The 53,107-nt window shown below is 61.5% G+C and carries 42 protein-coding genes and 1 tRNA gene; 23 read left to right on the top strand and 20 right to left on the bottom strand.

Features of this window, described 5'->3' with window-relative positions; translation table 11 throughout:
• The first annotated feature begins 268 nt into the window (after positions 1–268).
• Entirely contained in the window at positions 269–823 is a 555-nt protein-coding gene (locus VKT51_05180; GenBank protein HLJ83546.1) for a hypothetical protein, read from the top strand.
• A gap of 93 nt (positions 824–916) precedes the next feature.
• Here the strand turns inward: VKT51_05180 and VKT51_05175 are convergent, their stop codons facing one another.
• The 4 genes from VKT51_05175 to VKT51_05160 all read right to left on the bottom strand — a co-directional run bounded on the left by VKT51_05175 (position 917) and on the right by VKT51_05160 (position 3,579).
• Positions 917–1,669, bottom strand: a complete 753-nt coding sequence (locus VKT51_05175; GenBank protein ID HLJ83545.1) for a hypothetical protein — start codon at positions 1,667–1,669, stop codon at positions 917–919.
• A gap of 205 nt (positions 1,670–1,874) precedes the next feature.
• Complete coding sequence (locus VKT51_05170; protein HLJ83544.1) at positions 1,875–2,267, bottom strand: hypothetical protein; 393 nt, start codon at positions 2,265–2,267, stop codon at positions 1,875–1,877.
• Positions 2,268–2,296: 29 nt separating this feature from the next.
• Positions 2,297–3,232, bottom strand: coding sequence for a DUF5996 family protein (locus VKT51_05165; protein ID HLJ83543.1), 936 nt, complete (start codon positions 3,230–3,232; stop codon positions 2,297–2,299).
• A gap of 80 nt (positions 3,233–3,312) precedes the next feature.
• Positions 3,313–3,579: a GlsB/YeaQ/YmgE family stress response membrane protein gene (locus VKT51_05160; GenBank protein ID HLJ83542.1), complete on the bottom strand. Its 267-nt coding sequence runs from the start codon at positions 3,577–3,579 to the stop codon at positions 3,313–3,315.
• 195 nt (positions 3,580–3,774) lie between these two features.
• Between VKT51_05160 and VKT51_05155 the strand changes: the two genes are divergently transcribed.
• The 5 genes from VKT51_05155 to VKT51_05135 all read left to right on the top strand — a co-directional run bounded on the left by VKT51_05155 (position 3,775) and on the right by VKT51_05135 (position 9,173).
• Positions 3,775–4,179, top strand: a complete 405-nt coding sequence (locus VKT51_05155; GenBank protein ID HLJ83541.1) for a hypothetical protein — start codon at positions 3,775–3,777, stop codon at positions 4,177–4,179.
• 113 nt (positions 4,180–4,292) lie between these two features.
• Positions 4,293–5,066, top strand: coding sequence for a VOC family protein (locus VKT51_05150; GenBank protein HLJ83540.1), 774 nt, complete (start codon positions 4,293–4,295; stop codon positions 5,064–5,066).
• Between the two features lie 42 nt (positions 5,067–5,108).
• Positions 5,109–6,149: a histidine kinase gene (locus VKT51_05145; GenBank protein HLJ83539.1), complete on the top strand. Its 1,041-nt coding sequence runs from the start codon at positions 5,109–5,111 to the stop codon at positions 6,147–6,149.
• The gene (locus VKT51_05140; protein HLJ83538.1) at positions 6,146–6,850 is read left to right on the top strand and encodes a LytTR family DNA-binding domain-containing protein; all 705 of its coding nucleotides are present in this window, start codon (positions 6,146–6,148) and stop codon (positions 6,848–6,850) included. Before VKT51_05145 ends, VKT51_05140 begins: the two co-directional genes overlap by 4 nt.
• Positions 6,851–6,932: 82 nt before the next feature.
• On the top strand, positions 6,933–9,173 hold the full coding sequence (locus VKT51_05135; protein ID HLJ83537.1) for a hypothetical protein: 2,241 nt from the start codon (positions 6,933–6,935) through the stop codon (positions 9,171–9,173).
• Positions 9,174–9,231: 58 nt separating this feature from the next.
• Here the strand turns inward: VKT51_05135 and VKT51_05130 are convergent, their stop codons facing one another.
• Together VKT51_05130 and VKT51_05125 are read right to left on the bottom strand one after the other, a co-directional pair.
• A complete protein-coding gene (locus VKT51_05130; protein ID HLJ83536.1) occupies positions 9,232–10,590 on the bottom strand; it encodes a hypothetical protein in 1,359 nt (452 codons plus the stop codon).
• Between the two features lie 137 nt (positions 10,591–10,727).
• A complete protein-coding gene (locus tag VKT51_05125) occupies positions 10,728–11,318 on the bottom strand; it encodes a hypothetical protein (GenBank protein HLJ83535.1) in 591 nt (196 codons plus the stop codon).
• A gap of 331 nt (positions 11,319–11,649) precedes the next feature.
• On the opposite strand from VKT51_05125, the gene VKT51_05120 reads away from it, so the two are divergent.
• Positions 11,650–12,699: a hypothetical protein gene (locus VKT51_05120; GenBank protein HLJ83534.1), complete on the top strand. Its 1,050-nt coding sequence runs from the start codon at positions 11,650–11,652 to the stop codon at positions 12,697–12,699.
• A gap of 72 nt (positions 12,700–12,771) precedes the next feature.
• Here the strand turns inward: VKT51_05120 and VKT51_05115 are convergent, their stop codons facing one another.
• Positions 12,772–13,389: a YdeI/OmpD-associated family protein gene (locus VKT51_05115; protein ID HLJ83533.1), complete on the bottom strand. Its 618-nt coding sequence runs from the start codon at positions 13,387–13,389 to the stop codon at positions 12,772–12,774.
• 166 nt (positions 13,390–13,555) lie between these two features.
• On the opposite strand from VKT51_05115, the gene mgtA reads away from it, so the two are divergent.
• Together mgtA and VKT51_05105 are read left to right on the top strand one after the other, a co-directional pair.
• On the top strand, positions 13,556–16,180 hold the full coding sequence (gene mgtA / locus VKT51_05110; protein ID HLJ83532.1) for a magnesium-translocating P-type ATPase: 2,625 nt from the start codon (positions 13,556–13,558) through the stop codon (positions 16,178–16,180).
• Positions 16,177–18,873 carry a GNAT family N-acetyltransferase gene (locus VKT51_05105; protein HLJ83531.1) on the top strand — a complete coding sequence of 899 codons (2,697 nt, stop codon included), beginning with the start codon at positions 16,177–16,179 and terminating at the stop codon, positions 18,871–18,873. The genes mgtA and VKT51_05105 overlap by 4 nt, the downstream gene beginning before the upstream one ends.
• Here VKT51_05105 and VKT51_05100 read toward each other — a convergent pair.
• The gene (locus tag VKT51_05100) at positions 18,865–19,578 is read right to left on the bottom strand and encodes a hypothetical protein (GenBank protein HLJ83530.1); all 714 of its coding nucleotides are present in this window, start codon (positions 19,576–19,578) and stop codon (positions 18,865–18,867) included. The two genes, VKT51_05105 and VKT51_05100, sit on opposite strands and share 9 nt — an antisense overlap.
• 410 nt (positions 19,579–19,988) lie before the next feature.
• Here VKT51_05100 and VKT51_05095 point away from each other — a divergent pair, with 410 nt between their 5' ends.
• The 4 genes from VKT51_05095 to VKT51_05080 all read left to right on the top strand — a co-directional run bounded on the left by VKT51_05095 (position 19,989) and on the right by VKT51_05080 (position 23,403).
• A complete protein-coding gene (locus VKT51_05095) occupies positions 19,989–20,501 on the top strand; it encodes a hypothetical protein (protein HLJ83529.1) in 513 nt (170 codons plus the stop codon).
• 131 nt (positions 20,502–20,632) lie between these two features.
• Positions 20,633–20,707 (top strand) — tRNA-Pro (locus VKT51_05090).
• A gap of 1,221 nt (positions 20,708–21,928) precedes the next feature.
• Positions 21,929–22,603, top strand: a complete 675-nt coding sequence (locus tag VKT51_05085; GenBank protein HLJ83528.1) for a hypothetical protein — start codon at positions 21,929–21,931, stop codon at positions 22,601–22,603.
• A gap of 287 nt (positions 22,604–22,890) precedes the next feature.
• A complete protein-coding gene (locus VKT51_05080) occupies positions 22,891–23,403 on the top strand; it encodes a DNA-3-methyladenine glycosylase I (protein HLJ83527.1) in 513 nt (170 codons plus the stop codon).
• Positions 23,404–23,511: 108 nt separating this feature from the next.
• Here VKT51_05080 and pgm read toward each other — a convergent pair whose 3' ends face one another.
• Entirely contained in the window at positions 23,512–25,152 is a 1,641-nt protein-coding gene (gene pgm / locus VKT51_05075; protein ID HLJ83526.1) for a phosphoglucomutase (alpha-D-glucose-1,6-bisphosphate-dependent), read from the bottom strand.
• Between the two features lie 11 nt (positions 25,153–25,163).
• The gene (locus VKT51_05070) at positions 25,164–33,833 is read right to left on the bottom strand and encodes a glucoamylase family protein (protein HLJ83525.1); all 8,670 of its coding nucleotides are present in this window, start codon (positions 33,831–33,833) and stop codon (positions 25,164–25,166) included.
• Positions 33,834–34,353: 520 nt separating this feature from the next.
• Between VKT51_05070 and VKT51_05065 the strand changes: the two genes are divergently transcribed.
• The 4 genes from VKT51_05065 to VKT51_05050 are packed head-to-tail and all read left to right on the top strand — an operon-like array spanning position 34,354 to position 38,768.
• Positions 34,354–35,754: an efflux RND transporter periplasmic adaptor subunit gene (locus tag VKT51_05065; GenBank protein ID HLJ83524.1), complete on the top strand. Its 1,401-nt coding sequence runs from the start codon at positions 34,354–34,356 to the stop codon at positions 35,752–35,754.
• A gap of 25 nt (positions 35,755–35,779) precedes the next feature.
• Positions 35,780–36,706, top strand: coding sequence for an ABC transporter ATP-binding protein (locus tag VKT51_05060; GenBank protein ID HLJ83523.1), 927 nt, complete (start codon positions 35,780–35,782; stop codon positions 36,704–36,706).
• Positions 36,703–37,644 (top strand): ABC transporter ATP-binding protein, encoded by a 942-nt coding sequence (locus VKT51_05055; GenBank protein ID HLJ83522.1) that lies wholly within the window; start codon positions 36,703–36,705, stop codon positions 37,642–37,644. The genes VKT51_05060 and VKT51_05055 overlap by 4 nt, the downstream gene beginning before the upstream one ends.
• Positions 37,641–38,768 carry an ABC transporter permease gene (locus tag VKT51_05050; GenBank protein HLJ83521.1) on the top strand — a complete coding sequence of 376 codons (1,128 nt, stop codon included), beginning with the start codon at positions 37,641–37,643 and terminating at the stop codon, positions 38,766–38,768. Before VKT51_05055 ends, VKT51_05050 begins: the two co-directional genes overlap by 4 nt.
• Here VKT51_05050 and VKT51_05045 read toward each other — a convergent pair.
• A complete protein-coding gene (locus tag VKT51_05045) occupies positions 38,765–39,007 on the bottom strand; it encodes a hypothetical protein (GenBank protein HLJ83520.1) in 243 nt (80 codons plus the stop codon). The two genes, VKT51_05050 and VKT51_05045, sit on opposite strands and share 4 nt — an antisense overlap.
• 45 nt (positions 39,008–39,052) lie before the next feature.
• Between VKT51_05045 and VKT51_05040 the strand changes: the two genes are divergently transcribed.
• The 3 genes from VKT51_05040 (at position 39,053) to VKT51_05030 (ending at position 41,203) form a co-directional block, all read left to right on the top strand.
• Positions 39,053–39,766: a phosphoribosyltransferase gene (locus VKT51_05040; protein HLJ83519.1), complete on the top strand. Its 714-nt coding sequence runs from the start codon at positions 39,053–39,055 to the stop codon at positions 39,764–39,766.
• A gap of 278 nt (positions 39,767–40,044) precedes the next feature.
• Positions 40,045–40,701: a BON domain-containing protein gene (locus VKT51_05035; GenBank protein HLJ83518.1), complete on the top strand. Its 657-nt coding sequence runs from the start codon at positions 40,045–40,047 to the stop codon at positions 40,699–40,701.
• Between the two features lie 37 nt (positions 40,702–40,738).
• Positions 40,739–41,203 (top strand): Hsp20/alpha crystallin family protein, encoded by a 465-nt coding sequence (locus tag VKT51_05030; GenBank protein ID HLJ83517.1) that lies wholly within the window; start codon positions 40,739–40,741, stop codon positions 41,201–41,203.
• Between the two features lie 93 nt (positions 41,204–41,296).
• Here the strand turns inward: VKT51_05030 and VKT51_05025 are convergent, their stop codons facing one another.
• Positions 41,297–41,773 carry a hypothetical protein gene (locus tag VKT51_05025; protein ID HLJ83516.1) on the bottom strand — a complete coding sequence of 159 codons (477 nt, stop codon included), beginning with the start codon at positions 41,771–41,773 and terminating at the stop codon, positions 41,297–41,299.
• A 100-nt stretch (positions 41,774–41,873) separates the two neighbouring features.
• On the opposite strand from VKT51_05025, the gene VKT51_05020 reads away from it, so the two are divergent.
• Positions 41,874–42,776, top strand: a complete 903-nt coding sequence (locus VKT51_05020) for a pirin family protein (protein HLJ83515.1) — start codon at positions 41,874–41,876, stop codon at positions 42,774–42,776.
• A gap of 13 nt (positions 42,777–42,789) precedes the next feature.
• On the top strand, positions 42,790–43,377 hold the full coding sequence (locus tag VKT51_05015) for an alpha-ketoglutarate-dependent dioxygenase AlkB (protein ID HLJ83514.1): 588 nt from the start codon (positions 42,790–42,792) through the stop codon (positions 43,375–43,377).
• Here VKT51_05015 and VKT51_05010 read toward each other — a convergent pair.
• The 5 genes from VKT51_05010 to aroQ form a co-directional block, all read right to left on the bottom strand.
• Positions 43,374–43,991 carry a hypothetical protein gene (locus VKT51_05010; GenBank protein HLJ83513.1) on the bottom strand — a complete coding sequence of 206 codons (618 nt, stop codon included), beginning with the start codon at positions 43,989–43,991 and terminating at the stop codon, positions 43,374–43,376. The two genes, VKT51_05015 and VKT51_05010, sit on opposite strands and share 4 nt — an antisense overlap.
• A gap of 95 nt (positions 43,992–44,086) precedes the next feature.
• Positions 44,087–45,400, bottom strand: a complete 1,314-nt coding sequence (locus VKT51_05005; GenBank protein ID HLJ83512.1) for an alkaline phosphatase family protein — start codon at positions 45,398–45,400, stop codon at positions 44,087–44,089.
• 114 nt (positions 45,401–45,514) lie between these two features.
• On the bottom strand, positions 45,515–46,204 hold the full coding sequence (locus tag VKT51_05000) for a GNAT family N-acetyltransferase (protein ID HLJ83511.1): 690 nt from the start codon (positions 46,202–46,204) through the stop codon (positions 45,515–45,517).
• Positions 46,205–46,217: 13 nt separating this feature from the next.
• Positions 46,218–46,505: an HU family DNA-binding protein gene (locus VKT51_04995; GenBank protein HLJ83510.1), complete on the bottom strand. Its 288-nt coding sequence runs from the start codon at positions 46,503–46,505 to the stop codon at positions 46,218–46,220.
• 134 nt (positions 46,506–46,639) lie between these two features.
• Entirely contained in the window at positions 46,640–47,095 is a 456-nt protein-coding gene (aroQ, locus tag VKT51_04990; GenBank protein HLJ83509.1) for a type II 3-dehydroquinate dehydratase, read from the bottom strand.
• Positions 47,096–47,148: 53 nt separating this feature from the next.
• Between aroQ and hslO the strand changes: the two genes are divergently transcribed.
• On the top strand, positions 47,149–48,033 hold the full coding sequence (gene hslO, locus VKT51_04985) for an Hsp33 family molecular chaperone HslO (GenBank protein ID HLJ83508.1): 885 nt from the start codon (positions 47,149–47,151) through the stop codon (positions 48,031–48,033).
• A 9-nt stretch (positions 48,034–48,042) separates the two neighbouring features.
• Here the strand turns inward: hslO and tyrS are convergent, their stop codons facing one another.
• The 3 genes from tyrS to gatB form a co-directional block, all read right to left on the bottom strand.
• On the bottom strand, positions 48,043–49,239 hold the full coding sequence (gene tyrS / locus VKT51_04980; protein ID HLJ83507.1) for a tyrosine--tRNA ligase: 1,197 nt from the start codon (positions 49,237–49,239) through the stop codon (positions 48,043–48,045).
• Between the two features lie 16 nt (positions 49,240–49,255).
• Positions 49,256–51,775: a Smr/MutS family protein gene (locus VKT51_04975; protein ID HLJ83506.1), complete on the bottom strand. Its 2,520-nt coding sequence runs from the start codon at positions 51,773–51,775 to the stop codon at positions 49,256–49,258.
• On the bottom strand, positions 51,772–53,107 hold a 1,336-nt coding region (gatB, locus tag VKT51_04970), incomplete at its 5' end, for an Asp-tRNA(Asn)/Glu-tRNA(Gln) amidotransferase subunit GatB (protein ID HLJ83505.1). The genes VKT51_04975 and gatB, both read right to left, overlap by 4 nt.

Here is a 53,107-nt window from a genome sequence, read left to right as displayed (position 1 = left end):
GAGACCGGGCGGCGGCGCATCGGGCGCGAGCGTCGGCCCCGACGTCGGCACGGAACTATCCGCGCGAGCGATCGACGATGTGCCGGCAAGCGATGCGGCGACGATGAGGGTGAGTAGAGATAGCAAGAATGGCGCCGGCTTCATAGTGAGCCTCTCGCGTAGACTACCGACCTCAATTGCCGGGACGCTGGAACGGCAAGGTCGGTGCCATGCGTTCATCTAAACGAGCGCATACCGCACTCCATCAACCTACAGGAGCACGTCTGGCATGACTTCACTTTGGCGCGTCGCCGCGGTCGCCCTCTGCTTTGCGGTCGCGAGCGTCATCACGTCGGTCGGCGGGCACGGTGCCCTTTCCGACATGGCGTTAGCGCGTCCGCATCGGAGTCCGCAGCCGAGCCCCAGCCCAAGTCCGAGTCCCACAGCGCCGCCCACCCCATCCTTCGCACTCGATCAGATTCCCACCGGCACGTGGTTGATGATCTTGCAGCCTGCGGGTTATCCGATCTATTCCAATATGACGCTCAAGGACGACGGCACGACCGTGACCGGCACGTGGGCGTACGATCCGAAAACGACGTACGCACTGAGCGGCACGCGAGACGGATCGCACATCAAACTCGCGTTGAGACTGCCCACGCGGTCCGCCACGGATCAGGTCGGCACGATGGACATAACGATCGATACGTACGCCGACATGTTCGGCTCGGTCAGCATCGGACCGATCACCGACATGCCTTTCACGGCCGCGCAGCATTCGCGCGTGCCGCCGCCTGTCGACAGCACCCCGGCGCCCGACGACTCTCCCTACCCGCCGCAATAGCGACTCACCGCACCGATAAAACAGAGTGCGGACCTTTACGGGTCCGCCCTCTCATGTGGGGCGGACCTTTATGGTCCGCCTATTCACCCTGGTCTAGTGGAGCGGCGCCAACATGACGGATTTCGCGCCGAGTGCTTGCGCAACATCGAAGAACGCCTGGTTGCTGACCGTGTGATAGTCGAGGTCAGCTTTCTTTCCAAGACCGGGCGCCTTGTCGATGTCATTCATCACTTGAACGTGGATCTTGTGGCTCACGGCCTTATCCAGCAGCAGTTCGATCTGGAACGTGCCGTCTTTCGCGGTGCCGGCCGTCACGAGCGTCGTCGCGAGCAGCTTGCCGGTCATCTTCGGATCTGCCGCCGGAAGTTTGATGCCCGCCGCCGTCGCGATCTTCAACGAATCGTTGACGGCGAAGTCAAACGTCTTCAGCCACGAATTCACTTCGCTCGCGCCATACTGCTTCGTGAGTTTCGCCACTTCCGCTTTCACTGTCGGCGCGCCGACCATCGCAGTCAACGCCGTCGCGGTCGAGTATTTCGCTGGCCCGCCGCCCGCCATGACGAGTGCGGCCGTGACATTGAGCGCCGGCGCTCCGTTGTAGACCGGTCCGCCGAAACGGCCGTGCATCTCGCCGCCCACCCTGGTGTCTTTACCCATGTCGCCCGGCGCCATTGCCGATCCCGACATCGCGCCGCCTCCGGCCATCGCGCCGGTGGCCGCGGGCGCTACTGTCGCTGCAGACTGACTGTTATCCGAGCTAGAGCTCCCCGAAGAGCCGCAAGCCGCCATGCTCGTCATGAGGGCCGCCGCCAGCCCGAGGCCGGCCATTCCGCGAACGAGGTTCATTGAAACGTATCTCCTTCTGCAAAAACGTATTCAGATGTCTGGCAAGCAAGCGCATGCCGATTCCGTCAAGACGCTATCATAGCCATACCCACTGGATGCGAACTCGTACGTCCTCCAGCGTTGTATGGCAGGGCCACGCCGTCTCTCTCGTTGCGGTCTGGCGCGTTCTAATCCTGTTTCGTCCCGCCGAGCGGGTTATCTCGTTTTAGTAATCCGGGCACGGCGATGTGCCCTTCCAATCCGAACAGAGCCTCGTCACAATCGAAGTTGGCACACCGCTCTTCATAAGAGTGCTCTTCGCTCCGTTGCCCTTCACGCCGAGAGCACCTTCGCTACCCCCATGTGCGATTTGCTTCCACGATTCGCCAGAAACGCGCTTGAATGCTAAGTAACCGTGGCCTTCAGGATTCCAGTGCCATTGCAGCAACGCGTAGTCACCGACGACGTGCGTCTCATCTACTAGCATGCTTGCGTCGCGTTGGTGAACCGCTTTCGTCACAGCCGCGATGTCCGCCGTTGACCCGGCGTCTGCAGCCGCGTTCAACCCGGCGCCGATCACGGAACCCAGCGTGATAAGTAGGACGAATATCGACTTCATTGATGCTCCTTGAGATAAAGAAACTTGCACTAGGATTGGTGCAGCTTCGGCAGGTCGTACGTCAAAGCTGCGCGGTCCCAACCTGCGACCTTGAAGCATTGAAGATAGATCGAATCGAGAAACGTTGTCAACGCGGCGGCCGGGTCTTTCGACCGGCGCACCTCGTCGTAGGCAAGCACCCACTCGTGAAGCTGGCCGGACCAAGCTGATCCCTTCGGCTCGAGAGTGGTCGCTTCCGCACCTTTCGGCTCCGGATAGATGTAGCCATAAAAGAGCGGGCCGTTCTGTTCATCCCCAAGATAGAGGCCGACATTCATCAACTCTGCATCGAGATCGTACTTCATGATATAGCCGCGATCGGTAGGCGCCGCGACGCGTTTTCCGTTGAATAGGATCAGCGCGAGATCGAACGCTCCCCACCACAACTGAACGCCGGAGCGGCCGAAGAAGCGGCTCCGCCAGCGATCGAAAATGCCCGCAATGGCCGTGCAAGTCTGGAACCAACGCTGCACCGCTGCCGGATCGTAATCGCGCGACCGTCGATCCGTGTGAAGCGGCGTCGTGTCCGGAATTTCTTGTGGAACGGGCGAGATAGAACAGGGTATGTCGAGCTTGTCGAGCGCGCCGGAGAGATCCGCGTAGACTTCGGCGACCGTGCGAACGGGCAGAAACGGGATTTTTTGAGAACGGCCGTCGCTCTTGAAAATCGAGATGCTCGAGTCAAAGACGTCCAGCAGGCCTTCGATGGAGGCATCTCGGCAAGGGACGGAGCCCGTCGTCAGCCCGCGTGGAGTGAGATAGAGCGGAGTGAACATCCAGTTCGGTTGGGGTGGTGAGAGCGCGAGACGTATTTTACCCAGCATTTGCGAGTAGAGATGCAAGGATTGCTTCGTCGCCGACCATCGCGACACGTCAAGGGCGTGCCACGGACCAGCAGCGTTATTTTTTTCGTCATCGACAGTCATAGAGCGAGCAAACCCTCTTCAACGAAAAGGCCCATGGATGATCGTCCATGGGCCCACGGATTATTACGACAAAGCTGCTTCTACACCGGCCGCTTCGACGGGCCGGATACTGCGCGCACGATCAGCAAGAGGATGACGCTGCCGATAAATGCGACGATGATGCTCCCGAGGTTGAAGCCCGTGACACCGGCGTGCCCGAAAAACCCGAATACCCATCCGCCGATGATCGCGCCGATGATGCCGATGATCAGATCGCCGATCAGCCCTCCGGGGCCTTCGCCCTTGACGACCATCCGCCCGAGCCACCCGCCGATTATACCGACGATGATCCAGGATAACCAACTCATACGTTCTCTCCTCACAATCTCAGTAGCGCGCGGCACTTCGATTGGCGCCGCGAAAGTGAGAACGTTCTTGGGGCGCACTACGGGTCCTATGCCGGCCCAAGGGCTACAGGACAGCTTTCGGACCGGGTTTAAGGCCGAGAGGCCCCTGACAACGGCGAACATACGATTGCCCTGAGCACGAATTGGAGGTTATCTATGTTGAGGTTTCTTGCTGTCGCGATATATGCCGGCATTCTTTCAATTCCCTTAGCCGCGGCCGCTGCGGATTTTTCCGGAACGTGGTCGGTTGCCGGCACGCTTTCGACGCCGAGCGGTTCTATGAACATCTCGCCCGTCTGCAAGCTCAAGCAAGATTCCGAGAACAGGATCAGCGGCTCGTGCACGGGTCCCAGCTACCTTGGATCGGCGGACGGCGCAGTCGACGGCAACACCATCGTGTGGCACTGGGATGGCGTCGCAAAACACGACGGCGCGGTTCCCAATGTAAAGGCGACGTTCAAAGGAACGCTCGGATCGGATGGGATCATACGAGGGACGTGGACGGACACGCTGGTTCCGGAAGGTGCGTCAGGCATTTTTACTGCACTGAAAACAAAATAGCAACGCCGGACGGCGATCCCGTAGAGCACACGCGCAGACGCTCGCTCTGAAAAGAGTTGAGCGTTTTTCTTTGAATCCGTCTTCGTCTCTGGAAGCTCAAGGAGATTTTTCGCGTGAAGATCATCAGGAAATACAGGCCGGGTGAAATGTGCTGGACCGACCTTGGAACGCCGGACTTCGCGGGTGCCAAGAAGTTCTATCGGGCCATCTTCGGCTGGACGGCGAAGGATCTTCCAATGGGACCCGGCTTCGACTATGCAATGATGCGCGTTAAAGGCAAGAAGGTGTGCGTGCTCTACGGGATGCCCGAAGATCAGCGCGCGGCCAAGGTCACCCCTTTGTGGCTTCCATACGTTTCGGTCGCGAACGTCGCCGCAACCGTGAAAAAGGCGCGCGCCGCCGGCGGCAAGATCATCGTGCAACCGAGAGACGTCAAAGAAGGCAGCATGGCGGTCATCAAAGATCCGGCGGGTGCCGCGATCGGGCTGTGGCAAGCCGGATCGCACGCAGGCGCGACGATAAGCAAAACCCCCGGTGCCGTCTGTTGGCATGACTTGAATACGCCGAAAGCCGGCATCGCTGCCAAGTTCTATGCAAAGGTCTTTGGCTGGAAATGGTCAGCCAAAGACGTCAGCGGAAAGAAGTACACGACGTTTCAGCTCGGCAAGCAGTCCGCATGCGGCATGTGGCCGATCCCGATGAAGGGTCTGCCGCCGAGCTGGGTCACGCATTGGCAGGTGACCGATTGCGCGAAACTCGTCACAAAGGTCAAGCGGCTCGGCGGGCGCGTCGTGATGGGCGCGACTGCGGTGCCGGGCGTCTGCCGCTTCGCTATCCTGAAAGACCCAAAGGGCGCGGTGTTTGGAATCTTAGAACCCGTACCGTAGGCGGTTACACGACACATGACCGGAGCGAGTTCGAACCGGACGTTGCTGAGATGGCTTCTCGTCTGCGCTGCTGCGTGGACGGCGTTTCCGATCTTGATCTCGATTTACGTCTATATGGAAGCTCTGTACGACGGGCGCCACCCTGCGTTCTTACCGGAGTTTGTGGGATCGCTCGGTCAGATGTACACGCTCGGAGTATTTTCGCCGATTCTCATCTACGTGGCGCACGCGTTTCCGCCGACGCGGCGTCCGTTGATTCTCACGCTTGCCGTATATCTAGCCTCGCTCATCGGCGTGTGGGCCTTAGGTCTGCCGGCGTTCGCCCTCGTGAGCAACTACTTTCTCAACAGGCCCTTCACCATTTCATCGACGCTGCAAGAAGGCTTTTTCGTCTTTCTCCTCTACGCGGTCGTGCTGACGATCCTCCTCGCGATAACACAGGTACAGGTCGTCAACGAACGCATCGAGCGCGCGTTGCGTCTCGAAGCCGATCTCTCTCGCCTACGCGTCGAGGCGCTCCAACGCCAGCTCCATCCGCACTTCATCTTCAACACCCTGAACGCCGTCAGCGCCGTCATGCACACCGACGTCAACGTCGCGGAAGAGATGATCGCCGCGCTGGCCGATCTACTGCGCACGGCGATGGGCAAATCGAATAGTCCCACGGTTCCGCTCCGCGAGGAGCTGAATCTGCTCGACCGCTACGCGCTTATCATGAAGCTTCGCTACGGCGAGCGCCTCGTCGTGCACATTTCGGCCGAACCGCGTGCCCTCGAGATTCCCTTCCCCACGTTCACGCTGCAACCGCTGGTCGAAAACGCGATCGTGCACGGCTTGGAGAAGACGAACGGCGGAATCACGGTTGAGGTAGCGTGCCGGCTCGACGCAGCGATGCTTGAGATAGAGATCAGCGACGATGGCACGACGACCGATCCGGTCGCGCTGCCGGAGGGCGTCGGAATCGGAAACACGCGCGCGCGGCTCGCTGAGCTCTACGGGCAGCGCGCAAGCCTTTCGATTGCCCCGCGTCACGCGTGTGGCATGCGCCTCACGTTAGCGATACCGGTCGCGCCGGCGATATGACGCGGGTGCTCATCGTCGACGACGAGCAAAGCGCGCGACTGCGATTGCGGCAGCTCGTCGCGCGCTACGAAGACCTGACGATCGTCGGAGAATGCGATACCGCGCAATCCGCGCGCGTGGAGATCGTGCGCCTCGCGCCCGACATCGTCTTCTTGGATATTCAGATGCCGGGCGGATCGCCCATCGAAATGCTTCGAGCGCAGACCTCGCAGCGAGGTAAGCCGGCGGTCATCTTCGTCACGGCACACAGCACGTTTGGCGTCGACGCTTTCGATGTCGGTGCAGCGGACTATTTGCTCAAACCGTTCACGGCGTCGCGATTTGCCAAGGCCCTGAGTCGCGCGCGCGAACGGCTCGCGAGCGGATCCGCCGAGCGGCTCGCGGTGCGTCAGACGGATGGGCGGACCGTCTCGCTTGTGCCGTCGGAGATCTTGTGGATCGAGGCGCAAGGCAACAATCTAACGCTGCACTTGCGCACGACGACTATGAAGCTGCGCTCGACGATGGCGAGTTTTTGCGAGCGGGTGCGCGACCGCGGATTCACGCGCATTCATCGCTCTTACGCGGTGAACGATTCACTCGTGCGGGAGTTGGAACCATGGTCTCACGGCGAATACGTGGTGATCATGGAAGACGGAACGCGGCTCAACTCGAGCCGCACGTTTCGGGAAAACGTGAACACACTGCTCGAACCTGAATAGCGCAGCGTTTTATCCCGCAATGCGTCCCTGTCGTCACGGGGACCGTTGCGGCGCACGCTGAGCCTACCGTAAGATACAGGCGATGAAGAGCGCGCTTCTCACCGTCTTGACCGTCCTTATCATATGCTCGGGTACCAGTATCACGAAAGCGGCAGCACCGTCAAAAACGTATCTCGCTGTGATGACGGATCACGCGCTCGGCTCGGACACCTCGCTCTCCGACTCGGATTGGACCCGCGGAATCATCACGGACGGAACGCGTCCATTCGAAGACATCACGACGCGAATGGCCGCTCCGCTGGGCACGGCGGCGTACTTGCTCCACGATGAGCGGAATCTCTACGTTGCGTTCAAGGTGCAGCAGCCTGACGTCCCGATCGTCGCGAACCAGACGACCAATAACGTCGGGTTCGGGCTCGATGATTTCGTCGGCATCGGCATCGACACGAGCGGCAACGCATCGACGGTCTACTATTTCGAAACGACGCCCCGCGGAACGCGCTACCAGCAAGCCAGCGAAAGCACGCGGTACTCGCCCGTGTGGCGCGCGGCTGCGCGGGTCGAAAAAGGTGCGTGGATCGCCGTGATGACGATCCCGCTCGACGCGCTTCATCGCGGAGCGGGATCGACGCAGACGTGGCGTTTCAACTTCGTGCGCGGTGTTGCGGCGAGCGGCGAGCACTACACCTGGGCCTTCGATGGGACTATGCAAGATGCGGCGATTCCTCAGTGGCCGCAATTCAGCGACGCGCAATTCTGGCCGCGCATTTCGGGCATCGCGGGAAACGGATATTCGGGGCGAAGTCTTCGCGAGCGCGCGCGTGCGGACGTCTATGCGCTCGCGAGCGCGGGCGGCGATCGAAGTCTCTTCGCGCAGGCGAACGGCACGTTTGCATCGGAACAGGTCCGATCGCTTGGAGCTGATCTTAGCTACGCATTGACCGACACGATTCATTTCGTCGCGACCGCCGATCCGGATTTCTCAAACGTTGAAGTCGATCAGCAGACGATCGCGCCCCAGGAATTCAAACGGCCGCTTGTGGAGTACCGTCCGTTTTTCGCGCAGGGCGCGACGTTTCTCACTCCGGTCTCGCCTTCGGCGGGCGTGGCGCAGCCCAACAATGAGATCTTCTATTCGCCGTCGATCGGACCGTTCGACCGCGGGATGAAGCTCGAGGGGTCGTTCGGCGATCAATCGTTCGGTGTTCTCTCGTTTCGGGGGTACGACCAGACGTCCGTCAACGAGTTCGACGATATCGCATACGGCTACACTCATGCGTTGCCCGACCAAACCTTCTCCTATTGGAGCGACGGCGTCGTCGCCCACCATAGCGTGGCCGGCGGCGATGCGACGGCCGAGGTGGGCACGCAATTCCACAATCTGCGCAGCGGGTGGAACGGCGGTATCGACGAGGGGTTCGAAAGCGGGTCGTGGGTGCCCGATCCCGGCTCGGCGCGGGCCCTCAGCTTTTGGCAAGACATATTGAAACCCAATCACAACTTCTTCATGGACTACATAGACGTGACGCCGAACTACGATCCGATCGATGGCTTCACGTCTATTTCGGATACGAGGGGCTTCGCGTTTAATCCGAATTTCAGCGGCAGTACGCCGGGGTTGAAGAGCTATCAACTGTCTTTGGCATGGGATCGCTTCTTCGATGAGTCCGGTGCGGTGCATCAAGAGGACGCGGTCGCGACTTTCAAGGCTTCGTTGAAGGACCAGCTTAGCATTTCGATTGGGCCGCACGACGGCGACCTGCGCGATTATTCGACGCAAGCGCCCGGACCGCTCGGCTGCGGGGATGCATCGCTTGTTCGCACGACCTACTCCGGATTTCCGAACTACTATTGCGGTCGCACGGATCGATTCAACCAGTTTGCCGCGAGTCTGGGCTACCGCGACCGAACGCAGTCGCCGGTCGATTTCAACTATTCGGAAGGACCATTCGGCGGAACGTTTCTTCAGCAGTATTCGCTCTCGGCGTCGCGGCCGCTCGGCTCGCGATTCTCGATCGCGACGCAGTTTGCGGGTACCTATGGACGAACGATATCCGACGGTACGTTGAACTCGCAATGGCTTCGCCTGATCTCCCTCGGCGACAATCTTGGGCCGGAGTCAAATGTCGCGCTGGAGCTGCGATCGATCACCGGCGGCGTCAACGGATTGACGACCGTTCCCGGCGTCAACCTCGCCGTGAGCTATCACGACAAGTTCGTCAACGGCGACGAGCTTTACGTCGCGTACGGCACGCCCGCCGCGACGCAGACGCTGAGCCGCTTCATCTTCAAGTATATTCTTCACGCGGGTATTCAAAACTAAACTGCAAAGTCTCGCATCGGTGCGGCGACGACGTCAGGGCAGCCTGCGCCGGCGTGTGTTACGTTTGCGGCGCTCGCCGCGGCGAACGCGCCGGAAAACGGATCGCGGGCGGCGGAACTTTGTGATCGAAGCCGTACGGCAGAGCTGACGGCGCCAGACGAGGCGAATCGTTGCCCAGCGGCTTTGCAACGATTCGGTAGGTGAATGCAATCGACGATCGGCCGCCCTGCAGCTCGCGCACGATGAAACCGGACGCGTCGCGTCGCGCCACGTACAGACCGCGGCAATCGCCTTCCGGGGTCAGCGTGACGAAATATCTCGTCGTGGTATCCATCGCTGCCGCAAATCGCGGATCGAGAGGGATGTCTGCGACGCCTCCGTCGAGTTGCGCCTCACCGAAATCCTCTAGACTCGGCTGTGCGGCTTGCGGCGCGTAGGTATCGACGCGCGTGCCGGCCGATGTCTGCTGCGCGACTTTCGAGGCGCCCGTCGTGATGAATATTCTCGCGTATATCGATCCGCTGTCGCCCATTTGGATCGTGTACTTTCCGGCTGTCGTGCTGTAACCTTGATACAGCCAGACCACGCCCGAAGCATCGGACGCCAAAATATTCGGCCCCGAGAACGTGCCGTCTTGCGTCGAACTCACGCCATTATTGGTTGCATCCAGGCCGTATGATTGGAGACCATCGTTGAACGTGGTTGCCGACGTAAACGTAACCGGACTTGAGCCGTAGCTCCCGATAGAGTTCACGAATATGGAACCGGGGACTTCTACCGCGCCGCCTGAGAGGACCTGGAAGATCGTGCCGTTTCCAGTTTTCGCTGCGAACATCGGCGTATTGTTCCCTGCGTACGCCGTGACGGTTACACTTCCGGTCGCGTATCCAGGCCTCGTGTCGCCGAACTGGGCTCCGCCGTTCGTATCCACCGAAAAAACAGGACTGGTATAGTCGAGCCCCTCGAAGAGGATTGCCCCCGTATTGTTGTTATCGAGGGTCTTTGCCAAAAAGCCGATGCCGCCGGTGGCATTGGGCGTAGAACCCATCACGCCGATCGCGCCTGATCCCATCACGCCGGTGCCGTTGGTCGACGTGCCGCTGACGCCGAAGTTGAACAATCCGGCTCCGCTCGCGGTTTGGAGATCCTCTCCGAGCAGCGCGCTGCGCCCGTTCAAAGAAGTAGACCCGGTGGCTTTGGTCGTGGCGATCAACCCATTTCCTCTGCTGCTCGAGCTCTTCACTCCCGGACCCGACGAGGTGTTGTTTTCGCCGAGGCACGGATTCGTCGAGATGCAAGAGGCGTCGGCGCTCGCACCCCCGTCGGCGCGTGCGGCTTGAGTCTTGGCATACAATCCGACACTGACAAGCAGCCCAAACGCCATCAAGATCGCGGCGATACCGGTCTTCTTGCTCATGACCATCTCCCCAATGTCCAACGATGCCGTGCTCCGAACAAGTACGTCTTTGATGTATTATACTTGGCGCGCCCCGTGCGCCGTCAATCCGTCCGTTCGTCCTAAGCGGTGCTCGCAAGCACGCGCGACCACTGGACCTACCCCTGAAGTTCCCGGACGCGAGCCCGCCACTTGATCAGACCGTCGTGGCCGCCTCGATCGGTGAACCACTTCACCGCAAGTGTGTTCAAATATTCGAAGTTCTCCCACATCCGCGGATTCATGCCGACGCGCTGCATCTCGATGACCTCGCGCAGGTGCTCCCATGACGCGATCACGGTCGGCGCGATCGCGTCGAGAATCGCGTCGGCGTCGAGCAATCCGTGGCGCACGGTCGAACCGATCGTTTCGAACGTGCGCAAGACGAACAGCTCTTCGTGGATCTCGTCCGCGTTCTTCGTCCAGATCATGCCCAGCGCGACTTCTTCGCGGAAGCTCGGGTCAGCTAACTTCTTATAGAGTTCCGTCGCGACGAATTGCCTGGCTCGCAAGTACGTCGGATTGTGGAGATCGTCGAAGACCTTCATGAGGCCTTCGAGCTGTGTCGCTCGACGCAAGTTGTCGAGCTGCACGCCCGTCAGACGCACTTGGCGCACGCCGACGAGTACGGTCACGGCGATAACCACGGCGCTCGCCGCCGTTGATAACGCAGTAACGGCGCCCCAATCAAACGCGACAGTTACCGGCATGAGATTCGCGTTCTTCAGCAGCTCGCCGGGCCCTGCGGGTAAAAACGAAGGCTCGCGCGACTATGTGAATGATACTCGCGGTGCGATGTGGTACGACTCGGAGTATCGCCGACGAAGCCTTGGTTTCGTTGTGGGCGATTCTTACATTTGGCGAGGAGGTGCCATGATGAACCCTCAGCGGCGCTTCGCGATCATCGCGTCGGCCACAGCGCTTACCCTTGTCCTGATTTCGGCGCAGAGCTCTACTGCATCACACATTAGTTCGCCGGACCTTACTTGCTCAAGCAGCGCAGCTTGCCTGTTGTGGGAGAACACTTCAAGCGGTCCCGGGTTGAAAGGTCAGAGCGATGAGGGAACCGGCATCCTCGGCGTTACCCATGCGGGTCAAAAGACCGCGAACAAGGCGGGGGTTTCCGGAACCGACACCTCTGGCAGTTTCAACAACTCCGGTGTCATCGGGACTTCGGCCGCGGGCAACGGAGTCTACGGGTCAACAACGCACGCGACGATCGAGGGCGCGGGCGTCTTTGGTCACTCTGACATATTCGGCGTCCGCGGCAGTACGCTCGGCACGAGCGGCATCCTCGGAGCCGGAGTACTCGGTGAAGACGTCGGCGCTTTCACGACGACCTCCGGTGTGCGAGGCTTGTCGCAAGACGGGTATGGCGTGTCCGGACATTCCTCAAGCGGTGACGGCGTTTACGGCATCACGGACGGTGCCAGCAGCATCGGCGTCTTTGGCGAAAACAACGCCAGCTCCATCGGCGGAATCGGCGTCATGGGCTCTTCCGACTTCGACGGCATCGGCGTGTACGCGTCCAACGCAGGATCTACGGAGCCGGCGCTGCGCATCCATCTCGGCAGCGTCTCGTGCCCATCGACATGCAATCCCGAGATCATCGCGGACAGCCCGGTGGGGGACGTCATGTCCTTGGATTCGAAAGGCGACATGATCTTAAAAGGATCGCTGACACAAAACGGAACGCCGCTTATCGTCGGCCGAACGAGCCGCGGGCAGGACGCCACAACCTTCGTCGACCGCACGGCCGCTCCAACACTTGAGGACTTCGGCGAAGCACAATTGGTGAACGGCGCAGCTCAGGTACGGCTCGATCCGAGCTTTGCTGCAGCCATTGACGGTCGCGCTTCGTATCTCGTATTCCTCACGCCCGAAGGCATGGTGCGCGGTACATTGTGCGTCGTTTCGCGCGCAGCCGATCACTTCGTCGTCCAAGAAAGTGGTGACAACGGTCGGTCCTCCGTGGCATTCGCCTATCGGATAGTAGCGCGACCATTCGGTGCGACCGCCGCGCGGATGTCGCTCTACCGCGCCCCCATATATCGAATAGGCCGGGCACTGCCGCCAGTCCGGCCGCTGTAGTAGAATGCTCGACGATCGAGATTGCAACGGAGGCGAGCCACGTGCTCGCCTCTGCTCGATTCGGATCGGGGTTCAGGCTTTCGGTTGGGCGCCATCCTTTTCAAATGGCACCGGAAGCCACGTATCGCCCGACGCCCGATAGTCTTTCGTCAACCAGCCCAAACCGCCAAAACAACAAACGCGCCGCTTGCCTGACGCCAACATATCGCAGGCCTTTGCTATGCGGCCTGCGCGGGTCTCGGCGTATTTGGTCGAACCGAGCCAGAGGATCCAGTTCTGGCGAGCCATCGGGGTTATCGCTTCCCACATTGCGCGCGCCTTCGGATTGGCCGCAAGTGCTTTGCTCAGATCCGAGGGAATTCTCGTCTCCCGCTCGTCGCCGGCGCGGGTGATTTCCACCGCCACGACATCTCCGGGTTCCGCTTTCGCTACTTTGCACACGGCCTTGCTGAGTCTCAAGCTGACACGTCCGCCGCGGGTTGGTGCGAGCGACCCTCGAAAAGGTAAGCCGTCGAGCATGCCTTCCACGATCGAGCGCGACGGAAGCTTACCGCTCGCGTTTTTCGGCAAGAGCAAGGACGTCCGTGATCCGGCCTTTGAGGTCGGCTTCAGCGCGCCCAGTGCGGTACTGAACCGAACCGTCGATTTCGCCCCCGGCGATTTTCTTTGCAACGCTGTGGCAAGCTTCACTGATATAAGATGCTCCGATATTTCGTATTCTTTCGACTAACCGCTATGGATTTCCGCAGCGTGCTGACCTTATCCTCAGGCGATAAAGCCCCTAGGCACCGCGTGCGACCGCCGCGAAGACGGCTGCGATGTGCAAGAGTTCATGGGAGCTACGCGGGCTGCCCGTGTGACGGCATCGTCGGGTGTGGACAGCTGGAGTCGAGTCGATCTTGCCGAGGTCGCACACCTCCCCGTCCACAGTGTGCTGCAGCAGCTTGCGACGGCCGACAGCGGCTTGAGCACACCTGAGGCGCAGCGGCGATCGCTCATAAGCGGCCCCAACGCCCTTTACGGTCGCGGTGTCCGGCCCATCGCGACGCTCTTGCGGCAATTCAAAAACCCGCTGCTAGTCCTGCTTGGGGCCACTGCCGTGGTGTCGATCGCGGTCGGCGAGCGTACCGACTCGGGCATCATTTTGGCGATCGTCGGCTTGAGTGTCGTGCTCGGGTTCATCAACGAGTATCGGTCCGAGCGAGCGATCGAAGATCTTCACTCGCGCGTTCGCCACACGGTCACGGCGTTGCGCGACGGCAACGCCAAGCGCGTCGACGTCGCCGCACTGGTACCTGGCGACGTCGTACGACTCCAAATCGGCGACGTCGTGCCGGCAGACGTCAGGATCATTGAGAGCAACGGTCTGGAGTGCGACGAGTCCGTACTCACGGGCGAATCGCTGCCCAGCGAAAAATCGTCTGACCCCGACAGCGATTCGGCGACGGAGCTGCGGTCGTGCGCCTTCATGGGGACGGTGGTGCGGAACGGATCGACGACGGCTATCGTCGTTGCGACGGGCGGGCGGACGTCCCTGGGTGCGATCGCGCATCGCCTTGACGTCGAGCCGCCCGTCACGGCGTTCCAGCGTGGGCTTAAGGATTTTTCGACCCTGCTCATCCGTATCACGGCGATACTGACGATCTCCATATTTGCACTCAACGCGCTCTTCCGGCACGCTTGGATCGAGTCGCTCTTGTTTTCCCTCGCGGTTGCCGTTGGGCTGACGCCGCAGCTCTTGCCCGCTATCGTCACCGTTTGCTTGTCGACGGGCGCCAGACGAATGGCGCAGCGTTCCGTTATAGTCAAGCGGCTCGTCGCTATCGAGGACTTCGGCAACGTCGAGGTGCTCTTCACCGACAAGACCGGAACGCTGACTTTGGGTCAACTCGATTTTGCGGCGGCCGTCGATTGCGACGGCGCGCCGTCCGACAAAGTCTTTGTTCTCGGGCTGTCGTGCAGCACGGTGACAGATCAAGGCGATCCGGCGGCGGCGGGAAACCCGCTCGATGCTGCGCTGGCGACCGCCGCGAAGCGTATCTCGACATCCGTAAGGGAACGCCTCGCCGTCCTGCCGTTCGACTACGTGCGCCGACGGATGTCTGCGCTGCTTCGCGACGGGTCTCAAGGACGGACGTTCGTGGTCAAGGGGGCGCCCGAATCCGTACTTGAGTGCTGCACCGACGTACCGCCCGCGTTCCAGCAGACGCTCGAAGCGCAGTTTGCGGCTGGAAAGCGCGTCGTCGCGGTTGCTGCTCGACCCTGGACCGGCGAGAACACGATCCGGCCGTCGGACGAAACCGGTTTACAAATGGCCGGGCTGCTCATATTCTCCGATCCGCCAAAACCCGATGCTGCCGCCTCGCTACGGTTGCTCCACTCGCTGGGCGTCGAAGTCAAAATCGCAACTGGTGACAACGAACGCGTGGCGCAGACGGTATGCACGCAGCTCGGGGTGCCATTTGCCGGAACGATCACGGGCGCCGAGATCGAGAAAATGGACGATCACGAACTTCGCGATGCGATCGGCCGCACGACGATTTTTGCGAGGGTGAATCCCGAACAGAAATCGCGCTTGATCAAGGCGGCGCGTGCCGGCGGGACCGAAGTCGGTTTTCTCGGGGACGGCGTCAACGATGCCGTCGCACTGCACGACGCCGACGTCGGTATCTCCGTCGAATCGGCGAGTGATGTCGCCAAAGACGCTGCCGACATCGTGCTCGTCAACAAGGAACTGCGGATTCTCGCCGACGGCATTATCGAAGGGCGGCGAGTTTTCGCGAATACGATCAAATACGTATTGATGGGCACGTCGTCGAATTTCGGCAACATGTTCAGCGCAGCCGGAGCGTCCCTGTTCCTTCCGTTCTTGCCGATGCTTCCGTCGCAAATCCTCCTCAACAATCTCCTATACGACGCAGGTGAAATGACGATCCCGACCGATAACGTCGACCTGCAGCTCCTGCGCCGCCCCGCGCATTGGGATATGCGATTCATCAATCGCTTCATGCTCTTGTTCGGGCCGATCAGCTCGATATTCGACTTTATGACCTTCGGGGTAATGCTGTGGCTGTTTCACGCCGGTGAAACACTGTTCAGAACCGGGTGGTTCGTCGAATCGCTCCTCACGCAAAGTTTGGTTATTTTCGCGATCCGCACGCAGCGCGTGCCCGCATTCAAGAGTAAACCAAGCACCGCGCTGGCGTTGACGACGATCGCATGCGTTACCGTGGCTATTGCCCTGCCTTTCTCGCCGGTTGGTCCAGCGCTTGGCTTTACGGCACTGCCGGTCGGTTTCTTCGTCGTCCTGCTCTTGATGATCGCGATGTACATGGGCATGGTGGAGAGTGCCAAGGTCTTCTTCTACCGGCACGCCTTGGGTGACCGACCACCGCAGATCGTGAGCCCCCGAAAAATGCGTCGCGTCGTGGGTCGGTTTCGCGCTCGTCACACCTCGCCTTCGTCCAAGGGCGCTTCGTGAGTACCGATCCCAACGCGAATCTGCGCGCGATGTTCGCGCCGCGGTCGGTCGCGCTGATCGGCGCTACCGAGCGTCCGGGCGCCGTCGGACGAGCCCTTTTCGAGCATCTGACGACGCGTGGCTTTCAGGGCCCTGTTTTCCCCGTAACACCGACGCACCGGACCGTGTTCGAGCGGCGCGCCTTCGCCTCGATCGGCGACATCGGCGAAAGTGTCGACTTGGCGGTGGTCGCAACGCCGGCTGCCACTGTGCCGGACCTCGCGCGCGAATGCGGCCGCGCAGGCGTCAAGGGAATGGTCGTGGTTTCGGCTGGATTTCGCGAAACCGGCGAGCCGGGTGCCGACCTCGAACGCCGGATGCTCGCGCAAGCCCAAGCCTACGGAATGCGCATCATCGGACCAAACTGCCTCGGCTTTATCTCACCGCACATTGGTCTCGACGCGACATTCGCCGCGGCGAAGGCGTTGCCCGGCTCGATCGGGTTTGTCAGCCAAAGCGGAGCGCTCTGCACGGCAATTCTCGATTGGGCCGCGACGCGCAACGTCGGCTTTAGCTATTTCATTTCGGCCGGCTCGATGGTCGACGTCGACTGGGCCGACTATGTCGACTACCTCGTCGATGACCCCGGAACCAAGAGCATTCTTCTGTACATGGAGTCCGTAGGAAGCCACCCCTCGTCGTTCGTTTCGTCCGTTCGAGAGGCTGCATCGATCAAGCCCGTCATCGTGATGAAGTCCGGGCGCACCGACGCGGCGGCTCGCGCTGCCGCCTCTCACACGGGGGCGCTCGTGGGGAGCGACGCCGTGTTCGACGCTGTGCTGCGTCGCTGCGGAGCCTTGCGGGTTGATTCCATTCAAGATCTGTTTGACATGGCGGAGGTGTTGGCGCGGGGCAAAAGACCGAACGGGAAGCGGCTCACGATCGTCACCAACGCGGGCGGACCAGGCATCATCGCGTCGGACGCGCTGATTGCGGGCGGCGGTCGGTTAGCGACGCTTGCGCCGGAGAGCACACGTGCACTGGACGGACTGCTGCCCGCGCACTGGAGCCGCGGGAATCCTATCGACATCTTTGGCGACGCGGACAGCCGGCGCTTTGCGAAGGCCGTCGATGTCGCCCTGCGCGATCCCAACGCCGACGCCGTCCTCGTCATTTACGCGCCGCAATCGGTCGCAAGTGCGTCCGATGTCGCGCGGTCGGTGATCGAATGCGCGACGGGCGACGCCAAGCCGGTTCTCGCCGCTTGGATGGGCGGCGCGGGCGTCGCTGAGGGTGCAGCTGCGTTGGAGCGAGCCGGCATACCGACGTACTCGTATCCCGAGCTCGCGGTCGCGTCTTTCAACTACCTGTGGCACTACGACGAAAACTTTCGCGCTCTGTACGAGACACCGGCAAGCCCGGCCGGCGATATGCACGATCGCGTCGCGGCACAGGCTGCGATCGACGACGCGCTTCGAGCCGGTCGCGTTTCGCTGACACCGCGAGAATGCGAACGGCTCGCTCGCGCGTACGCCATACCCCTCGTACCAAAGACCGAAGCAGGGACTGCCGATGACGCAGTGGCGGCCGCGAATTCCTGCGGGTATCCGGTTGCCGTGAAATTGCTGTCCGCAGTCGTTACCCACAAGACTGATGTCGGCGGCGTGCGCCTCAACGTATTGGACACCGGCGGCGTTCGGGACGCGTTTACGTCGATTCGGGCGTCAGTCACGGACCGGGCGGGCGCAAGCGCTTTCGACGGTGTCATCGTGGAGCCCATGGTAACGGGAACGGACGGCATCGAATTACTGCTCGGCAGTGCAATAGACCCGCAATTTGGTCCCATGATAGTGTTCGGTCTCGGCGGAACGTTGGTGGAGGTCTTCCATGATCGCGGAATCGGCTTGCCGCCGCTCAATGGCACACTCGCCAAGCTTTTGATGGAGTCGACGCGCGCGTACGGGGCGCTCGGCTCGACTCGCGGACATGCACCGGTTGATGTCGACACACTTGCCGCGTTGATCGTTCGATTCGCCAATCTCGTGACGGACTGTCCGCGGATACGCGAGATCGACGTGAACCCGCTCTATGCGAGTTGGCAACGCATCGTCGCCCTCGACATGCGAGTGATGCTCCACGATCTGTCCGTGCCGGATGGTGCCTTGAGCAAGCCGGCGATCCGATCGTATCCGGCGCAGTACGCCGGCGAGTGGACGATGAGTGACGGCACACAACTACAAATACGACCCATTCGCGCCGAGGACGAGCCGCTCGTCCGTGAATTTCAGCGCTCCCTGTCCGAGGATACGGTGTACATGCGCTTCGCGAACGCCGAACGCCTCGAAGGACGCATAGCGCATGCACGACTCGCGCGCTCTTGTCTCATCGACTACGGCCGGGAGATCGCGCTCGTCGCCGAGCCGAAGACCGAAGACGGCCGGCGCATTCTCGGCATCGGTAATCTTGTGAGAACACGACGCTCCGGGCGCACCGAATTCGCTTTGCTCGTTGCCGACGACGTGCAGCATCATGGTTTGGGAACCGAACTGCTTCGCCGCTTAGTCGAGATCGGCCGCGCGGAGGGCATGAGCGAGATAGTGGGTTACGTGCTGGAGTCAAACCATGCGATGCTTGCGATTTGTAACAAACTCGGGTTCAGCTGGAACCATCGCCAGGGCGACGTCATGGCCGAAGCTCGGCTGCGGCTATCGTGACGATGGCAGCGCAAGCTTCGGCGGCCTTTGGAAACGGCGCTCTGCGTCGTCGCGGATCAGGCGGAGCGCCTCGTAGCGGATGAGCAAGATGCCGGGCGAGAAAATTGCCCAATACCGTCGGAACTTCTCGCGCGACGCGGCGTCGGTGGTCTGTACCCGAGTGACGGTCCGCGCGATCGACGTGGAAGCGCCCGTCGGCTCGGCTTCTACTGTCCACACGATCTTTACATAGCCGGGTTCGGCGAACGATGCGAACCGGTCCGGCGCGAGTGCGTGGAAGACGACGTTCGCTTCCCACGGCTGCGTGATAGAGCCCATCACCAGCTCGCGGCCGGCTCGCTCTTCGAGTATGCCCCAGCCCATGGCGATCGCTTGATGCAAGAACGGCGCCGGCGACGCCTCAGGATGCGCCGCGCCCAACAGCCGTTCTCTGGCCGAGAAGATCGCGCCGATCACCGGCGAGCGCTGGAGGTCGATCGCGCAAGCCGCGGCCCAGGTGTCGCTTGCCGGCGCGTTCACGATGATCTCGTGGCGCTCGCCGACCTCGTACTGCGGCATATACCGATCGAGCATCTTGTCGGGCCGACGGTCGACCTGCAGTCTTCCGTATCCCAACCAGACGACACCGGCATATGCAAGCCAACCGAGCAACGGGACGGCGACGACGAGGCCAGCTGTGATTCTGAAGAGCCTTGCGGGTCGCATGGGATAAGTGTCGCCGAGCGGTCGGAATATCCTAAGAAGGTATGGAGAAGAGGGTGGACGATGAAGGTCGGCCACCACAAGGTCGACCATAGGGAAACGCTTCGATCTCCGTCCGTGCAGGACGCCGGCCTTGCAAAACGGTTCCGTGAATTACCAGAGCGCAAACGGTATGGTGAATGCCGCGGTGAAGCTCTTCGAAGGGCGCTTGAGCTTCGGGAATCGAAGCGTGCGGCCCTTACGCCGCCGTCTCGTTCTCGGCATCATATGATGAGAGCGTCAAATTGAACGTCCACTCCATGCACGGCGTTTCGAAGCACCGCGGCGGAGGCGGTGCGCAGCCGTACTCCACCTTGCGGGGTCTGCCGCAACTTGTTAGAGCGACGTCTTTCGAGAAGGTTTGAGGTGCCGATATGACATGGGAAGGCATCAGCGGCGCAGCCACGGTGGTTACAACCCTCATCATCGCCGCGACGGCGATCGCCGCGATCGTCCAGATCCGTCAACTGAAATTGGCGACACAACTCGAAGGCTTCCTCGCACTCCATAAAGAGTACAGCTCGCCCGAGATGTATGCGGCGCGCGAGTACGTCGCGAACGAATTGCCAAAGCGGCTACTCGATGAGAAGTACCGCGAGGAGCTCGAGAAAGGCGTCGCGTTCAGCGCGACGCATCCGGAACTCGTGCTCGGCAATTTTTGGGAAAAGGTAGGCACGCTCGTGAGCACGGGTCTGCTCGCACCGAATCTATATCTCGAGACGGGCGCGTATCGGGTCATCGAAGCGTGGGCGCAGTTGAGCGACGTGATCGCCTTGCGTAGGAAGAACGAACCGCTGCAGTGGGCCGGCTTCGACCACATCGTCCGGCTTAGCCGCGAGTACCTCGAGCGGCGTGGCGGTATTGCTCCTTCAGACGGCGGCAAATGACCTGACGCCTATTGATTGCCGAGAGTCAGTGGAGCGCGTGGATACACTATTAAATGGCATTGGGGAGACGTAAGGGGACACGTCGCCACTGCAGGAGGTAAAAACCGGCTAGAACCCTTATATTTCTTGGTCGGGCCGTAGCGAAGCCTGGTTATCGCGCCTGTCTGGGGGGCAGGAGATCGCTGGTTCGAATCCAGTCGGCCCGAATCTATACGGCATAAGGCATCGCGGCGAAAGCCGAGATGCCTTCTTCGTTGCCTACTGCCGGCACCGCGGAATTCACGAAGCAGGTTTATCCGGGCTCGGCGGACAGTCTTTGCAAGACTCGGCTGGTGGTGGTGGTGAAGATCATGACGCGCACTTGGATCACGCCATCCAGGTCTTGTACGGGCCGTTACTATTTGGGATTCAGTTGGATTACACCAAGCAGATTTGGCGATTCGCGACATTTCCGCAACCGAGAATGACGGCCACGGGAGTCGTTGGCGCTCCGTGGTTGGAGCAAAGACGCGGTACGGCCCGCTGTAGGTGCAATAATGGGCAGGGACAGGTTGGGGACGCGATATCTTGTTTTGCGGCCTAGCACCTTTCGTTTATTTGTCTTAGCTCCGCTGCTGTTGTTTGTTCCATCGTCTTTTTTCGCAGTCGTGCTTTATGAAACAGTCCGAAATCTAGTCGCTAATTATTATGGGCCCAGCACCGGAACAACGCCCGTCGAAAGTCTGGCAATACTGCTCGCGACTCTGCTTATTCTCATTCCCTATTTCTCTTATTCTATAGCATGGCTGCGCGGGCGAGGGTGCAGCCCCTTAAAACGAGCGCTACTGATTGCGACTCAACTCACTTTCTTATGGATTGCGCTAGGGGTGTCGCGCCCCGTCCCCTAGACGCAGCGCGCCCCTGCTTTGCCTATTAAATCAACTGATCATACAATATCCAAGTGCGCGGCCCGAGCCCAACTAGCTAGGAGGCGCGCATGCGTAGCGATCCTGCGTCTGCCCCTAACCGAGGCCAGGCGCTGCTGTGATTTTTCCGAGCTCGCCGATATTGCGTTAGGAGAAGGCGTTTGCTGCGCGAACACTTTGTTCGATGAAACAAATTCCTAATTCCCTGGGACCGTGGCGGGCGAAAGATTCTCCGCTCTCTGTTCGGATTGGCACCGCGTTTGTTCTCGGACTATTTATCGTCTCGCAGGGGGCGATGGCGGTCAAATTCTTCGTTGGTTTTGGAGGTCGGCTTCTGTTTTCAGGGGCGAATCAATATCCATGGTTGGCTTTGCTACCGGTCCTCTTTGGCTTATTGTGCATCTTGGGTGTCGTCGCGCTAGTATGGTTCTTTCGTAGGTAATGATATTCGACCGATCTAGTGGACATTTCGTACGTCGCGTGCTCAGAATGGATATGACTACTGGGGAGAGTTGGCAAAGTATGAAATCGCAAAACATTTTTCTGCGTGGATCTGCACTATTCGCCGTTTCAATGTGTTTCTTGGGACTCGGCATTCAAGCGCGCGCTGATGAAGGCGCCGTTATCAAAGGCACACTCGTGGTCCACATCATTGGATGCGAAATCCCCCCTGGGTCGTCGGCCGCGGTTGAAACGCCCGGTAGAGACATTGGAGCAACTACGGCCGGGCAGGATTTGACCTTTAGTGCTCCACCCGGCTATGGCAGGTTCGCGTTCACGATCTCAACCTGCAGCGCCGATTTTCAAGCAATGGTCCACGCGAACGCGGTCAGAACGCTGGTTGTATACGCAATAACAATCGACCCCGATACCGACCCGTGCATCAATGGCAACGGCGTGTGTGCTACCTACAATCCACCCTTCGGGCACTTGATGGGTCGGTTGGCCCAGCCCGATGGCGAAACCGTTGAGTTATCGTGTGCGGACGGTGATTCGCTTCGCGCCGACATTCAAAATGGCATCTACTATTTTGACCGCGTGCCAATCGGGACGTTTCAACTAACCGTTCATGGAGCGAACTGGAAGGCCTTTATAGCCGACGGTTCCGTCACCAGAACCGAGGCATTTGATGATACGCGATTTCAGGTAATTGACATTTCCGCTTCGGACATTCAACGGACAATCAAACCTTTGTAGCGGCGTGATCGGTTCAGAGCGCACGAACCGGCGCTGTCGAACCGGCCTACTGAGCGCAGCAACTCAATCCTCGACCCAAGTCGAACTCGGTGCACTATTGGAGGCATTCAGCAATACTGACTGGCGAACTTTGCCGCCCGTTGGTTCGTCGGCAGCACATGCTGCAGGCGCGCCTTGCAAAGAAGTTATAGGTGACGGTATGCAGCTGGAAGAGATCCCCAGCCGGCTTGAAGAGGCGATGCCCGAGCTGAGCGGTAGACTGCGGGAGCTCACGGAGCGAATCGAATATGCCGATAAGCGCTGATCATACACGTATCGCAAAACCGAGTCTCGCCGACTATCTCGCGGTGATGACCCGCGCGGTCTTCCAAGGGGGTTTGAGCTGGGCGGCCATTGATAGCCAGTGGGAAGCGCTTCGCGAATCCTTCGACGATTTCGACATCGCAGAAGTAGCCCGATACCGCACGCCGGACATCGAACGCCTCATGACCACGGACGGCATCTTGCACAGCAAGCGCAAAATCGAAGCGACGATCAAGAATGCCGCGACCATCCTCGAGCTCGACAAAGAGTACAAGGGATTCCGCAATTACTTGCGATCGCTTCGTTCGTATGAAGAATTGACCGCCGACCTCAAACGGCGCTTCAAGTTTGTCGGCGCCATCAGCGCTTACTACTTCCTCTATCGCGTCGGCGAGGAAGTGCCGCCTTTCAAACAGTGGATCAAGACGGTAGAAGGCGACCATCCTCGTATCGAGGAGATGGTTGGCGAGCAGAAATCGAAGGCCGTCAAAAAGTGACCGACGGCTGCTCCTCATTCACCGCCCGTAACGTAGCGCATCGTCGGCACATTTAGATCGGCTCGGGGCATCCCTTCTGCTCTGACCCGCCGTAGCGGGCGCCAGCGCTTAACGAAGCGCGGCTGAGACGATGGTCTTTGCCTCTTCCTGAATCCGGTGCAGATGTTCGGCACTCCGGAAGCTCTCCGCGTAGATCTTGTAGACGTCCTCCGTTCCCGACGGACGCGCTGCGAACCATCCGAAGTCGGTCACGACTTTGATGCCGCCGATCGGTTCCGCATTTCCGGATGCCTTCGTCTGCACCGCACGGATCGCGTCGCCGGCAAGCGTATGAGACCGCACAAGCTCGGGTGATATTTCGGCTAGTTTCGCCTTCTCCGTCGCGTACGCCGAAACGTCCGTCCGTTCGTACACGGAGGTTCCGAACTCACGCGTGAGTTCCGCGTAGCTGTCGCCAGGATCGCGGCCCAACCGCGCCGTCATCTCTGCCGCGAGCAGGCCGAGGATGATGCCGTCTTTATCCGTCGTCCAGACCGTCCCGTCGCGACGTAAAAACGTTGCGCCGGCGCTCTCCTCGCCGCCGAAACACAGCGAATTGTCGAGCAGCCCGTCGACGAACCACTTGAAACCCACGGGGACTTCGAAAAGATTCCTCCCTCTTCCGGCGGTCACTCGATCGATCATGCCGCTCGACACAACTGTCTTGCCGATCGCCGCGCCGGCCGGCCAATCCGGACGGTGTTGCACGAGATACGAGATGGCGGCGGCGAGGTAGTAGTTGGGGTTCATCAGACCGGCGGATGGCGTGACGATCCCGTGACGGTCGGCGTCGGTGTCGTTCGCGAACGCGATGTCGAATTGATCCCGCATGGCGATGGTGGGCGCCATCGAATACGGCGACGAGCAATCCATCCGGATCTTTCCATCCCAATCCGCAGCCACGAACCGGAACGTCGGATCGGCGACGTCGTTGATGACGCGCATCGACAGGCCGTAACGTTCGGCGATCCGGCCCCAGTACTGGGCACTGGCACCGCCGAGCGCGTCGACGCCGATCTTCAGGCCCGCGCCTGCGATCGCTTCCATGTCGACCGCGTTCGCAAGATCCTCCACGTATGCGTTGGCGTAGTCATGGCGATGTGTCGTTGATGCGCCGATGGCCCGATCGTACGAGACGCGCGTCACCCCGCGAAGAGCGTGGGCGATCATTTCGTTCGCGGCTACCTCGATCCAGCGCGTCACGTCAAGACCGGCTGGCCCGCCATTGGGCGGATTGTATTTGAAGCCGCCATCTTCCGGAGGGTTGTGCGACGGCGTGATCACGATTCCGTCGGCTAGCCCGCGGTTCCGACCGCGGTTGTAGGTCAGTATCGCGTGGGAGATGACGGGCGTTGGCGTATAACCGTGGCCGCGGTCGATCATGACGTCGACCTCGTTGGCGGCGAGGACTTCGATCGCGCTTGCGAACGCCGGCTCCGACAGCGCGTGGGAATCCATCCCAAGGAATAGCGGACCGTCGATGCCGCGCTCGCGGCGAAACCGGCAGATCGCCTGCGTTATCGCAAGGATGTGCGTCTCATTGAACGTGCGATCGAATGCCGAGCCCCTGTGACCCGAAGTACCGAACGCGACGCGCTGCGCGGCGACGGATGCGTCGGGCCTCTCTGCATAGTAGGCGGTCACGAGCCGGGGTACATTCACCAATGCGCCGGGTTCAAGTGGCTTCCCCGCGAGGGGGCTTACGTGCATGACGAAACCGCTTAGCCGAGGACCACTCTAATGCTATGAGTCGCGCCGTCATCCGTCAGGATAACGGGCCCGGCGACTTCCAAGGTTCGGCCGTCGACTTCGATACTGGTCACCCCAAGGCTCACGTGTCGCGGATTCTCAACCGCGACATCATACGTCGCCGAGCGGTACCTGAGCCTGAACGAAAATCCAGGCCACCCTTTCGGGATCCGTGGATCGATCGACAGTGATCGACCATGCAAGCGGATCCCGAGCACCCACTCGATGCCGGCCCGATACATCCAGCCCGCCGAACCTGTATACCATGTCCAGCCGCCGCGGCCCACGTGAGCGCGCTCTTCGTACACGTCGGCGCACGCGACGTATGGCTCGACCTTGTAGCAATAGATGGCATCGCGAGAACTCGAATGGTTGATCGGGTTCAGGAGGGAGAAGAGCTCGGCAGCTTTATCTCCGTCACCAAGTATCGCAAACGCGATGACCGACCAGAGCGCTCCATGGGTGTATTGACCGCCGTTCTCACGAATGCCGGGAGGATAGGCCTTGATATACCCTGGGTCGAGCGGCGTTCGGTCGAACGGGGGGCTAAAGAGCCGGACAATCTGGTGGCCGCGATCGACGAGTCGGGCGTCGACCGCTGCCATCGCCGCCGCGGCACGCGTCCGATCGCCTGCGCCTGAGATGACGGCCCACGACTGCGCGATTGAATCGATCTGACATTCTTCACTTGATGAGGATCCAAGCGGCGTGCCGTCATCGAAAAATCCCCGCCGGTACCACGCTCCGTCCCAGCCGTCTCTCTCGAGCGCGTCTCGCATCGCGACGGCGTGCGCCCGCCACGCCGCGGCGCGTTTTGCGTCGCCGCGGCGAGCGGCGAGCGGCGCGAGCGCGGAAATCGCTGCGTCGAGAAACCAGGCGAGCCATACGCTCTCGCCCTTGCCGCCGATGCCCACGCGGTTCAAGCCGTCGTTCCAATCGCCCGTACCCATCAGCGGCAAACCGTGGGCTCCGACCGCGAGACTCCTGTCCAATGCCCGAGCGCAGTGCTCATACAGCGAGGCACTCACTTCGCCGACCTTCGGCTGGAAGTACGATTCGCGCTCGTCGTCGCGCAGCTCAGGACCTTCGAGAAAAGGTACTTGTTCGTCGAGTACCGCGACATCATCGGTGACATCGACGTAGTGCGCAACGGCGAAAGGGAGCCAAACGTGATCGTCGGAGATGCGCGTGCGCAAGCCTTGTCCGGACGGCACATGCCACCAATGCTGCGCGTCGCCTTGCGCGAACTGGCGCGATGCGGCGCGAAGGAGGTGCTCTCGCGTGACGTCCGGTTTCGCGCTGCAGACCGCCATCACGTCTTGGAGCTGGTCGCGGAACCCATAGGCACCGCTCGCCTGATAGAATCCGGCACGCGACCAGATCCGGCATGCCAGCGTCTGATACAAGAGCCACCGATTCAGCAGGACGTCCATCGCGCGATCCGGCGTCTGAACTTGAATCGCGCCAAGCGCCTCATCCCAAAAATTCGTCACGGGCGTTAATATCGCGTCGAGATCGGCGCTTCGATAACGCGCGATCAATGCCAGCGCTTCTTCTTTCGCTGCGGCGTCGCCGAGGAAGAAGGCGACGTCGGCCGTCGCATCTGCCGCGAGCTCGACCCGAGTCTCCATCGCGCAGCACGGATCGAGTCCCTGGCCGACCCGATTGGACATCGGCGTGCCGCGGTCGAGCGCTGCCGGGCGATCGAGGGACCCATCGCGCCCGATGAATTCGGTCCGATCGCCAGTCCAGCTGCGCTGACGGCCCGAAAGATCCGCGAAAGCGATGCGACCGCCGAATTCCTCGTTCCAAGGATTGGTTGCGAACATGGCTTTCGTGCCCGCGTCGATCTCCGTCGCGATGAACGGCGCTGAACCCGCGCGCGACGTACCCAATATCCACTCGACGTAGGCCGTGACGGAGATGCGACGGCTACGCCCCGATTGATTTCGAATCCTCAACCTCGAGATTTTCACAGAGTCGCGCAATGGCACGAACTGGAGCAGCTCGAGAGAGATGCCTTGAAAGACGTGCTCGAAACGGCTATATCCTTGGCCGTGATGGGCGATATACGGCGTGGAGTCGTCGCGAACCGGAAGCGCCGTCGGCGAGCCTATCATCCCGGAGTCCTCATCGCGGACGTAGAACGCCTCTCCTGGCCTATCACTCACTGGATCGTTCGACCACGGACTGAGTTTATTGCGCTGGCTGTTGATCGACCACGTATAGCCGCTGCCCTCGGTCGATACCTGAAACCCGAACGAAGGATTGGCGACGACGTTGATCCACGGCGCGGGGGTCCATTGGCTGCCGCCGAAATACGTCACGTATTCCCGGCCGTCGTCGCTAAAGCCGCCGAGACCGTTGAAATACTCAAGGGTCGGACGCTGCAGCGACCCATTCGGAATGCCGGACGGCCGGCGAACTCGCGGGCGCAAAAACGCAGGCTCGGAATCTTCGCGACGACCGACCTGCTCGTACAAGCTCCCGCTACGGCTCAAGAGGGTAGCCCGAGCTGCGCCTCGCAGCGCATTGCGCGTCGTTGTTGAGATCAGATCTGCGCGCAGGACGAAGATCGAGCCGCGCTTGCTATGATACTCGGTGGCTTGACGAAGTTGGCTAGCCCGGATGGTTGTATCCAAGGCGGAGAGCAAGTCTTGGGCGTAGGACGGCGCTCGCTCGTTCAAAATGACGAGATCGACCGCGAGCTGCTTCATCGCCCAATATTCGTGCGCTCGGATAAGCTGGCGAACGATCCCTAAATCCGCAACGTCGTCGATCCGGCACAGCACTATCGGGAGATCGCCGGAGACGCCGCACGCCCATAGCGCGCGAGGACCGCCTTCGGTCCGCCTCAGCACCTCCTGCGACGGACGCAGCGCGGGATTCGAATAGAGAACGTGGCCCGCCAGCCGCTGGAAAAGATTCGCCTCGTCTGCGTCGATGCCAAGATGGAAGAGCTGCACCTGCGCCTGCGTCCATGCAAGCGTGACCGCGCGATCGAAAGCCGCTGGATTTTGGTGCCGATCGGCGAGGTCGAGTACCTCTTCCCGCGAGGACGCGACAAGTGTCCAGAACGCGACGCGAGCCGTCGACCAGGGCGCCAATCGAAGTCGGCGCCGAAGACTGAAGATCGGGTCAAGAACGGCACCGGAGGTATTGGACAAGGGTTGACCGTCGAGCGCAGCGGCGGCAGAACGAATGCCGCGCCCTCGGCCGAGAAATCGCGCCCGGTTGGTCTCGAATTGCGGCGCCCCGATCGTGTCGCCTTCCACGACGACGAGATGGGCGGCCCAGACCTGCGGTTCGTCGGGAGAACGCAAGCGCCGCGTCGCGACGATAGCCCCAATCTTCGGAATGAACTCAGTCTCGACGAACAGATTCGAAAACGCGGGGTGGGCGGCGTCCGAATCCGCGGAGGCGAGCACGACCTCGGCGTATGAGGTCAACTCGATCTCCCGCGCTCGGCTCCCGAAATTGGAGATTGAGACGCGGCGGACCTCGGCGTCGTCTTCCGTTGAAACCATGACGTCGAGCGTCGTCATGATTGCGCCGTCGCGCCGGACGATTCTCGCGCGGTCTTCCAAGAACTCTGCCTCGTAGGCTGCGGGCTCTTTTCCGCTGGGTTGGTAGCCGGCTGACCACACCTCTCCACTCGCCACATCGCGGACGAAGACGAACGAACCCCAATCGTCGCAGGTCGTGTCTTCCCGCCAGCGGGTCACAGCGACATCCCGCCAGCGGCTATATCCGGATCCGGACGAGGTGAGCATGACCGCATACGATCCGTTCGAGAGAATATGCGTGCGCGGAATCGGCTGGTGCGGCGAATCGAACCGGCGTTGCATGTGGGGAAGAGTTTCGCGGACGCTGACGCTCGACTTCACGTGCTCGTGTTGCGGGTGGACGACGAGAATTTCACGCGGAGCACGCTCTTCGAGGAGCAGTTCGGTCGCCTGGACCATCGGCTCGGCGTGAAATCGGTCTTGCATGATGCCGTCGTGGAGGACGTCGTCGATCGCGACCAACGTCATGCCCTGATGGTGCGCCATGTATGAGCGGACGACCGCTACCGTCTGGCCGTCAGGTACGCGCGACGGCGTATAGTCCAGTGCCTCGTAGCAGCCATAGCGTCCGACGCCCCCGGCTGCTCCGATCCGATCGAAATTGCGCGCGGCGGCGGGCGAATCGACCATGGCTGCAAGTGCTGTCGCGTACGGGGCGATCACTTCATCGTCGTCAAGGCCGCGCTTGAGGCCCAAACCGGGAACACCAAAGCTCGAGTATTGATACGTCATCTCGAGATCGCGAGCGTTATAGGCAGATTCCGACATTCCCCACGGGATGCCAAGTCCGGTCGCGTATTCGATCTGCCTGCGAACGGCGAGACGGTTACTTTGATCGATGAGGGAGTCCACTGGCGCTCGCAATACCAGGCTCGGCATCAAGTACTCGAACATCGATCCCGACCACGATATGAGCGCCGCGCCGCCGTTGATCGGCGTTACGGTCCTGCCGAGCCTATTCCAATGCCGGGCCGCCACGTCTCCCTTTGCGATCGCGACGAAACTCGCGAGATGCGCTTCGGAGGCGAGAAGATCGTAGCAATTCTCGTCGAGGACGCCTTCGCCGCACCGGTAGCCCACGGAGAGCAGCTGCCGGACTGGGTCGAACAAAAGCCCGAAATCCATCGCTTCGAAAAACTCTTTGGCGTGGTCGGCGATTGTCTCGAGTCGATCGATCAACGAACGTGCGGCTTGCGCGGAATGACCGAGCGCTTCGACGAGCGCGTCGTCGCCGCCCCGGATGTCGAGAAGGGCAACCGCCGCTTCGCACCGTTTCGGTAGATCTTCTAACGAGGGGATCGAACCCAGCAGCGGCGCCAGTGCCGGCTGAACGGGATCTCTTTGCTTGAGCTTCGCCCACGGCACCAACGTCTCAACATCGCGGAGATGGCTTTGTGAGACCGTGTGGAGCGCTTCGGCTTGGGCCAGCAATTCGGCGCTCGACGCATCGGCCATCTCCGCGTTGAGCGCTCGAGCGATGTCGACGAACGTGCGCGCGCGCGCAACGATCTCGTCGGCCCGTCCGACGTACGTCGGCAGTGTCGCATCGACGGGTGGAATCGCGACAGCCGCCGAGAGTTCAGCAAGCTCTTCGGTAACGCTTTGCAGAGACGCCGTTTGCAGGCGGCGTTCTTTGGGGAGCGCGCGCGAAGCCGCGAGGGCGATCTCGAGCGCATCAGCAATGCCGGCGAACGACCAAGCCCCCGCGATCGGCGCGCGAATGAGCTCAGCGCAAGCGTTTTTGAGCGCGATCAGATGTCCGGCTAAGTTCCCGCTGTCCACCGACGAGAGGTACCGCGGTTCGAGCGGGTGGCCATCGAGAGTGCCGTACCAATTATAGAAATGGCCCCGAAAGCGTTCGAGTCCCACCATTGTGTCCAAGGTGGCGCTCAGACGATCAACGGCGTCCATCGTCCCCAACCAGCCGAAGTCGCGAGCCGCGATCACCGACAAAAGGTAGAGGCCGATGTTTGTCGGCGATGTGCGGTGCGCCAGCACCGGTGCAGGATCTTCTTGGAAATTGTCCGGGGGCAGCAGATGATCTTTCGCCGAGACAAAGGTTTCAAAGAAGCGCCACGTCCGCCGCGCCGTCAGGCGCAACACCTTCGCGTCTGCGGCAGACGGACGCTGTTCGCTCATCGCGCGCGTCGGACGACTTATCAAATCTGCTATGGCAGGCGACAGTATCCAAAAGGTCACGAATGGAAGGGCGATCGGCCAAGCCGCGTGACCGGCAAACGCGACAAGGAGCCCTGCCGCGACGCCGAGCGCGACGCCGCCCGCCATCCGGCGGTAGTAGCCGCGGACGCCGAGCGCCGTGCGTGAGACCAGGGTGGCGGCATCCGTCCACTCGAGCAGCCGCCGGCGCGTGAGGTACAATCGGGTCAGCGTTCGGGTTATTGCGTCTCCCATCAGCCACGCTTGATGAGCGAGCAGCGTCAGCGTCAAGCCGATCTGCAGCGATGCTTGGGCAAAATCCGCGCCGACCGCGTTCCAATGCTTCCGTAGCGAAATGCCGGGCACTCGCGGGAAGATGCCGGCGATGGGCGCCAAGAAAGGCGGGATGACAAACGTCGCGACAACGAAGCCAACCCAGAAGACGGCAGCAGCTAAAGGGAGGGTGAATCCCGCCACCAGGGCGACGAACGCGGCCGGCGCAGATAAAGTCCGACGCAGGTTATCCAACATCTTCCAGCGGCCGAGCGGCGTGATAACGCCTTTGCCGAATTCCACGCTACTGCCGAAGATCCACGGCAGCAGCTGCCAATCGCCGCGGGCCCAGCGATGTTGCCGAGCCATAGCGACGTCGTAGCGCGTGGGGGAATCCTCTACGACTTCGATGTCGGAAAGCAGTCCGGCGCGAGCGAATATCCCCTCAAGCAGATCGTGACTCAGCAAGGTGCTCTCAGGAATCCGTCCGGCGAGAGCCGTTTCGAACGCATCGACGTCGTAGATACCTTTGCCGAGGTACGAGCCTTCGCCGAAGAGATCCTGATACACGTCCGAGACTGCGAACGCATACGTGTCCAGCCCGCTCGGGCTCGTGAACACGCGGTTGAACATCGACCCTTCGCGAGCTCTCGGAAACGACGGCGTGATGCGCGGCTGCAGCACGGCGTAGCCTTCAATGACGCGGCGATTCTTCGGATCGAGCGTCGGACGATTGAGCGGGTGCGCCATCTTTCCGATCAGGCGTCTCAACGTTCCGCGCGGCAGACGCGTGTCGGCGTCAAGCGTCACCACATAGCGGATACCGGAAGGAACCTCTGGCGGGCGGCCGCTGACATCTAAGAACGACGTGTCGGAGGCGCCGCGCAGCAATCGGTTCAATTCGTGGAGCTTACCGCGCTTGCGCTCCCACCCCATCCACATATGTTGCGATTCGTTCCAGATACGCCGCCGATGCAGCAACAAGAAGCGCGCGCCTCCGGGCGCCGGGCCGTAACGCGCGTTCAGTCGGGCGATGCCGCCGGACGCCGCTGCGAGAAATTCGTCGTCGGTTGCAGCGGTCTCGGTCTTTGAGTCGTTCCAGTCCGAAAGCAAAGCGAAGTGGAGTTCGCCGCGCTGCTCGGTGAGGAAGTGCACCTCGATGCGCTTGAGGAGATTCTCGAGCTCGGTCAGCGACGTCAAGAGCACGGGCATGACCACCATCGTGCGCAAACTCTCCGGAACGCCCTCACGCAATTCGAGCGCCGGCAAGGTCGTGGGACCGCTGTCGATCGCGATGCGGCGGTTGACGAGGGCGACGGCCAAGTCCGATGCTGACGCCAGCGCGAAGAACGCGAGGAAGGCGAGAATCCAACCGGTGATGCCGAACTTTAGCAAGCCGAGAACAGAGAGGGACAGAAAAAAAGCCACGAGCAGCGCGATCGCGCCGACGTATCCAAAAACTCCCGCGGCTTCGCCGGCGCGCACGAACCATTTGGACACCGGGATGCGGTAGCCGAGAGACCGCTCAAATGAACGCCTGCCCTTGGAGACCAGGTAATAGCCTGGTTCCTGCTCGCGGTTCGGGGCACTGCCGGAAGTGGAGTGCGGCGGCGGTTGCGCGCGTTTAGCAAGTTCGATCGCGCGCCGCGCAACGTTGAGTTCCGACACCTTCGACCCGCGGGCTAGCTCTTCGATAGCGTAACGATAGCGATTGCGAGAGGGGAAATCCATGGCCGCAAATTCGCTGGCCGCGCGAAGTTCCGCGTCGACGAGGCTGAGATCCTCGAAGATCTCCGACCAATCAACCGCCGAGATCAAGCGCATGCTCGTGAAAACGTTACGCACCGACACGTTCATCGCGCTTTGCTTGTGATGCTCTGCAAGGACGATTTCGTCTGCGCTCGTTTCCTGTGCGGCAAGGAGCTTATCCAACTGCTGCAGTGCGACCGTTGCTACTTCCCCTTGGTCGCGCAGACGATGCACCAGTTGTGCGACGAAGGCGGTCGGTAAGCGAGTCTTGTCCGAGCTTCGCAGCGCGACAATTGGAGGGTCGGTCCCGAGCCCGTCGACACGCAACAGGCGGTCGGCAATACCATCCGCTTCTTGCCGCGCGTCGCGCGCGCTGATGATCTGGTCGGCGAGGCGCCGCAGATTCTCCACGAGCGTGACACGCAAGGCGATCGCAGCCGCCCACAACTCGCCGATCGTCAACGGCTGCACGGCTTGGTATGCTCGCACGAACTTGCGATAGAGCTGGGCGTCAAAGCGGCTATCCGTGTGCGCGACGAACGCCCACGCCACCCCGAAGACGCGCGGATAGCCTTTCAAGGGGCCCTGTGCGAGCTTCGGCAAACCGCGATAAAAACTGTACGGAAGATCATCGCGGATCTCGCGGATTTGTTCTTGCGCGACGTAGAAGTTGTCGATCAGCCACTCGGCCGCCGGCGTGATGGCGTCGTCCTCCCGGATTGCCGCGGCGATAGCGCGGTATGTGTCGAAAAGGACGTTTCCATTATCGCGAAGCCGGTTCGCCACTCGATGGTCGGCCTGGACGTTCGCGGCGATGACTTGGGCCTCTGCGAGGCTGGCGGCATGAAGCTCGAGACGTTCGACCCCGAACAGCTCGCTGCGGATCGGGTCCTCCATCTCCCGGGGAACGGCTTGACGTCGGCGGTCGAGTGGACGCGCCGCGTTCAAAACAGCATTTCTTGAATTATGGCGTTCATCTGACGAGCGAGCATGCAGGACGTCGATTGATCATCATGTGCCGCGCTGATTTCGCGATTGGCCGGACGACGCCTGGATTCTGGCAGACTCGAAGGCCAGTAAAATCAGTAAGGTCTGGATTGTTGAAAGTCAATTGGCGCTCGTCCGTATTGTCGAGATTTTCTTTATCACGAGAAATAGTCGACAGATAGCGGCAAAACCGTCGCGTACACCGCGCGCACCTCGCGCGCATAGATCGACTGGTTGCAACGTCTAGATCGAAAGCGGCGCAAGCGGCTCTACGTCCCGCTAAATGGGTTTTAACGGGCTTTTTGGACCTTACGTGAAGAGGTTGTGAACAGTTCGCGACTGACGTTCGTACGCGCGTAACATCTCGCGCGTATTCTTGGACTGCGGATTCATCTTCACACTCCACCGACCGCGAATCGAGGCGCGAGGGATGACGGTCACGATTCCATCTCCGGCGACCGAGAAGCAGCAAGCGCCCCATGCTCCATCTCGGCGCCGCATTCCAGTTTGGCAAATCGGCGCCGCTTTCGTTGTCGTCGCGGCGATCCTCGCATGGGCCGTACACGGCCGGCTCGCGGGCGCGTCGAGCAACGGAATCGCCGGATCCGGCACGATTGAAACGATTCAGGTCGACGTGGCGGCAAAGGTAAGCGGCAGGATCAAAGCGCTGCTCGTCCACGACGGCGACCGAGTCACGGCCGGTCAACCGATAGCGCAGATCGAGACGACAGACGCGCTGCTCGCCGTTGACCAAGCCAAGGCGAATCTCGACGCCGCTCGAGCCCAGCTTCGTCTGGCGCAGGCCTCGTACGCGCTTCAGCGCGACGTGAACGCCTCCGGCGTGAGCGAGGCGCGCGCGCAGGTGGCGACTTCAGCGGTTCGCGTTCCACAGAGCGTCGAGCTCGCCGCCATCCAGGCTCAATCCGTTTCATCGCAGGTGGCTTCGGCGGACGCGCACGTCCGCGCCGCAAGCGCCGCGCTTGAGACCGCGCGGGCAACGTTAGCGGAAGCCGGCGCCGACGTGCAGAGCGCGCAGGCTTCCGCAGCGCTTGCGCAAGCGAATGTGAAACGCGAACGTGAACTTTACCGTCAAGGCGACGTTTCGGCGCAGCAGTATGATGTTGCGCACGACGCGGCGCTGTCCGCGACCGCTCAAGTGAGCGCCGCGTCATCGCGGCGCGATGCGGCTGCCAAGCAGCTCGTCGTCGGCGAGGCGGATCTTCGAGCCGCCCACGCAGATTTCGACGCCGCGTTGGCCGGCGAACAGACCATCGCGGTGAAGCAGCTCGACGTCGCGGCTTCCAACGCGCAGCTGGATCAATCGAAAGCGGTGCTTGCCGGTGCGCAAGCGCAGTCGCACGCGCTCGATCAGCGGCGCGCGGACGTCGCCGTCGCGGCCGCGAACGTCGAACAGGCGCAAGCCGCGCTCGGGATCGCCTTGCGCGGTCTTTCCGAGACGACACTGCACGCGCCCTTTGGCGGAGTGATTCTAGCGCACAGCGTTGAGGTCGGCAATCTCGTCGTGCCCGGTACATCCGTCCTCACCGTCTCCGACCTCGATCACCCTTACCTCGACGTCTACGTGAGCGAAGCGAACCTCGCGCGCGTGAAGATCGGACAGTCGGTCGACGTGCAAGTGGACGGCGCACCCGGACGGATTTTCAAAGGCAGCGTGACGAGCGTCCATACCACTGCCGAGTTCACGCCGAGCAACGTGCAGACAAAAGAGCAGCGCGCGGAACTCGTATTCCGCGTCCGGATCGATCTGCCGAATCCGGATGGCGCGCTGAAGCCTGGACTGCCAGCGGACGGCGTGATCGATGCTCCCTAAGAGGGAGCGTGCAACCGGCGACGCGGTGGCGTGTCGCGATGTCGTCCGACGATTTGGAAACACGATCGCGCTCGACCGCATGACCCTGAGCGTCGCTCGGGGCGACATCTTGGCCATCGTCGGTCCCGATGGAGCGGGCAAGACGACCCTGCTGCGAATCATCTGCGGCGTGCTTGCGCCCGATTCGGGTGAAGTCGATCTGCTCGGCGTCGATATGATTCGCGACCCGGAAGCGGGCAAGGCTCGCCTGGGTTATATGCCGCAGCGCTTCAGCCTTTACTCAGATCTCACGGGGCGTGAGAATCTCAGATTCTACGCGGACCTGTATGATGTTCCGCCCGACGAATTGCTCGCCCGCTCGCGTGCGATGCTCGATGACTTCCGCCTCGAAAGTTTTGTGGACATCCCATCGGGATCGCTTTCGGGCGGCATGAAGCAAAAACTCGCGCTTGCGTGCACGCTCGTCCACGAGCCGGAGCTCCTGGTGCTCGACGAACCGACTGCCGGCGTTGATCCCGTCTCTCGCCGCCAATTCTGGCGGCTCCTATACGGGCTCAATTCGCGCGGCGTGAGCATCGTCGTCAGTACGCCATATATGGACGAAGCGCAACATGCGACACATGTCGCGCTCATGCACCGCGGACGGCTCATCGCGTTCGACACACCGTCGCGTCTTAAGGCTATCGTCGCATCGCGCGTCGTCGAGATCGGCGGCGCTTCGCCCGCGGCCGTTCGCCGCGCGCTGCGAACCGTTCCGATCGTCCAGAGCCTGGAGGTGTTCGGCGGCGTGTTCCATGCCTTGGTGCCGGACGCCACGCAAGCGTTTCCCGTTCTCAGAGCGGCGCTCGAAGCCGAAGGAGTCGCGGGGGCGTCGCTGCGTGCGGTCGAGCCTCTTTTGGAGGACGCGTTCATTTGGCTGCTCGTCAGGGAAACCGCGAGTGCGTCTTCGTGAGGACCACGGTCGCGGCGCACGATCTCACGAGACGGTTTGGCGCCTTCACCGCCGTCAACCACGTGTCGTTCGAGATCGAAGAACGGACGATATGGGGATTCCTCGGACCAAACGGCGCGGGTAAATCCACGACCATCAGAATGCTCTGTGGAATCATGAACCCTACTTCCGGAGACGCGCATGTGCTCGGTATGGACATCGTGCGCGATGCGGAGCGCATTCGGGAACGAATCGGTTACGTCTCGCAGCGATCGAGCGTGTGGCCCGACCTCACCATCGGTGAACACCTCCGGTTCTATGCGGACATGTACGGCGACATCGTGCGCCGCAGTCCAGGCGAACTCGAGGCGTGGATGCGAACGCTTGACTTGACAGAATACCGCGATGTGCTCGGCGCCGCCGTCCCACAAGGCTATCGCCAGCGGCTTGCGCTTGCGTGTGCCGCCATCCATAAACCGGACGTGCTGTTCTTAGACGAACCGACTGCCGGCGTGGACCCGGTCTCGCGGCGGAAGTTCTGGGATATCATCGGCTCCATCGCCGAAAACGGAGCGACTATTCTCGTCACCACGCACTACCTGGACGAGGCCGAACACTGCGACAAGCTCGCGTTCATCGACGGCGGGCGCATCGTGGCGCAAGGCACGCCTGCGTCGCTGAAGACCGATCCGTCATTCGGATACGCCGTCGAGGTAGTCACGGCGTCGCCCGTCGGCGCGTTGCAGATCGTTGAGGAGCTTCCGTTCGTCCGCGCCGCGACGCTCTTCGAATCGGCGCTTCACGTCATGTTACCCTCGGCGGCGTTCGTCGACCGGCTTAGCGGCGCCCTCGTCGACGCCCAGATTCCGATCGCCAACGTGCGACCCGCCGTGGCGAGTCTAGAGGACGTCTTCGCCTCGATCACGTCGAGTCACGGCCAAGGGACCAAGCCGTCGTGAAGTGGCGGCGGCTGCGCAGCATCATCCATAAGGAGACGTTGCAGTTCCTGCGTGACCGGAGATCGCTCACGAGTATCCTCGTGATGCCGCTTGTGCAGCTCATCCTGTATGGTTACCTGTCCAGCGACGTCAAATATCAACCGACGATCGTCCTCGACCAATCGAAGACGCCGCAGAGCCGGCAGCTCATTCAGGAATTCGTCAATACCGACTACTTTTCTGTGCGCTATGCGGCCGCGACCATGCACGATGTCGAGGATTCGATAGATCGGGGCAAAGCGCTCGTCGGGATTGTGATACCGCCCGACTACGCGGGCGATCTCGCGGCCGGGCGGGAGACCGACGTGATGGTCGCGGTAGACGCCACCGATGCAACGGCAGCGCGTGTGTCGCTTTCGGTAGCCACGGGCGTCGGCGCCGACATCGCGCGAAACGTCGCTGTCCAGGCGCTCGCGCTGCACGGTGGACATTCTGTCGTGAGCACTCCGGTCGTGCGAACGCGCGCATGGTACAATCCCGATTTGCGCAGTGAAGTCTTCATCGTCCCCGGTGTCCTTGCGGTCGTGTTGCAATTCAGCATGACGTTCCTGAGCATCATCGCGGTCGTGCGCGAACGAGAACTTGGAACACTCGAGCAATTGGTGGTGACGCCGGTCCGTTCCGACGAGCTGATTCTCGGCAAGATCGCGCCGATCGTCGGCATCGGTTACGTGCTGTGCACGATGATCCTCGTGGTGGCGTATTTCTTATTCGACGTGCCGGTGCGCGGCAGCGTCCTGACGCTCTACCTGGCCACGCTGGCCTTCTTCTTCTCGGTCGTCGGTGTGGGTATTCTGATCTCGACTGTTTCTGCGACGTTCCAGCAGGCGATGCAGATGGCCCAGTTCTTCCTTTTGCCCGGCATCTTGCTGTCGGGATTCATCTTTCCGCGTGAGACCCTCCCCGTATTCTTGCAGTGGGTTGGAGCGATCATGCCGCTGACGTACTTCCTGACGCTCGTGCGCGGTGTGATCGTCAAGGGCGTGGGCATAGACATCTTATGGCCGCAGGTGCTGGAACTCGCGGTGCTCGGAATCGTCGTCTTCGCTATCGCCGTCTTCCGCTTTCAAAAGAAGATCGGCTAGACGGGTGATGTATTCGCAGTAAATTCAAGACTTTTCGGTACGCTGGTCTCAGGAGTAACGCCATGCAGCACATGCAGCATCATGAAATCCTCGAAAAAGATCCACACGCCTCCGAGCGCACGTGCGCCAACGAGGTCTGCGGTTGCATCATCGCACACGGTTCGCCGATGGCGTTCTGTTGCGAGTACTGCCGCGATGAAGGCGTCGGGCGTGGGGACGGCGTCTGTCAATGCGGCCACATCCCCTGTGCTTGATCATCGCGTGCGCATTGGATCGGCCGCACCATGAACTTTCCGCGATTTCCCGACCGCCGCAGCGCGGGCCGAGACCTTGCCAAGCATCTGAGCAAGTTCACCGGCGATTCGGACATCGTCGTTCTCGCGCTGCCTCGCGGCGGCGTTCCGGTCGCATACGAAGTCGCGCAGGCGCTTAGGGCTCCGCTGGATGTCATCGTCGTTCGCAAACTCGGATTTCCCGGGCGAGAAGAGCTCGCGATCGGCGCGATAGCCTCAGGCGGCACTCTTGTCATCGACCCCGATCTTGTCGCCGGCGTCTCGCAGGCCGAGTTGGATGCTGTCGCCACCCGCGAAGTCGCCGAGCTCACCCGTCGCGAACGCACATACCGCGACGGGCGCCCGCCGATCGAAGTCAACGGCAAGCTTGCCATCGTCGTGGACGATGGCCTCGCGACGGGAGCCAGCATGCGCGCCGCGATCTCTGCGTTGCGGGAGCGCGGCGTGCGCCGCATTGTGGTGGCAGTACCCCTCGCATCGCGGCAAGCCGTCGCGTCCCTGGAACGTGAGGCGGACAGCGTCGTCGCCGTTTTCGTGCCGGAGGTGCTGTATGCCGTCGGCGTTCACTATAAAGATTTCTCGCAGACGACCGACAAAGAAGTGCGAGATCTGCTCGCTCAAAGCGTAGGAAGGCGGGAGAGATCATGGCCAAACGAAAGACGGATCGAGCGCGAAAGGCTGGGGAACCGGCGCGCGGCCACCTGACGGCTCACGGTGAGAGCCAACGCGAGAGTTCCGGCCGCATGGCGGGCCCGCGCATGGCGAACGTCGAGCGATTTAAGACGAACACGAAACGCGCAGAATTGGTTCCGAAAACCGGCCGGCGCAAACGCTGACGTCACCGCGTGCGAGGCGTCGGCGTTGGCTCGATTCGGCTGAAGCGACAGACGTCGCAATCCATGACGATATTCACGAGAGCTTCACATCGCCGCGGACCGCCGAGATGTAGAGTTAGGCAAGAAAACCAATAGGGGGTTCTTGCCATGAAGACCGATGTTCAACTGCACAAAGACGTCGTCGATTCACTAGCCTTCGATCTCCAAGTCGACGAACGAGATCTCACCGTCGGGGTCCATAACGCGATCGTGACGATTTCGGGCACGGTGCCGAACTACGCTCAGAAATACGCCGTAGAGCGAGCGATAAAGCGTATCGCCGGAGTTCGCGGCATCGCGGAAGAGCTGCGAGTGGAACTGCCGCATTCGCACCGCCGCAACGACACAGACATCGCGGCAGCCGCCGTCAGCGCCCTTGCGTGGAACACGTTTGTGCCGGCCGCTTCCGTACAAGTCACCGTGGAAAACGGTGCGGTCACGCTAGCGGGCGAGCTCGACTGGGAATTTCAACGATCCGAAGCCGAAGCCGCGGTACGCAACCTCAAGGGCGTCACGGAGATCACGAATCTGATCACGCTGAAGTCCGGCAAGTTCGTCGGACCGCGAGACGTCAAGGAAAAGATCGAGCGAGCATTCTCACGCACAGCGGAGTCCGAGGCGAAGCGGATCAGCGTGGAAACCGTCGGCGGAAAAGTCACCCTCAAAGGCGTGGTCCACACGCTGACCGAGCGCGACGAAGCGGTTCGCGCGGCGTGGCACGTGCCGGGAGTGACGCGAGTCGACAATCTTCTCACCATCGGCTAGGCCGCGCAACCATAATACTCATTGAAAGGAGAAAGACATGTCCACAACGCTGACACCCAAACGAGATGAGATCCGCCCGTTCTTTGAGGATTTCTACTCGATCAGTCCCTTTGGCGATTTCGGGACCTTCCGGCGCGCGATGAACTCGTTCCTCGACACATCGCGTTTCGCGGACCAGTTCATCATGCCCGCGATCGATCTCTACAACAAAGACGGGAAGTATAATGTCGAAGTCGCGCTTCCCGGTCTCGACAAGAAAGACATCGAGATCCAGGTCGAAGGCAATTCCCTGACAATTTCGGGGAAATACGCGACTGAACAAGTGGAAAAGGAAAAGAAGTATCAGTATCGCGAGATGCGCAGGGGAAGCTTCTCGCGCAGCGTTTCACTGCCGGAGGATATCGACGCCGACAAAGTCACAGCGGAGTTCGATAAAGGCATCCTCAAGATCCAAATCCCCTCGCTCAAGCCGGCGCAGCCGACAAAGGTGACAATCTCATAACCCCTTTGGCATCGCGCCGTGTGGGCGGTCGCTCCCCCGAGCGACCGCCCTTCCTTATTGGCGCGTGCAGGTGACAGCAGAAGCTATCGAAGCCTAGCCTGTAGGCGGAGGGTTCGGATTGCGCCATTCCGTTCCGTCGCTATATTTCACGCGGAGCACGGCGCAATACGGGAACTCCGTGCCGATCGGGAAGACTTCGCGGCTTATCACGAACTCGTGCGATATCTTCACGGCCGGCGAGAACGTGCCGACGTCCTTCGCCGTGGCCACGAGCGAGCCGCGCGCCACGAGCCCGAAATCGATTTCGGTCGCCGCCGTCTTTGCTGTGTTCTGATAGTCAATGGCCAGGAAACCTTCGTCGCTCGGGAAATCGCCGGGGTAGTGTCTGATACCGTAAGGGTCGATCCAAGGATGCGTGACCCCGGCGCCGTGCCGGTGCGGGTCGCATGTCGAGATGGTGATGTTCGAGCCCGGCGTCTGGCGCAATTCGGTTTGGGCCGCCGCGGCGACGATCGCCGCGAGCGGAATTATTGCCGCGGCGCCGATAGCCGCGATGTGACGCTTGAGCATACGCACTCTCCAACGACGCAAGCTTCGGAAAGACTCCGCTTTAGCCTGACAGAACCAACGGTCCTTCGCTCGGCACTTCAAAGTCACTCGGAGAGCTGCAATGTCCGTCCGGCCGATCAAACGCCTCATAAGATCGAAACCGACGCTGGAAGGTGCGGGCGTGCACCTTCGCCGCGCATTCGGCTTCGGCAACACATCGGACTTCGATCCGTTCCTCTTGCTGGACGATTTCCGCAACGACGTTCCTGCGGACTACTTAGCGGGTTTTCCGTGGCATCCCCATCGAGGAATCGAGACCATCACGTACGTGTTAGCAGGCACGGTCGAGCACGGCGACAGCATCGGGCACAGCGGCACGATCGCCGCGGGAGACGTGCAATGGATGACAGCGGGTAAAGGGATCATCCATCAGGAGATGCCCAAAGGCGATCAGACTGGGCGCATGCATGGATTTCAGTTGTGGGCGAATCTTCCGGCGTCGCGCAAGATGACGGAGCCGCGCTACCAGGAGGTCGTGTCTAAGGATATCCCCGAGGTCACGGATGACGACGGCACGATCGTGCGCGTGGTCTGCGGATCGTTTTGGGGCAAGAAGGGCCCCGTGCCTGAAGTCGCCATCGACCCGATCTATCTCGACGTGACCGTTCCGCCGGGCCGTAAGAAGTCGTTGCCCGTCGAGACCACGCGCCACGCATTTGCCTATGTCTTCTCCGGCGACGCGAAATTCTGCAACGCATCCGAGCCGTTGGCCGTGCCGACCGAGCCGAGCAATTGGCTTGATACCGCGCCGCCCTCGCATGCCGAGAACCAGTCCCTCGTGCTCTTCGATAAAGGCGACGAGGTCATGGTGAAGGCGGGCGAAGACGGCGTGCGGTTCTTGCTCGTATCCGGCAAGCCGCTCGGCGAACCTGTTGCCTGGTACGGACCGATCGTCATGAACACGCAAGCGCAGCTGCAAGAGGCGTTCACCGAACTGCGCGAAGGAACGTTTCTGCGGGAATAGAGCTATACGTAAGATGCAACTTTCATTGCTCGCATCGGGCAACGCCGAAGCGCTCGTCGACGATGGGACGGCGCGTATAGTCTACCGGCGCACCCTCTTCAGCGACGACCAGGCTCGACTATGGTTCGAATGGCTGCGCGACAAAGTCGCATGGCGCGCCGAGCGCCGTCCGATGTACGATCGGGTCGTGGACGTGCCGCGCCTCGTCGGATCGTATGCGTTGAGCGATCCCGAATTGCCCGAACCGATCGCGCTGATGCGAGGACCTGTCGAACAGTTCTGCAATTTCACCTTCAATGCGGCCGGCCTGAACTTCTACCGTGACGGCAACGACAGCGTCGCGCCGCATGGCGATCACGTCGAACGCGGCCCGGTCGGGGCGCCGGTTGCGCTGGTCAGTCTCGGCTCGGCCCGGCGCATGAGAATCCGAAGCAAATCGTCACCACGACGCGTGGTCGATCTCGACCTCGAACCCGGCAGCCTGTTGCTCATGGACTACCGCAGCCATCTGAACTACGAACACGGGATACCAAAAACGCGCGACGCCGTCGGTCAGCGTATCAGCGTGGCATACCGCAGCGTGTTCAAAGCGGGGCGCTAATTCCGAGCTCGCGACACCTTGGCGGTCGATTTTGGATACACAAGGGCCACGGATTGTCGGACTTCGGTCACCACAACCGATCCTTGGCGAAGCGACACGTTTGCTCTCTTGTTATTCGCGTAGAGCGCGCCTGCTATGAGCCCTGCTGCGCCGCCGAGATTTGATTTGAAAAGCGACTTGCCGATCATATTTCCGACGATCATGCCGCCCAGCGCCGTGACGGCGGTGTTGGCGATCATGTTGTGGCGTTGCGTCGCTTGCGACTGGAGCAACATCGAGACGTCGGCCTGACGTCCGTTCGCCAACACCATGCGATCGATGTTGAATTCGAGCACCGGGTTCTGGCCTTGGCCGGCGCTGACGACGCGCGTCACGTGCCCGAAGAGTTTGGCATTGTCGTACGCAGCGTTGTTGCCTGGATACGGGGTCATGACCGTCATGGTGAACTTGTCGCCGGCATGCGCGCTGCCTGAATCGATCGTCTGATTGATGCTCGAGGTCACCATGCTGCCGGCATTCAGTTCGACCGGATTGGTCGATGCCGCGGCCGCGAAGGGCAATACAAGAGCACTTATGATCGCGATTACCGCGATACCGTTGGAAGGGGATCTCATTGTGACTCCTTGGTAACGGGTCCGAAATGGGCTAATCCCGCTCTTCTCTCGTTACGTTATCGCGATTTTTCCCCTTCACGCTTTGGAACGACGCTCTACGGGTGGATGATCGCGTTGCGCAACAGCATCGGTGGGCGCGGGCGTTGCGAGAAATCGAACTCCGTGAGTAGATTCCCGAGCGGTGGATAGGCCTCGCGCACATCCGGCCGCGGATCCGGCCGTCCGTCACTGGTCGGGTCGAGCCGTTGCGAATTCAAGAATAGATCTTCGATCAGCTTGTTGTAGGCGTCGAAGCTGAGCAACTGATGATCGACGACGTTGTGCTGCGCCCATGGCGAGATGAGAAGGCCGGGGACGCGAATACCATATCCGCCCCAATCCACGATCGGCGGCGCGACGTGATCGTAGAGGCCGCCCCAGTCATCCCAGGCGATGAAGATGGCGCTCGTGTTCCAATCCGGGCCGCTCATCACCGCGTTCACAAGTCCGGTCACGTACGCCATGCCCTTTTTGATGGAGTTCGGCGGGTGCTCGCTATAGGTCCCTTCGGGGATCACCCACGACACCGCAGGCAGTGTTCCGGCCGCCGCATCTTTGTAAAAATAGCTGCCGTCTATGATATTGTCCAACTGTCCGTCTTGCACCACATCGGTGAACGCGGGCAACGGGTTCCACTGCGAGCCGATCTTCGCGTCTTGATGCACGTAGATGCCGTGAACACCGTCGTCTTCGTCGGGGTTGATCACGTCGCCGGACTGACCGCCGAACACAAAATATCTCCATGGAACGTGTGCCGCGTGCAGCAGCCACGTGATATCGGTCCACCCGTACGTGTTCGTCACCGGCTCCGTGGGAACAAACGACGACATGCACGTGGAGGGCTTGCTCGGGAGCGGACAATACGCGGACCAGTTCGAGACGAGAAAGATGTGTTCGGGCAGACTGTATGCCAAGGATGGAGCGAACATGTCGTCTTGCAGCACGTACTGCTGCGCGTAGGTCCAGTAGTTCGTCAACATCGATCCGTCGTGATATGCCATCACGCTGTCCGGTGACGAGAAGGTCTTAGCCGTGGCGATGAAACCATCCATCTTCCCGCCGTCGATATCGGTTCGCGCGGACGCCGCATCGTGCGGGCCGCCCTGGTTGATGTCGTGGAAGTCGAGATACGGCGCAACGCACTTCCCCGTGTTCGGATCGGGATTGCAGACGGTGGGCTTGCCGTTGCGCATCGGGATGCCGTTCGCGCCTGGGTACGTGCCGAAGTAGCTATCGAACGAGCGGTTCTCTTGCATGATGATGATGATATGCTGCAGCTGCGGCACCGAACTGTGCCACGTAACCGCCGCCGCCGCCGGATTCGCCGATGCGATCGCCCCGATCGCCGTCGCGGCCGCAACCGCAATCATGGTCACGTTACGCCTTCCACCGTGCATCCGCTACCTCACCTTCGTCTAGCAGTAGGATACCGCGGCTGTTGAGACGTGCAAGAGTCCAAGGACCCGTTCCGAAGGCATAGCCATTCAGGGTCGGGCCGTCATCACGATCCACTCGCCGCCGGCGTCCTTCGTCCTGCCCACCTCTTTGAATCCCGCATGCTGATAGACTGTGAGAGCGGGAAGGTTGTCCGGTCGTACCTCTAATCGCAATTCGGCGACGCCGCGCGATCGCAGATATGTGAGCCCCGCACCGACGAGCATGCCCGCCACGCCGCGGCCTCGCACGCGCGCGGCCGTCGCGATATTCAGCAGCTGCGCGTCACCTTTCGTCCGGTAGTCTCCAGCCGAGCGCACAAACGAAAATTTGTTCGCAAACAACCGAAATGCGTGCGCCCAGACTATCCCATACTGCCCGCTGACTGCGCGCCACAACCAGCGCAAGGGGACAAGACGACGCAGTGCGACCGATCGCAACGCGCCGACGGAGGACGTGAGAAATTCGTAACCGACGATCGCGCCTGCTCCGTCGCGCGCGGCGAGAAACGCGTCGGGTTCGACGCTTCTCGCGAACGACCAGACATCGATCATCGCATCAGGGCGCGGAGGCTCGCCGTACACGTAGGCAGCGCTGTCGTGGAAGGCCTCGAGAAAGATAGCGACGGCGTCCGGGATCTCCCTCGCATCGATCGGTCCGACGTTGAACTGCGCGGGAATTGAAGAAGCCTCCCCAGGTTGCCGCGGATCCGTCCGTGGCGGGGAGGCATCTTCTGTCATGAGCGGCCGAAGCTTAGCGCTTCTTGCCTTTGTTCACCGAGTCGCGCAGATCTTTGCCGGCGTGAAATGCCGGAACTTTGCGCGCAGGTATGGTGAGCTTCTCGCCCGTCTTCGGATTGCGTCCCTCGCGCTTTTTGCGCTCCCGCACTTCAAAGCTTCCGAAGGGAATGAGCTGAACCTTGTCACCTTTCTGCAGCGCTTTCTTGATGTGCTCGAGAACAGCGTCGACTACGGTCGCCACCTCGCGCTTCGTCTGTTCCGTTTCCTCTGCGACTGCATCGATCAGCTCAGCCTTGGTCATCAGTTTCCTCCTACAGCGTTTCGTGAAACCTCACGAGGCTCTGGCTCAAATGCAACAAGCGCCCAGAGGTCGTGGTCCGCGAGGCGAGTTAGACCGCGATGCGCTCATTCCTGCCCGGAGAGCGCTCAATCCCTTTATTTATCAAGCATTGCGACCACGGCGCGTATGCCGAGCAGATAGGAGTTCGCGCCGAATCCGGCGACGACGCCGTGGACGACCGGCGCCAAAACGGAGACGCGACGAAACTCTTCTCGCGCGTGAACGTTCGAGAGATGCACTTCGACCTTCGGCACGTCGACGGCCGCGAGCGCATCGCGGATCGCGTACGAGTAATGCGTGTACGCGCCGGGATTGATCACGATCGCGCTCCCTGCGACGGCAGCCGCATGGATCGCATCGATGATGTCGCCTTCACTGGAATGTTGCGACGTTGATATGTCGCAGTCGAGTTCTTTCGCAAGTGCACGGATGACCGTGTCGATATCCTGCAATGTCGCCGAGCCATACGTTGCCGGCTCTCGCTTGCCGAGCAGGTTGAGATTTGGGCCGTGGATGACGACCACAGTCCGCCGTCCGCCTGCAGCGCTCATAGCGCTGGCGGTTCGGCAGGATGCGGTCCCGCTCCGCTCTGAAGACAATTGCGATGCCTGCTGACCACATCGCGTCCGCCATGGCGGCCGGAGACTACGTGCGCGTGCTCGCGGCCCGTACGACCGATGTCGTGATCGAGGCGCAGGCGCGACACGGCTGTTCGCCCACGGCGACGGCGGCGCTCGGCCGTCTGCTCACCGGAGCCGCGATGATGGGCTTCGCGCTGAACGGCCGTGAGCGCATCGCGTTGCAGATCGCAGGCGACGGCCCCGTGCGAAGCATCCACGCCGAGATCCGGTCGGAAGGGCGCGTGCGCGGTTACGTACAGGAGCCGCTCGCCGACGTGCCGTTGAATTCGCGCGGCAAGTTCGATGTCGCCGCGTTGATCGGATCCGGATCGCTCCACATCACGCGCACGTTCGACAGCGGTCAGCCGTATACGAGCGCGGTCCGCTTGGTCTCCGGCGAGATCGGCGAAGACCTTGCGCATTATTTCGCGCGCTCTGAACAGATCCCGACCATTGTCGCGGTCGGCGTTTTAGCCGGACCTCGCGGCGTCGTTGCAGCCGGCGGCGTGTTAGCTCAACTTCTCCCCGGTGCAGACGACGACACCGCCCGTGCGCTCGAAGAGCGCGCGAAACAGCTGACTTCGGTAAGCGCGCTTATCCAGAACGGCAGCACGCCCGACGATCTCATCCTCGGGCTCGCGGCCGATCTCTCACCGCGCATCACCGCCCACCACGACGTCTCGTTTGCGTGTTCGTGCGATCGCGATCGCGTGATCAAGGCATTGCTCGGATTCGGCCGGGCGCAGCTTGAGAACATGGCTCGTGAAGACGAAGTGACCGAAGCGCGCTGCGACTTCTGCGGGGCGACCTATCATTTCGGACGCGACGAACTGCGCGAGATCGTGGCGGCTGCGACCACGTCGGCCTGAGGGTCGCGACTACGTCAGCCTGACGAAGCGGTGGTTGCCCTTCTGCAGGACTTTGCCGGTCCACGGTGTGCTCGCGCTCTCCTCGCCGTCGACGCGCGCGCCGTCCACCTTGATCGCGCCGTCTTTGATGAGCCGCTGAGCCTCGCGCCCTGATGAGGCAAATCCGACTGCGACGAGGATCTTCGCGAGAGGACCGGCTCTTAGTTCTGATGGTAGTTCGAAGACCGGAATGTCGGTGGGCATCTCTTTGCGGACGATGGTGCGCTCGAAGTGCTCGCGCGCATCTTTCGCTGCGGCCTCGCCGTGGTACAGACGCACGATCGTCTCAGCGAGCGCGATCTTCGCGTCGCGAGGCGCCACCGTGCCACTCGCGATGTCGGCGACGATCTTATCCGCGTCCGCTTTCGAACGGTCGGTGGCAAGCCGCCAATAACGCTCGAGCAGCGCGTCCGGCAGCGACATGATCTTGCCGAACATCTGCGCCGGCTGCTCCCGCAGCGCGATGAAGTTGTCGAGGCTCTTACCCATGCGCTGCACGCCGTCCGTCCCTTCGAGGATGGGAAGCGTCATGCAGATCTGCGGACGATTGCCGAGATCTTCTTGAAGCCGGCGGCCCATCATGAGGTTGAAAAGCTGCTCGGTTCCGCCCAGCTCGACGTCGGCGTTGAGCATGACGGAATCGTACGCTTGGGAGATGGGATACATGAACTCGTGAAGGCCGATCGGAGCGCCTTCCCCGTAGCGCTTGCTGAAATCGTCGCGCTCGAGCATTCGAGCCACGGTTGTCGTGGCGAGCAATCCGATCAGATTGGAGAACCTGAGCGGTCCGAGCCACTCGCTGTTGTAGCGTATCTCGGCTTTGTCGATGTCGAGTATGAGCGAAGCCTGGTCGGCGTACGAGCGCATGTCGTCGCGGATCTGTTCGGGGGTGCGCGGTTTGCGGGCGTTGACCCGGCCCGTCGGGTCCCCGATCTGCGCGGTGAAATCTCCCACGACCAGGACCGCCGTATGCCCTAAGTCCTGGAACGCACGCAATTGCCGCAAGACCACAGCGTGGCCAAGATGGAGCATGGGCCCGGATGGATCGATGCCGAGCTTCACGCGCAGCGGCCGGCCTTGCGTCAAACGCGCGGTGAGATCTTCGCGCGTCACTACGTCGACGCAGTTCGCCGTGAGCCGCTCAAGTTGTTCGGCGACGCTCGCCATGCTTGGTGCTGCCTCCCTACCGAAGCGTCGCTATCGTAACTCCGGACCCGCCCTCGCGGTCGGCGGCATACGCCGTCGTCGCGACTTGGAGATGGTCGCGCAAGAACTCGGCGAGGCCCTTGCGTAACTGGCCCGTGCCGCGGCCATGGATGATGCGCAGCTCGTGTAAGCCGGCAAGCGACGCCTCGTCCAGGGCTTTGTCCACGATGGGCATCGCTTCCTCGACTCGCAGACCTCGCACATCGACGGACGTCTGCGCGCGCTCGGCGGCAGCCGCGATGTCCTCGCCTTTGCGTCGCGAAACAGGCAAGGTCGTATTTCCCGCCGCGCGCCGTTCAAGCGCAAGATCGTTGCGCGAGACGATCGTCTTAGCGTTGCCGATCGAGACGAGCACGTCTCGCTCGTAGACATCGGCCACGATACCGTGCGCGTTGAAACTCCGCACGAAGACGGCGTCGCCGACCTCGAATGAGGTGTTGCCGACGCGATCGCCGCTGCTTTGGACATCAAGCGACGGAGTCGTCTCCTCTAATCCAAGGCTGCGGCGCATTTCCGAAAGCGTACGCGCGAGCGCCTCGGACGCATGCGGGTCCGGTTTTCCTCGTTGGCGACGAGCTTCGGCTTCCGCGGCGGCGGATTTCTCGCGGACGTCTGCGGCAGCTTTGTCAATCGCGCGAGCCAACTCTTCGGACGCCCGGCGCTCGAAGTCGGCGCGCGCGGCGGCGGTTTCTTTGATCCGAGCGGCCAGCTCGGTCGCGCGTTCTGCGTTGCGCGCCTGTTGCGTCTCCGCCTCGTGCAGCGCGCGGCGCAACGCGTCGCGGTCTTCTGCGAGCTGTGCGAAGATGCGATCGAGGTCCATCGCTTCTGCACCGAGCAGTTCTTGCGCACGGGCGATCACGCGCTCTTCAAAGCCGAGCGAACTCGCGAGCGGAATAGCAAGAGAGCGACCTGGAACGCCCACAGCGAGCACATACGTCGGCTCGTTCGTCGCAGCGTCGAAGAGCATGGAAGCGTTCGCCACCCGCTCTCTAGCCGCCGCAAAGGTCTTCAACTGCATGAAGTGCGTGGTGACCACGACGCGCGCGCCGCGCTCAAGCAGCGATTCGATGAGCGCTTGGGCTATGGCCGCGCCTGCGCTCGGCTCCGTTCCGCTGCCGATCTCGTCGACGAGCACGAGCGACCCCTGGCCGGCATGAGCGTGCGCGGCGTACAATGCGCGGAGATGCGCGGAGAACGACGAGAGATTCTCTGCGATCGACTGATCGTCGCCGACGACGCACGCGATATGGTCGAACATCCCGACAACCGTTCCCGCTCCCGCGGGAAGCGGGATCCCAGCATACGTCATGAGGCAGAACAATCCGATCGTCTTGAGCATCACGGTCTTGCCGCCCATGTTCGGACCGGAGATCACGAGCGCGTCAAAATCCCCGCCCACTTCGATGTCCAGCGGCACGGCTTTACGGCGGAGCAGCGGATGGCGTCCGCGCACGATGCGTATCGCACGCTCTGCGCTCAACGCCGGACTGATACCTTGCACCGCGCGCGACCAGCGAGCTCGCGCGCCGATGGCGTCGAGCCGTGCGCTTAACGAGGCGTTGGCGATAAGATCTGCGGCGGCCGAACCAAGAATGCCGGAGAGCTCGGAGAGCACGCGCGCAACCTCGCGCTCTTCGGCAGACTCGAGCCCGCGCAGGCGATTGTTCGCTTCGACGATGGACATGGGTTCGATATAGACGGTCGCGCCCGATGCCGACTGATCGTGGACGATTCCCGGGAATTGCGCCGCGTTCTCGGCGCGCACCGGCACGACGTAACGTCCGCGCCGAACCGTGACGATCGGTTCTGACAGAAGCTTCGCGGTCTCCGATTTGCGCACAAGCGACTGACAACGCTCGCGCACTTCATCGTGTAGCGCGCGCATCTGGCGCCTGATCTTCGCGAGCGCGGGCGATGCCCCGTCGGCCACGCGACCATCGGGCTCGATCGCGTCGATCAGCCGGCGCGCGAGCGGTGACGTCTGTGCGCGTTCTTTCGAGAGGTGAAGCAGCGGTCTGGAAACGTCTGGGGGGTCTACGCCGGTTGTGGGGCGGACGTTTATCGTCCGCCGGCGGACCGTAAAGGTCCGCCCCACACTTCGGCCATCCACACTCCGGTCGGTCCGGCTGGCATCGGCGTCCGCTATGCCGCCGCGTGCGATCGCGGCGCAGGCGGCTTCGAGTTTCATCTCATTCTCGGCGACGCGCCGCAGCTCGAGCCCGGAAAGAACGCCGCCCACCGAAGCGCGTTCGATCGCAGCGGCCATATCCGTCACGCCTGCGAGGTCGATCTCGGCGCCTGCGGTGAGGAGCTCCGCCGCGTCCTCGACGACGGCAAGCTCCCGCGCGATCGCGGTGACATCCGGTCGCGGTACGAGCGATCGAACGGCTCGTTGACCAGGTTCGCTCGTAGCTGCTGCGGCGATGCGGTCGAGAACGGTGGGGAAGTCGAGCGCCGCCAGCGCCGCGTCGTCGAACGCGGCCCCGGAGCCGGTCATCCCAGGCGTTCCTTGATCAGCGCTCTCACGATCTCGACGTTCGCCTTGCCGCGGCTGACCTTCATCACTTGCCCGACGATGAAGTCGAACGCATTGGCCTTGCCGCTCTTGTACGCATCGACCGACTTCTGGTTGGCGGCGATCGCCTGATCGACCATCGTCGCGATTTCGGCCGTGTCGGTGACAGCGCCCAGCCCCCGCTCCGCGACGATCACCTTCGGATCACCACCCTGCGCGACGAGCAGATCGCAGACTTCCTTGCCCGCTTTGCCCGTGATCGCGCCGGTTTTGACGAGGCGGATCAATTCGCCGAGCTGCGCCGCGGTCATCGGCGATTGAGCGAGCGTGGTAAGACCGGCAGATTGCAAGGCCCGCCGCACGTCGCCCATCAGCCAGTTCGCCGCCTGCTTCGGATCGTCGCATGCCGCTGCGGTCGCCTCGTAAAAGTCGGCGTCGGAGCGTTCGGCCGTGAGCACTTGCGCGTCGTATTCAGACAGACCGAATTGCTGGGCAAAGCGCTTGCGCCGCGCGTCGGGCAATTCCGGCAGCTCCGCGCGCCAGCGCGCAAGCATGTCTGCTTCAAGCGCGAGCGGCACGAGATCCGGCTCGGGAAAATACCGGTAGTCGTGCGCTTCTTCTTTCGAGCGCATGGAATACGTGGCGCCTTTGCCTTCATCCCAACCGCGCGTCTCTTGGACGATCCGTTCGCCCGCGGCGAGGCGCTCCGACTGGCGGGCGATCTCGCGGTTGATCGCGCGGCCGACCGATCGGAAGGAGTTCATGTTCTTCACTTCGGTCTTCGTGCCGAGCGCTGTCGTGCCGCGCGGTCGTACGGAGACGTTTGCATCGCACCGCAGCGAACCTTCGTGCATCTTGACGTCGGAGACGCCGATGTATGAGAGGATTGCCTTGAGCTCTGCGAGGTAGGCTTCAGCCTCGTCGCTCGATGAGATGTCTGGTTCGCTCACGATTTCCATCAGCGGCACGCCCGCGCGGTTGTAGTCGATCAGCGTGTAGTCCGAACCCGACATCGCGCCGCCGGCATGCAAGTTCTTGCCCGTGTCTTCCTCTAGATGAATGCGGTTGAGGCGAATGCGTTTGCCGGACGGCAACGTGATACCGCCGCCAGTCGTGAGCGGCATGTCGTACTGCGAGATCTGATAATTCTTGGGCATGTCGGGATAGAAGTAGTTTTTGCGATCGAACTTCGAGAACGCGGGAATCTGCGCATCGAATGCCAGCCCCGCCGTGATCATGTGCTCGATCGCCGCTTTATTGGCGACCGGCAGCGCGCCCGGCAGCGCTAGACACACCGGACAAACCTTCGTATTC

It is taken from the genome of Candidatus Eremiobacteraceae bacterium, from assembly GCA_035295225.1.
Classification (GTDB): Bacteria; Vulcanimicrobiota; Vulcanimicrobiia; order Eremiobacterales; family Eremiobacteraceae; genus JABCYQ01.
The sequence above is the reverse complement of the archived record's forward strand: the minus strand, read 5'-3'. Positions and strand labels throughout refer to the sequence as shown.

Coding starts and splice junctions, on each gene's coding strand:
- VKT51_05180 (HLJ83546.1), top strand. CDS start 269: ATGACTTCACTTTGGCGCGTCGCCGCGGTCGCCCTCTGCTTTGCGGTC.
- VKT51_05175 (HLJ83545.1), bottom strand. CDS start 1,669: ATGAACCTCGTTCGCGGAATGGCCGGCCTCGGGCTGGCGGCGGCCCTC.
- VKT51_05170 (HLJ83544.1), bottom strand. CDS start 2,267: ATGAAGTCGATATTCGTCCTACTTATCACGCTGGGTTCCGTGATCGGC.
- VKT51_05165 (HLJ83543.1), bottom strand. CDS start 3,232: ATGACTGTCGATGACGAAAAAAATAACGCTGCTGGTCCGTGGCACGCC.
- VKT51_05160 (HLJ83542.1), bottom strand. CDS start 3,579: ATGAGTTGGTTATCCTGGATCATCGTCGGTATAATCGGCGGGTGGCTC.
- VKT51_05155 (HLJ83541.1), top strand. CDS start 3,775: ATGTTGAGGTTTCTTGCTGTCGCGATATATGCCGGCATTCTTTCAATT.
- VKT51_05140 (HLJ83538.1), top strand. CDS start 6,146: ATGACGCGGGTGCTCATCGTCGACGACGAGCAAAGCGCGCGACTGCGA.
- VKT51_05135 (HLJ83537.1), top strand. CDS start 6,933: ATGAAGAGCGCGCTTCTCACCGTCTTGACCGTCCTTATCATATGCTCG.
- VKT51_05130 (HLJ83536.1), bottom strand. CDS start 10,590: ATGAGCAAGAAGACCGGTATCGCCGCGATCTTGATGGCGTTTGGGCTG.
- VKT51_05125 (HLJ83535.1), bottom strand. CDS start 11,318: ATGCCGGTAACTGTCGCGTTTGATTGGGGCGCCGTTACTGCGTTATCA.
- VKT51_05100 (HLJ83530.1), bottom strand. CDS start 19,578: ATGCGACCCGCAAGGCTCTTCAGAATCACAGCTGGCCTCGTCGTCGCC.
- VKT51_05095 (HLJ83529.1), top strand. CDS start 19,989: ATGACATGGGAAGGCATCAGCGGCGCAGCCACGGTGGTTACAACCCTC.
- VKT51_05085 (HLJ83528.1), top strand. CDS start 21,929: ATGAAATCGCAAAACATTTTTCTGCGTGGATCTGCACTATTCGCCGTT.
- VKT51_05080 (HLJ83527.1), top strand. CDS start 22,891: ATGCCGATAAGCGCTGATCATACACGTATCGCAAAACCGAGTCTCGCC.
- pgm (HLJ83526.1), bottom strand. CDS start 25,152: ATGCACGTAAGCCCCCTCGCGGGGAAGCCACTTGAACCCGGCGCATTG.
- VKT51_05070 (HLJ83525.1), bottom strand. CDS start 33,833: ATGGAGGACCCGATCCGCAGCGAGCTGTTCGGGGTCGAACGTCTCGAG.
- VKT51_05065 (HLJ83524.1), top strand. CDS start 34,354: ATGACGGTCACGATTCCATCTCCGGCGACCGAGAAGCAGCAAGCGCCC.
- VKT51_05040 (HLJ83519.1), top strand. CDS start 39,053: ATGAACTTTCCGCGATTTCCCGACCGCCGCAGCGCGGGCCGAGACCTT.
- VKT51_05035 (HLJ83518.1), top strand. CDS start 40,045: ATGAAGACCGATGTTCAACTGCACAAAGACGTCGTCGATTCACTAGCC.
- VKT51_05030 (HLJ83517.1), top strand. CDS start 40,739: ATGTCCACAACGCTGACACCCAAACGAGATGAGATCCGCCCGTTCTTT.
- VKT51_05025 (HLJ83516.1), bottom strand. CDS start 41,773: ATGCTCAAGCGTCACATCGCGGCTATCGGCGCCGCGGCAATAATTCCG.
- VKT51_05020 (HLJ83515.1), top strand. CDS start 41,874: ATGTCCGTCCGGCCGATCAAACGCCTCATAAGATCGAAACCGACGCTG.
- VKT51_05015 (HLJ83514.1), top strand. CDS start 42,790: ATGCAACTTTCATTGCTCGCATCGGGCAACGCCGAAGCGCTCGTCGAC.
- VKT51_05010 (HLJ83513.1), bottom strand. CDS start 43,991: ATGAGATCCCCTTCCAACGGTATCGCGGTAATCGCGATCATAAGTGCT.
- VKT51_05005 (HLJ83512.1), bottom strand. CDS start 45,400: ATGATTGCGGTTGCGGCCGCGACGGCGATCGGGGCGATCGCATCGGCG.
- VKT51_05000 (HLJ83511.1), bottom strand. CDS start 46,204: ATGACAGAAGATGCCTCCCCGCCACGGACGGATCCGCGGCAACCTGGG.
- VKT51_04995 (HLJ83510.1), bottom strand. CDS start 46,505: ATGACCAAGGCTGAGCTGATCGATGCAGTCGCAGAGGAAACGGAACAG.
- aroQ (HLJ83509.1), bottom strand. CDS start 47,095: ATGAGCGCTGCAGGCGGACGGCGGACTGTGGTCGTCATCCACGGCCCA.
- hslO (HLJ83508.1), top strand. CDS start 47,149: ATGCCTGCTGACCACATCGCGTCCGCCATGGCGGCCGGAGACTACGTG.
- tyrS (HLJ83507.1), bottom strand. CDS start 49,239: ATGGCGAGCGTCGCCGAACAACTTGAGCGGCTCACGGCGAACTGCGTC.
- VKT51_04975 (HLJ83506.1), bottom strand. CDS start 51,775: ATGACCGGCTCCGGGGCCGCGTTCGACGACGCGGCGCTGGCGGCGCTC.